This window comes from Streptomyces sp. NPDC048257, from assembly GCF_043201855.1.
Taxonomy (GTDB): Bacteria; Actinomycetota; Actinomycetes; order Streptomycetales; family Streptomycetaceae; genus Streptomyces.
On sequence record NZ_JBICZI010000004.1, the window covers coordinates 1 to 57671 of the forward strand.

Annotated in this window: 48 protein-coding genes (1 of these 48 running past the window's edge); 17 read left to right on the forward strand and 31 right to left on the reverse strand. The window is 71.9% G+C overall.

Annotated elements, in window-relative coordinates; translation table 11 throughout:
• Positions 1-206: carboxyl transferase domain-containing protein (locus ACGFZK_RS10640; RefSeq protein WP_393848509.1), on the reverse strand; the 206-nt coding region annotated here is incomplete at its 3' end.
• Positions 207-478: 272 nt separating this feature from the next.
• Here ACGFZK_RS10640 and ACGFZK_RS10645 point away from each other — a divergent pair.
• Positions 479-1099 (forward strand): YceI family protein, encoded by a 621-nt coding sequence (locus ACGFZK_RS10645; protein WP_393848510.1) that lies wholly within the window; start codon positions 479-481, stop codon positions 1097-1099.
• Positions 1100-1132: 33 nt separating this feature from the next.
• Here ACGFZK_RS10645 and ACGFZK_RS10650 read toward each other — a convergent pair whose 3' ends face one another.
• The 6 genes from ACGFZK_RS10650 to ureA all read right to left on the reverse strand — a co-directional run bounded on the left by ACGFZK_RS10650 (position 1133) and on the right by ureA (position 8715).
• Entirely contained in the window at positions 1133-2494 is a 1362-nt protein-coding gene (locus tag ACGFZK_RS10650; RefSeq protein ID WP_393848511.1) for a hypothetical protein, read from the reverse strand.
• Between the two features lie 73 nt (positions 2495-2567).
• Positions 2568-4196, reverse strand: coding sequence for a citramalate synthase (gene cimA, locus ACGFZK_RS10655; protein WP_393848512.1), 1629 nt, complete (start codon positions 4194-4196; stop codon positions 2568-2570).
• Positions 4197-4545: 349 nt separating this feature from the next.
• Positions 4546-5169: a TetR/AcrR family transcriptional regulator gene (locus ACGFZK_RS10660; RefSeq protein ID WP_393848513.1), complete on the reverse strand. Its 624-nt coding sequence runs from the start codon at positions 5167-5169 to the stop codon at positions 4546-4548.
• A gap of 40 nt (positions 5170-5209) precedes the next feature.
• Positions 5210-6244 carry an agmatine/peptidylarginine deiminase gene (locus ACGFZK_RS10665; RefSeq protein ID WP_393848514.1) on the reverse strand — a complete coding sequence of 345 codons (1035 nt, stop codon included), beginning with the start codon at positions 6242-6244 and terminating at the stop codon, positions 5210-5212.
• A gap of 30 nt (positions 6245-6274) precedes the next feature.
• The gene (locus tag ACGFZK_RS10670; protein WP_393848515.1) at positions 6275-8008 is read right to left on the reverse strand and encodes an urease subunit alpha; all 1734 of its coding nucleotides are present in this window, start codon (positions 8006-8008) and stop codon (positions 6275-6277) included.
• Positions 8005-8715: an urease subunit gamma gene (gene ureA, locus ACGFZK_RS10675; RefSeq protein WP_393848516.1), complete on the reverse strand. Its 711-nt coding sequence runs from the start codon at positions 8713-8715 to the stop codon at positions 8005-8007. Before ureA ends, ACGFZK_RS10670 begins: the two co-directional genes overlap by 4 nt.
• 156 nt (positions 8716-8871) lie before the next feature.
• Here ureA and ACGFZK_RS10680 point away from each other — a divergent pair, with 156 nt between their 5' ends.
• Positions 8872-10308, forward strand: a complete 1437-nt coding sequence (locus ACGFZK_RS10680) for a cytosine permease (RefSeq protein WP_393848517.1) — start codon at positions 8872-8874, stop codon at positions 10306-10308.
• 75 nt (positions 10309-10383) lie between these two features.
• Here ACGFZK_RS10680 and ACGFZK_RS10685 read toward each other — a convergent pair whose 3' ends face one another.
• From ACGFZK_RS10685 to ACGFZK_RS10700, 4 genes are all read right to left on the reverse strand, one after another.
• Positions 10384-11469, reverse strand: coding sequence for a branched-chain amino acid aminotransferase (locus ACGFZK_RS10685; protein ID WP_393848518.1), 1086 nt, complete (start codon positions 11467-11469; stop codon positions 10384-10386).
• Positions 11470-11695: 226 nt separating this feature from the next.
• Positions 11696-12736, reverse strand: coding sequence for a 3-isopropylmalate dehydrogenase (locus tag ACGFZK_RS10690; protein ID WP_327264607.1), 1041 nt, complete (start codon positions 12734-12736; stop codon positions 11696-11698).
• A gap of 79 nt (positions 12737-12815) precedes the next feature.
• Positions 12816-12944, reverse strand: coding sequence for a hypothetical protein (locus ACGFZK_RS10695; RefSeq protein WP_393848519.1), 129 nt, complete (start codon positions 12942-12944; stop codon positions 12816-12818).
• Between the two features lie 260 nt (positions 12945-13204).
• Positions 13205-14074: a LysR family transcriptional regulator gene (locus tag ACGFZK_RS10700; RefSeq protein ID WP_393848520.1), complete on the reverse strand. Its 870-nt coding sequence runs from the start codon at positions 14072-14074 to the stop codon at positions 13205-13207.
• 101 nt (positions 14075-14175) lie between these two features.
• Between ACGFZK_RS10700 and ACGFZK_RS10705 the strand changes: the two genes are divergently transcribed.
• Both ACGFZK_RS10705 and ACGFZK_RS10710 read left to right on the forward strand, forming a co-directional pair.
• The gene (locus ACGFZK_RS10705; protein WP_393848521.1) at positions 14176-15189 is read left to right on the forward strand and encodes an NADP-dependent oxidoreductase; all 1014 of its coding nucleotides are present in this window, start codon (positions 14176-14178) and stop codon (positions 15187-15189) included.
• A gap of 119 nt (positions 15190-15308) precedes the next feature.
• On the forward strand, positions 15309-17339 hold the full coding sequence (locus tag ACGFZK_RS10710) for a phosphocholine-specific phospholipase C (protein WP_393848522.1): 2031 nt from the start codon (positions 15309-15311) through the stop codon (positions 17337-17339).
• Between the two features lie 9 nt (positions 17340-17348).
• Here the strand turns inward: ACGFZK_RS10710 and ACGFZK_RS10715 are convergent, their stop codons facing one another.
• Positions 17349-17888 carry a GNAT family N-acetyltransferase gene (locus tag ACGFZK_RS10715; protein WP_393848925.1) on the reverse strand — a complete coding sequence of 180 codons (540 nt, stop codon included), beginning with the start codon at positions 17886-17888 and terminating at the stop codon, positions 17349-17351.
• Between the two features lie 438 nt (positions 17889-18326).
• Between ACGFZK_RS10715 and ACGFZK_RS10720 the strand changes: the two genes are divergently transcribed.
• Entirely contained in the window at positions 18327-19064 is a 738-nt protein-coding gene (locus tag ACGFZK_RS10720) for a nitroreductase family protein (RefSeq protein ID WP_393848523.1), read from the forward strand.
• A gap of 115 nt (positions 19065-19179) precedes the next feature.
• Here the strand turns inward: ACGFZK_RS10720 and pruA are convergent, their stop codons facing one another.
• Together pruA and ACGFZK_RS10730 are read right to left on the reverse strand one after the other, a co-directional pair.
• The gene (gene pruA / locus ACGFZK_RS10725; protein WP_393848524.1) at positions 19180-20811 is read right to left on the reverse strand and encodes an L-glutamate gamma-semialdehyde dehydrogenase; all 1632 of its coding nucleotides are present in this window, start codon (positions 20809-20811) and stop codon (positions 19180-19182) included.
• Positions 20812-20842: 31 nt separating this feature from the next.
• Positions 20843-21769 (reverse strand): proline dehydrogenase family protein, encoded by a 927-nt coding sequence (locus ACGFZK_RS10730; protein WP_393848525.1) that lies wholly within the window; start codon positions 21767-21769, stop codon positions 20843-20845.
• A 160-nt stretch (positions 21770-21929) separates the two neighbouring features.
• Between ACGFZK_RS10730 and ACGFZK_RS10735 the strand changes: the two genes are divergently transcribed.
• Together ACGFZK_RS10735 and ACGFZK_RS10740 are read left to right on the forward strand one after the other, a co-directional pair.
• Complete coding sequence (locus ACGFZK_RS10735; protein ID WP_393848526.1) at positions 21930-23099, forward strand: PucR family transcriptional regulator; 1170 nt, start codon at positions 21930-21932, stop codon at positions 23097-23099.
• A gap of 178 nt (positions 23100-23277) precedes the next feature.
• On the forward strand, positions 23278-25014 hold the full coding sequence (locus tag ACGFZK_RS10740; protein ID WP_393848527.1) for a BCCT family transporter: 1737 nt from the start codon (positions 23278-23280) through the stop codon (positions 25012-25014).
• 67 nt (positions 25015-25081) lie between these two features.
• Here the strand turns inward: ACGFZK_RS10740 and ACGFZK_RS10745 are convergent, their stop codons facing one another.
• Complete coding sequence (locus ACGFZK_RS10745) at positions 25082-25963, reverse strand: hypothetical protein (RefSeq protein ID WP_393848528.1); 882 nt, start codon at positions 25961-25963, stop codon at positions 25082-25084.
• A 101-nt stretch (positions 25964-26064) separates the two neighbouring features.
• Complete coding sequence (locus ACGFZK_RS10750; protein WP_393848529.1) at positions 26065-26643, reverse strand: TetR/AcrR family transcriptional regulator; 579 nt, start codon at positions 26641-26643, stop codon at positions 26065-26067.
• 90 nt (positions 26644-26733) lie between these two features.
• Between ACGFZK_RS10750 and ACGFZK_RS10755 the strand changes: the two genes are divergently transcribed.
• Positions 26734-28290 carry an MFS transporter gene (locus ACGFZK_RS10755; RefSeq protein WP_393848530.1) on the forward strand — a complete coding sequence of 519 codons (1557 nt, stop codon included), beginning with the start codon at positions 26734-26736 and terminating at the stop codon, positions 28288-28290.
• 89 nt (positions 28291-28379) lie between these two features.
• On the opposite strand, the gene serA is transcribed toward ACGFZK_RS10755, so the two are convergent.
• From serA to ACGFZK_RS10785, 6 genes are all read right to left on the reverse strand, one after another.
• Positions 28380-29969 (reverse strand): phosphoglycerate dehydrogenase, encoded by a 1590-nt coding sequence (gene serA, locus ACGFZK_RS10760; protein WP_393848531.1) that lies wholly within the window; start codon positions 29967-29969, stop codon positions 28380-28382.
• A gap of 310 nt (positions 29970-30279) precedes the next feature.
• Positions 30280-31281: a ketol-acid reductoisomerase gene (gene ilvC, locus ACGFZK_RS10765; protein ID WP_327264593.1), complete on the reverse strand. Its 1002-nt coding sequence runs from the start codon at positions 31279-31281 to the stop codon at positions 30280-30282.
• Between the two features lie 133 nt (positions 31282-31414).
• Positions 31415-31939 carry an acetolactate synthase small subunit gene (gene ilvN / locus ACGFZK_RS10770; RefSeq protein WP_030010002.1) on the reverse strand — a complete coding sequence of 175 codons (525 nt, stop codon included), beginning with the start codon at positions 31937-31939 and terminating at the stop codon, positions 31415-31417.
• Positions 31940-31970: 31 nt separating this feature from the next.
• A complete protein-coding gene (locus ACGFZK_RS10775; RefSeq protein ID WP_393848532.1) occupies positions 31971-33857 on the reverse strand; it encodes an acetolactate synthase large subunit in 1887 nt (628 codons plus the stop codon).
• A 204-nt stretch (positions 33858-34061) separates the two neighbouring features.
• Entirely contained in the window at positions 34062-36971 is a 2910-nt protein-coding gene (locus ACGFZK_RS10780; protein WP_393848533.1) for a putative bifunctional diguanylate cyclase/phosphodiesterase, read from the reverse strand.
• A gap of 273 nt (positions 36972-37244) precedes the next feature.
• Positions 37245-38192, reverse strand: coding sequence for a 2-hydroxyacid dehydrogenase (locus tag ACGFZK_RS10785; RefSeq protein WP_393848534.1), 948 nt, complete (start codon positions 38190-38192; stop codon positions 37245-37247).
• Positions 38193-38265: 73 nt separating this feature from the next.
• Between ACGFZK_RS10785 and ACGFZK_RS10790 the strand changes: the two genes are divergently transcribed.
• From ACGFZK_RS10790 to ACGFZK_RS10800, 3 genes are all read left to right on the forward strand, one after another.
• Entirely contained in the window at positions 38266-39273 is a 1008-nt protein-coding gene (locus tag ACGFZK_RS10790) for an aldo/keto reductase (protein ID WP_393848535.1), read from the forward strand.
• Positions 39274-39377: 104 nt separating this feature from the next.
• Complete coding sequence (locus tag ACGFZK_RS10795) at positions 39378-40613, forward strand: PQQ-dependent sugar dehydrogenase (protein ID WP_393848536.1); 1236 nt, start codon at positions 39378-39380, stop codon at positions 40611-40613.
• Between the two features lie 30 nt (positions 40614-40643).
• Positions 40644-40835 (forward strand): DUF6191 domain-containing protein, encoded by a 192-nt coding sequence (locus tag ACGFZK_RS10800; protein WP_393848537.1) that lies wholly within the window; start codon positions 40644-40646, stop codon positions 40833-40835.
• On the opposite strand, the gene ACGFZK_RS10805 is transcribed toward ACGFZK_RS10800, so the two are convergent.
• From ACGFZK_RS10805 to ACGFZK_RS10830, 6 genes are all read right to left on the reverse strand, one after another.
• On the reverse strand, positions 40798-43860 hold the full coding sequence (locus ACGFZK_RS10805) for an AAA family ATPase (protein ID WP_393848926.1): 3063 nt from the start codon (positions 43858-43860) through the stop codon (positions 40798-40800). The two genes, ACGFZK_RS10800 and ACGFZK_RS10805, sit on opposite strands and share 38 nt — an antisense overlap.
• A gap of 59 nt (positions 43861-43919) precedes the next feature.
• Positions 43920-44102: a hypothetical protein gene (locus tag ACGFZK_RS10810; RefSeq protein WP_393848538.1), complete on the reverse strand. Its 183-nt coding sequence runs from the start codon at positions 44100-44102 to the stop codon at positions 43920-43922.
• A gap of 167 nt (positions 44103-44269) precedes the next feature.
• On the reverse strand, positions 44270-44872 hold the full coding sequence (locus tag ACGFZK_RS10815; RefSeq protein ID WP_393848539.1) for a hypothetical protein: 603 nt from the start codon (positions 44870-44872) through the stop codon (positions 44270-44272).
• A 106-nt stretch (positions 44873-44978) separates the two neighbouring features.
• A complete protein-coding gene (locus ACGFZK_RS10820) occupies positions 44979-45533 on the reverse strand; it encodes a GNAT family N-acetyltransferase (RefSeq protein ID WP_393848540.1) in 555 nt (184 codons plus the stop codon).
• A 39-nt stretch (positions 45534-45572) separates the two neighbouring features.
• Positions 45573-47822: an MMPL family transporter gene (locus ACGFZK_RS10825; protein WP_393848541.1), complete on the reverse strand. Its 2250-nt coding sequence runs from the start codon at positions 47820-47822 to the stop codon at positions 45573-45575.
• A gap of 180 nt (positions 47823-48002) precedes the next feature.
• A complete protein-coding gene (locus ACGFZK_RS10830; protein ID WP_393848542.1) occupies positions 48003-48476 on the reverse strand; it encodes a signal peptidase I in 474 nt (157 codons plus the stop codon).
• Between ACGFZK_RS10830 and ACGFZK_RS10835 the strand changes: the two genes are divergently transcribed.
• From ACGFZK_RS10835 to ACGFZK_RS10845, 3 genes are all read left to right on the forward strand, one after another.
• Positions 48475-49278: a GNAT family N-acetyltransferase gene (locus tag ACGFZK_RS10835; RefSeq protein WP_393848543.1), complete on the forward strand. Its 804-nt coding sequence runs from the start codon at positions 48475-48477 to the stop codon at positions 49276-49278. The genes ACGFZK_RS10830 and ACGFZK_RS10835 overlap by 2 nt on opposite strands.
• A 47-nt stretch (positions 49279-49325) precedes the next feature.
• The gene (locus tag ACGFZK_RS10840; protein WP_393848544.1) at positions 49326-49826 is read left to right on the forward strand and encodes a DinB family protein; all 501 of its coding nucleotides are present in this window, start codon (positions 49326-49328) and stop codon (positions 49824-49826) included.
• Between the two features lie 196 nt (positions 49827-50022).
• Entirely contained in the window at positions 50023-50295 is a 273-nt protein-coding gene (locus tag ACGFZK_RS10845; RefSeq protein ID WP_393848545.1) for a hypothetical protein, read from the forward strand.
• 98 nt (positions 50296-50393) lie between these two features.
• Here ACGFZK_RS10845 and ACGFZK_RS10850 read toward each other — a convergent pair whose 3' ends face one another.
• On the reverse strand, positions 50394-51128 hold the full coding sequence (locus ACGFZK_RS10850) for a siderophore-interacting protein (RefSeq protein ID WP_393848546.1): 735 nt from the start codon (positions 51126-51128) through the stop codon (positions 50394-50396).
• Between the two features lie 142 nt (positions 51129-51270).
• Between ACGFZK_RS10850 and ACGFZK_RS10855 the strand changes: the two genes are divergently transcribed.
• From ACGFZK_RS10855 to ACGFZK_RS10865, 3 genes are all read left to right on the forward strand, one after another.
• Positions 51271-53382 carry a penicillin acylase family protein gene (locus ACGFZK_RS10855; RefSeq protein WP_393848927.1) on the forward strand — a complete coding sequence of 704 codons (2112 nt, stop codon included), beginning with the start codon at positions 51271-51273 and terminating at the stop codon, positions 53380-53382.
• Positions 53379-53990: a GNAT family N-acetyltransferase gene (locus ACGFZK_RS10860; RefSeq protein ID WP_393848547.1), complete on the forward strand. Its 612-nt coding sequence runs from the start codon at positions 53379-53381 to the stop codon at positions 53988-53990. The genes ACGFZK_RS10855 and ACGFZK_RS10860 overlap by 4 nt, the downstream gene beginning before the upstream one ends.
• Positions 53991-54199: 209 nt before the next feature.
• Positions 54200-56098 carry a protein kinase gene (locus ACGFZK_RS10865; protein ID WP_393848548.1) on the forward strand — a complete coding sequence of 633 codons (1899 nt, stop codon included), beginning with the start codon at positions 54200-54202 and terminating at the stop codon, positions 56096-56098.
• A 16-nt stretch (positions 56099-56114) separates the two neighbouring features.
• Here the strand turns inward: ACGFZK_RS10865 and ACGFZK_RS10870 are convergent, their stop codons facing one another.
• Both ACGFZK_RS10870 and gatB read right to left on the reverse strand, forming a co-directional pair.
• On the reverse strand, positions 56115-56801 hold the full coding sequence (locus ACGFZK_RS10870; RefSeq protein WP_393848549.1) for an alpha/beta fold hydrolase: 687 nt from the start codon (positions 56799-56801) through the stop codon (positions 56115-56117).
• Between the two features lie 70 nt (positions 56802-56871).
• On the reverse strand, positions 56872-57671 hold the 3' portion of the coding sequence (gene gatB, locus ACGFZK_RS10875; RefSeq protein ID WP_393848550.1) for an Asp-tRNA(Asn)/Glu-tRNA(Gln) amidotransferase subunit GatB. 712 nt of this gene lie beyond the right edge of the window; only the last 800 of its 1512 coding nucleotides appear in the window; its start codon lies off the right edge, out of view; the stop codon is at positions 56872-56874.

The following is a 57671-nucleotide window of genomic DNA, read 5'->3' on the forward strand; positions in this document are numbered from 1 at the left end:
CGGCGCAACTGCTCGACCTCCCTGAAGGAACCTTCATCGAGCAACAGCGCAATGCGCTCACGGGCAGTCAGCTTGCCCTTGGCGTGCTGCGCCTCGGTCGCGCGGTCGCTGGGGCCGCGCCTCGCCTGCTCGCGCAGGGAGTGCAGCTCGGCCACGCGCCCGCGGGCGTCCGTCGGCTCGCTCGGGGTCTGGTCCACAACGGTCATGTACCGACCTTACGAAGATCGCGATGAAAAACCTCCGTTCATTCCGCACAGTCTCGGGAGTCTTCCGCTGTCCGGCCCGCACAGTACGCCCGGGGGATGTAGGGACTCCGCCAGACGGAGGCTCCCCCTGTTGTGGGATCTTCACAAAATGAGCTGACACCCTGCCTAGATGTTGAAATTTAAACGGAATGGGTCTAGCGTCGCTCCCGTTGAAGTCGTTGAAGATTCAACAGATTCTTCAGACCGAGCAGGACCCTACCGAGGAGCACGTCATGGGCATCTTCACCCGCCGCAGCCAGAACACCGCCGTCCAGGGCGGCGCAGCCGTCGCCACCCTCGAGGTGGACCCGGCGCTCGCCGCCCTCACCGGCGACTACGTCATCGACGCCGCCCACAGCAGCATCGGCTTCACCGTCCGCCACGCCATGGTGACCAACGTCCGCGGCGCCTTCGGCGAGCACGAGGGAACCCTGCACCTGGACGGCGCCGACCCGGCCCGGTCCACCGCCTCCATCGACGTCAAGATCGCCTCCGTCGACACCGGCATCGCCGACCGCGACGGCCACCTGCGCAGCGGCGACTTCTTCGACGCCGAGGCCTTCCCGCTGATGACCTTCCGCTCCACCGCCGCGGCCGCGCTCGGCGGGGACACGTACCGCATCACGGGCGACCTGACGATCAAGGACGTCACGCGGCCGCTCTCCATCGACCTGGAGTTCAACGGCTCGGCCACCGACGCCTACGGCAACGAGCGCGTCGGCTTCGAGGGCTCCGCCGAGATCCTGCGCTCCGACTGGGGCCTGACGTGGAACGCCGCCCTGGAGGCCGGCGGTGTGATGGTCAGCGACAAGGTGAAGCTGACCTTCGACATCTCGGCCATCAAGCAGGCCTGACCACCGCGGACACGCCCGGTACCCGGGGGCGGCCTAGAAGCCGCCCCCGCCGTCGAAGCCACCGCCCCCGTCGAAGCCGCCTCCGCCGCCGAAGTCCCCGCCTCCGAAGTCGGACGGGTTGAAGTCGGCCCCGGAGACGTCCCCGCCCTCGAAGCCACTGCCCGCGCCGCCGCCGAAGTCCGAGGCGTAGGCCGGGCTGGACATCATCGAACCGAGCATCGTGCCCATCAGCAGGCCGGGCAGGATGCCGCCGCCGAAGTAGCCGCCGGCCCATGGACCGTATGCGGGGCCGGCGTCGTAGTACGGCCGCGGCCCGCGGTCGGTGTCGACCGTACGGACCGCCGGGTCCAGGCCGTCGCGCAGCCGGACGGCGTCGGCCGTGCAGACCGGCACGGTACGGGACGCCCCGCCGGCCGGCGCCCAGGTCGCGTCCTCGGTGCTCGGCCCGTGGCGCGGGTCGAAGAAGCAGGGCGAGCGGCGTTCGGGCAGCGGCCTGCCCTGTCGGCGCGCGTCGAGCGTGGCCAGCGCGAAGCGACCGTCCTCCAGGGCCTGCGTGACGCCCTTGACCTCTTCGGGGTGCTGGACCGAGGCCATGATCTGCTTGGCCTTCTCGTACGAGTCGAGCCCCTGCTCGTAGTCCCCCCGCATGGCGTCGTCGGCGCCGGGCTCGCCGGGGTGGAAGTCGAGCCGTTCCAGCTCCTCGCCGAAGGCCGTGATGTCCTCGTCCACGACCACGCCGAGCCGGGCTATGGCCTCGCGGCGGGTCTCTTCCTTCTTCTTCCGGTTGCGGCGGACCAGCGCGTACGCGCCGCCACCGCCGACCACGGCCACCGCGCCGAGGGCGATCAGCCCGCCGACCGGGGCTCCCTGGTCGGCGCCGGTGCTGCCCCAGGAAGCGGGGGCGCCGCCCTTGGCCTGGGTCAGGGCCCGGTCCACGAAGTTGTTGAGCTGCGTGTTCGCGTCGACCGGCGCGCCGGTCTTCACGGCCTCGGTGAGGTTGCCCACCGCGTTGGGCGGCATGACCGCCCGGTCGGCGCCGGCCTTGAAGCCGTCGCCGAGCCGGATCGCGTAGAGCCCGGTGATGCCGGTCTCGGCGCGGACTGCGCCGAGCACCCTGTCCTCGGGGAACTCGGCGGTTGCCGGCAGCACGGCCACGAACACCGGCTTCCCGGCGTCCTTGATCTTCTTCGCGAGCGCGTCCGCCTGGGTCTTCGACAGCTGCGCCTCGGCCCCGGGGGCGACGTACACCGGCCCTTGCCTGAGGGCCTCCCCCGCGGCGGCGACCCCGGTGGCCGCCGATGCCTGGGGCGCGGCCACGAGGGCGGTCGCGCCCAGCGCCAGCAGCAGACCGGACAGCAACGCTCCAAGACGTACGGATATCAGCCTGGTCCTCATATCCATGACGCTACCCGAACCGGTACTTTCCCGTGTGAGCTGGACATAAGGGCCTGGCCGGCCCTTGGCCCGGCTACTCGGCGGGCTCCACGCCCGCGTGCAGCAGGCCGTACGTGAACGCGTCTTCCAGGGCCTGCCAGGACGCCGCGATCACGTTCGGGGCCACGCCGACCGTGGACCAGTCACGTTCACCGTCACTCGTGGCGATCAGCACGCGGGTGGTGGACTCCGTGCCGTGCGTGCCCTCCAGGATGCGGACCTTGTAGTCGACGAGCTCGAACTTGGCCAGCTGCGGGTAGAACCGCTCCAGCGCCACCCGCAGGGCCCGGTCCAGCGCGTTGACCGGGCCGTTGCCCTCCGCCGTCGCGACGATCCGCTCGCCCTTCGCCCACAGCTTGACCGTGGCCTCGTTGGCGTGGGTGCCGTCCGGGCGGTCCTCGACGATCGCCCGCCAGGACTCGATGCGGAAGTACTTGCGGGCCCGGCCCTCGGCCTCGGCGCGCAGCAGCAGCTCGAAGGAGGCGTCGGCCGCCTCGTAGGTGTAGCCCTTGAGCTCCCGCTCCTTGACCCGCTCCACCACCCGGGAGATCAGCGCGCGGTCCCCGCCCAGCTCGACGCCGAGCTCCTTGCCCTTGAGCTCGATGGAGGCGCGGCCGGCCATGTCGGAGACCAGCATCCGCATGGTGTTGCCGACCCGCTCGGGGTCGATGTGCTGGTAGAGGTCCGGGTCGACCTTGATGGCCGAGGCGTGCAGCCCCGCCTTGTGCGCGAAGGCGGAGACGCCGACGTACGGCTGGTGCGTGGAGGGGGTGAGGTTCACGACCTCGGCGATGGCGTGCGAGATCCGGGTCATCTCGGCGAGCGCCCCGTCGGGGAGCACCTTGCGCCCGTACTTGATCTCCAGGGCGGCGACCACGGGGAAGAGGTTCGCGTTGCCGACGCGCTCGCCGTAGCCGTTCGCCGTGCACTGGACGTGGGTGGCGCCCGCGTCCACCGCGGCCAGGGTGTTGGCGACGGCGCAGCCGGTGTCGTCCTGGGCGTGGATGCCCAGGCGGGCGCCGGTGTCGGCGAGGACGGTGGCGACGGTGGCGGTCACCTGGGCGGGCAGCATGCCGCCGTTGGTGTCGCAGAGGATGACCACGTCGGCGCCGGCCTCGTGGGCGGTGCGTACGACGGACTTGGCGTACTCGGCATTGGCCCGGTAGCCGTCGAAGAAGTGCTCGCAGTCGACGAAGACGCGGCGGCCCTGCGCGACCAGGTGGGAGACGGTGTCGCGGACCATCTCCAGGTTCTCCTCCAAAGTGGTGCGCAGGGCGAGCTCGACGTGGCGGTCGTGGGACTTGGCGACGAGCGTGATGACCGGGGCGCCGGATTCCAGCAGGGCCCGCACCTGCGGGTCCTGGGCGGCCGAGCCGCCCGCGCGCCGGGTCGCGCCGAAGGCGACCAGCTGGGCGTTCTTGAAGTCGATCTCCGCGCGGGCGCGGGCGAAGAACTCGGTGTCACGGGGGTTGGCACCGGGCCAGCCGCCCTCGATGAAGCCCACTCCGAAGTCGTCCAGGTGCCGGGCGATCGTCAGCTTGTCGGCGACGGTGAGGTTGATGCCCTCGCGCTGGGCGCCGTCGCGCAGGGTGGTGTCGAAGACGTGGAAGCTGTCGTCCAGGCCTTCTGACAGCACGGTTGCCGCCTCTGGTGTCGTCGTCATGCTGATCTGACTCCTGTCGGTGAGTGGTTCGGGCTGCCCGCCAAAGGGGCAGGCCGTCGTCACTGCCCCCATCATCGCGCGCGGTCCGGTCCCGGCAGGGATGGTCCGGGAAACGAAAAAACCTCTCGCGGGTAGCGAGAGGTCTGCGCGCGGGTCCGAGGCACGGTGGCCGCTTCCGCGAAGTTCTTCCGCGGTTCAGCGGCCACTGGGGACCGGCGCGCTGCTGGCGATAATCATGAGCTGAGCAGGCACGCTGGCAGTGTGCCACACCGCTCGCCGCGGATGGACAGCAATCTCAGCATGCGGGCACGCGCTCGCGTCGGCGTTCGAGGCGCGGGCAGAACACCCCCTAGCGGGGCGACGGGGTGAGGGTCTCCGTGAGGAACTCACGGACGTGGCCGAGGATCTCCTCCCGGTCCATCGTCGGCAGACCGACGGCCAGCTGGATGCTGAACCCGTCGAGCAGGGCCCGGATCCGGGTCGCCACGCGCTCGGCGTCCACCGGGCGGAACTCCCCGCGCGAGATGCCCTCGGCGAGCAGGGCCACCAGGTCACGGTGCCAGGCACCCTCGATGGCCGCCTGCCGCTCGCGCTCCTGGGGGCCGGCGTTCTGGGAGCGGTTCCAGACCTCGAGCCACAACGTCCAGTGCGGGTCGCGGGCCTGCGTGGGCACGTACAGGTCCACGTACGCCTGCAGGCGCTCGCTCACCGGACCGCGGCGGGAGAGCAGGGCCCGCCGCTCGCCGCCCAGTTCCGCCTCGCTCCACTCCAGGGTCTGCAGCAGGAGCTCGTCCTTGCTGCGGAAGTAGTAGAGGAGGTGGCCGCTGCTCATGCCGACCTCACGGCCCAGCCCGGCCATGGTCAGGCCTTCCAGGCCGCGCTCGGCGATCGTGGCCATGGCGGCGACGAGTACGTCCTCGCGCGGAGGCGCGTTCTTCCGCGCCGCGCGTACCGGTACTCCACCCGCCACCATGGACCCACTCCTTGTCGGTCGGCTGCCGGTCGTCTGCGGATCAGACCTTCGGCTGCTGCTGGGTGATGCAGTGGATACCGCCACCCCCGGCGAAAATCGTACGTGCGTCAACGAGCGTGACGGTCCGCTCGGGGAACAGTCCGCGGAAGATCTCCGCGGCCTCCTCGTCGCGCGGGTCGTCGAAGGCGCACAGCACCACGCCGCCGTTGCACAGGTAGTGGTTGATGTACGAGTAGTCCACCCACTCGCCGTCCTCCTCCAGCACGGTCGGCGCCGGGATCTCCACGACCTCCAGCTGCCGGCCCCGGGCGTCGGTGGAGGCGCGCAGGATGGCGGCGATGGTCTTGCAGCGCTCGTGGTCCGGGTGGGCCGGGTCCGGCTGGGTGTGGACCATGACGACGCCGGGGCGGGCGAAGGCGGCGACGATGTCGACGTGGCCCTGGGTGCCGTAGGTGCCGTAGTCGCCGGCCAGGCCGTACGGCAGCCAGATCGCCTTGGTGGTGCCGAGGTGGGCGTGGATCTCGGCCTCCACCTGCCGGCGGGTCCAGCCGGGGTTGCGGCCCTCGCCCAGCTGCACGGTGTCGGTGAGGAGGACGGTGCCCTCGCCGTCGACGTGGATGGCGCCGCCCTCGTTGACGAGCTCGGTGCTGTACGTACGGGTGCCGGCCACGTCCGAGACGTGCCGGGCGATCTTCGAGTCGTGGTCCCAGCGGGCCCACTCCTGGGCGCCCCAGCCGTTGAAGGTCCAGTCGACGGCCGCGAGCTCGCCCGCGTCGTTGGTGACGAAGGTCGGGCCGATGTCACGCATCCAGGCGTCGTCGAGCTCCTGCTCGACCAGCTGGACGTCGCCGCCGACGATCGCGCGGGCGCTGTCCGCGTCACCGGGCGAGACCACGAGGGTCACGGGCTCGTACGAGCGGACCGCGCGGGCCACGGCGCCCCAGGCCTCGCGGGCCTCGGCGAGCTCCTGCGCGGTGGTGAAGGTCGGGTTGGGGCTGGGCCAGGCCATCCAGGTGCGCTCGTGGGGCGTCCACTCGGCAGGCATCCGGAAGCCGTCGTTCACAGGCTTGGTCATGACAGGCAGGTCCTTACGGGCTGTGCTGACTTACAGGAAGTACAGGCGGTTGAGGGAGACCGATTCGGCGGCTTCGGAGCGCAGCGGTTCGCCGTCGAGGGAGACCAGCCCGCTGCGCGCGTCCACATCGACCGCGCCCACCCGGGAGTTGAGCAGGAGGTCCCCCGGGCCGATCCCCCGGGTGCCGCGGACGGCGACGCGGCGCCGGCGGGTCGGCATCTCGTCGCTGCCGAGGGCGGCGGCCGCGGCGGAGACGAAGGCGACGGAGATGTCGGCGGCGGTGGCTCCGTACGAGCCGAACTGCGGGCCGAGGACCAGCGGTTCGCAGGTGTCCGTGGCGGCGTTGGGGTCGCCGGTGACGCCGTAGGCGGGGAAGCCGGACTTCAGCACGAGCTGCGGCTTGGCGCCGAAGAACTGCGGGCGCCACAGGACGATGTCGGCGAGTTTGCCGACTTCGATGGAGCCGATCTCGTGGGCGAGGCCGTGGGCGATGGCCGGGTTGATGGTCAGCTTGGCCATGTAGCGCAGGACGCGGGCGTTGTCGTCGCCCTCGCCGTCGCCGTCCATCGGGCCCAGCTCGCCCTTCATCTTGGCGGCCATGGCGAAGGTGCGGCGGATGGTCTCGCCCGCGCGGCCCATGCCCTGGGCGTCGGAGGAGGTGATGCCGATCGCGCCGAGGTCGTGGAGCACGTCCTCGGCGCCCATCGTCCCGGCCCGGATGCGGTCGCGGGCCATGGCGGCGTCGCCGGGCAGGTCGGGCTTGAGGTCGTGGACGGAGACGATCATGCCGTAGTGCTCGGCGACCGCGTCCCGCCCGAACGGCAGCGTCGGGTTGGTGGAGGAGCCGATGACGTTCGGTACGCCCGCCATCTTGAGCACGTTCGGGACGTGCCCGCCGCCGCAGCCCTCGATGTGGAAGGCGTGGATGGTCCGGCCGTCCAAGACCCGCAGGGTGTCCTCGACGGAGAGGCACTCGTTCAGGCCGTCGCTGTGCAGCGCGACCTGCACGTCGTACTCCTCGGCCACCCGGAGCGCCGTGTCCAGGGCCCGGGTGTGGGCGCCCATGTCCTCGTGCACCTTGAAACCGGACGCGCCGCCCTCGGCCAGCGCCTCGACCAGGGGGGCGGCGTCCGAGGAGGAGCCGCGGGCGAGGAAGCCGATGTTGACCGGCCAGGCGTCGAAGGCGTTGAAGGCGTGCTTCAGCGCCCACGGGGAGTTGACGCCGACGCCCCACACGGGGCCGAACTCCTGGCCGATGATCGTGGTGACACCCGCGGCGAGCGAGGCCTCCATGATCCGCGGGGAGAGCAGGTGGACATGGGTGTCCACGGCTCCGGCGGTCGCGATCATGCCTTCTCCGGACACGATCGAGGTGCCGGTGCCGACGACCACGTCGACGCCGTCGAGGGTGTCCGGGTTACCGGCCCGGCCGATCGCGTGGATCCGGCCCTCACGGATGCCGATGGACACCTTGCGGATGCCGAGCACGGCGTCGATGACCAGCACGTTGCTGATCACGACGTCGCAGGTCTCGCGGACGGCGGCGGCCTTGAGGTGCAGGCCGTCACGGGCCGTCTTGCCGAAGCCGGCCAGGAACTCGTCCCCCGGCCGCTGGGCGTCGTACTCGACCCGGACGGTCAGCCCGGAGTCACCGAGCCGCACCCGGTCCCCGGCCCGCGGACCGAAGACGGACGCGTACTCGTGCGGGTCGATGTGCCGGCTGCCCGGCGCGCAGTGATCGCTGTGCGGGGTCTTCCTGCTCACGCCTGCTCTCCGTCCTTCTGGTCTGCGGCCACGCCGAGGTAGCCGCAGGCCGCCGCGCGGCGCAAGGCCTCTTCCTTGGCTCCGGGCGCGTCCAGGGGCCCGTCGACCAGGCCGGCGAAGCCGATCGCGATGCGGTCGCCGCCGATGGGGACGAGGCCGACCTCGCCCTCGCCGTGGGGGTCGAACCGGACGGAGGAGCCCGCCGGCACGCACAGCCGCATCCCGTAGGCCGCGGCCCGGTCGAAGTCGAGCCGCGGGTTCGCCTCGAAGAAGTGGAAGTGCGAGGTCACGCTCACCGGCACGGCGGCGGTGTTGTGCACGCGCAGGTGCAGGACCGGCTCCGGCTGGGGGGCGCCGGGGCCGGGGACGACCGCGCCGGGGGCGTCGTCGCCGAGCGGGACCGCGCCCTGGATGGGGGACGAGACCACCGCGAGCCGGGATCCGTCGTCGAAGACGGCCTCCACGTGCACCTCGGTGACCACGTCGGCGACGCCGGGCAGGACATCGCCGGGGCCCAGCACGCTGCGGGCCTCGTCGATGGCCTCCGCGAGCCGCTTTCCGTCGCGCGCCGCCTCGCAGACCGTGTCCGCGATCAGCGCGGTGGCCTCCGGGACATTGAGTTTCAGGCCACGGGCCCGCCGGGCCCTGGCCAGTTCCGCAGCGCTGCGGAGCAGCAGCCGGTCGCGCTCCGTAGGGGTCAGCCGCACGCCGATCCACCACCTCTTGAGTCGATGGGTTAGAGCATCACTCTAACTCTTCATTTCGTTGTGGGGAATCATTGACCTGGAACCAGGCCTTGGGTCACATTGAGTGTCGCTCAAACAAATGCGCAACCACCCCCCGCCCTGCCAAGGGAGTCCCCCATGCCCATCGAACAGCGCGGAGTCGACACCATCCCCGAGGACGAGCGGACGAGTGGTCCCCGTGACCTGATCTCGATCCTGCTCGGCTCCAACCTCTGCCTCGGTGTGATCGTCTTCGGCTGGCTGCCCCCGTCCTTCGGACTGGGCCTGTGGCCCTCGGTCACCGCCATCGTGACCGGCACGCTCGTCGGTATCGTCTTCACCGCGCCGCTCGCGCTCGTCTCGCTGCGCACCGCGACCAACCTCTCCACCTCCAGCGGCGCACAGTTCGGCGTCCGCGGCCGGCTCGTGGGCTCGGTGGTGGGCCTGCTGCTCTCCCTCGGCTACACCGCGCTCACCCTGTGGATCGGCGGCGACGTGATGGTGGGCGTGCTCGCGCGGCTCACCGGGCTGCCGGACACCGGTGTCTCGCGGGGCGTGATGTACGGCGCACTCGCCGCCTGTACCGTCGTCGCGGCCGTCTTCGGCTACCGGCTGCTGCTGCGGATGAGCAAGATCCTGGCCATCGGCATGGTGGTGCTGCTCGCCATCGGCGTCTTCGCGTACTCCGGGGACTTCACCACCGCCGCCCCGCCGGAGACCGCGTACCTGCTCGGCTCCTTCTGGCCGACCTGGATCCTCGCCGCCGTCGCCGCCGGGCTCAGCGGACCCGTCGCCTTCATCACCCTGCTCGGCGACTACACCCGCTACGTCTCCCCCCGCCGGCACAGCTCCCGCAAGGTCCTCTGGGCCACCGGTGCCGGCCTGCTCTTCGGTCTGCTGATCCCGCAGCTGTTCGGCACCTACACGGCGCTCGCCGCCCGGGCCGGGGCCGAGTACGCCGGCCCGCTCGTCGGGGCCGCGCCCTTCTGGTACCTGGTCCCGCTGCTCGCCGCCGCCGCGGGCGGTTCGGTCGGCAACGCCGGTCTGATGCTCTACTCGATGGGCCTCGACCTCGACGCGATCGTCCCCAAGGCCACCCGGACCACGGCCACCCTGGTCGCCGCGGCCGTCGCCACCGCCTTCGTGTTCATCGGCTCCTTCGAGTGGGACGTGCAGTCCGCGATGACCTCGTTCGTCCTGGTGCTGACCGCGATCGGCACCCCGTGGGCCGTGATCACCCTGATCGGGTACGTACGCTGCCGCGGGCGCTACGACGCCGACGCGCTCCAGGTCTTCAACCGCCGCTCGGTGGGCGGGATCTACTGGTACCGCTCCGGCTGGAACGTCGCCGCCACCCTCTCCTGGGCGATCGGCGCCGGCATCGGCCTGCTCGCCGTGACCACCCCCTTCTACGAGGGCCCGCTGCTCACCCTCACCGGCGGCGTGGACTGCTCCTTCGTCCTTTCCGGCCTGACGGGCGGGCTGGTGTACGCCGCGCTCACCGCCCGCCGGGCCCCCGCCCCGGCCCCGGCTCCGGCCCCGGCGGCCGCCGCCGAGGAGCCGGCGAGCGCCTGAGGCACCCCGTACGCGCACAGGCCCGCGCCCCGGACGCTCCGGGGTGCGGGCCTGCGTACGCAGAGCTCGCCGGGACTAGCCCAGCGGGTGCATCCAGCCGTGGGAATCGGCGCTGTGGCCTGTCTGGAGTTCCAGCAGCGCCTTGCGCAGGCGCATGGTGACCTGCCCCGGCTCGCCGTCGCCCTGGGTCCAGTGGGCGCGCTCGGACTTGACCGAGCCGACCGGGGTGATGACGGCGGCGGTGCCGCAGGCGAACACCTCGGTGAGGGTGCCGTTCGCGTTGTCGCGCTGCCAGTCCTCGGTGGTCAGGCGGCCCTCCTCGGCGGTGTAGCCGAGGTCGCGGGCGATGGTGAGGAGGGAGTCACGGGTGATGCCCGGCAGGAGCGAGCCGGTGAGCTCCGGGGTGACGATGCGGTCGCCGTACACGAAGTACAGGTTCATGCCGCCCATCTCCTCGATCCAGCGGTGCTCGACGGCGTCGAGCCACACCACCTGGTCGCAGCCGTGCGAGGCGGCCTGGGCCTGCGCGACCAGCGAAGCCGCGTAGTTGCCGCCGGTCTTGGCCGCGCCGGTGCCGCCCTTGACCGCGCGCACGTAGTCCTCGGAGAGCCAGACGGAGACGGGCTTGACGCCACCGGGGAAGTACGCGCCCGCGGGCGAGGCGATGACGATGAAGAGGAACTCGTTCGCCGGGCGGACACCGAGGCCGACCTCGGAGGCGAACATGAACGGCCGCAGGTAGAGGGAGGCCTCGCCGGAGTCCGGCACCCAGGCCCGGTCCTGCTTGATCAGCGCGTCGCAGGCCTCGATGAAGAGCTCGGTCGGCAGCTCCGGCATGGCCATGCGGCGGGCGGAGGACTGGAAGCGCGCCGCGTTCGCCTCCGGGCGGAAGGTGGCGACGGTGCCGTCGGGCTGGCGGTAGGCCTTCAGGCCTTCGAAGATCGTCTGCGCGTAGTGCAGCGTCATGTTCGCCGGGTCGATCGCGAGCGGCGCGTACGGGACCAGCTCGGCATCGTGCCAGCCGCGACCCTCGGTCCACTTGATCGTCACCATGTGGTCGGTGAAGTGGCGGCCGAAGCCGGGGCTGGCCAGGATCGCCTCGCGCTCCGCATCGGACAGCGGGTTCGAGGAGGGCTTGAGCTCGATCGTGGGCGTCGTCATGAGTGCTTGTCCTTCACCGGTTGTGTATGGCGGACCGCGCTCACGGCGTACTAGGACGTCCGAGCTTCCCCGCATTCCGCGGCCTCGCGTTCGATTATCGCGCGCGGGCAGGCTTCGGAGAAGCGGGGAGATGCGGCCCAGGGGAGATGGTGGCACCCGGGGCCGCACAGGAGAAGCCGCCGGGTCCCATTGTGACCCGGCGGCTTCCTGAGGTGGAGCTGCCGGGTCAGCCGGCTACTCGAGCGGCGAGGGCGTCGCCGATCGCGTCGGTGGAACGGAAGGTGCCGTCGCGCTCGGCCAGGTCGGCGGTGACCGCGTCCTCGATGCGGACGGCCTCGGCCTCGTGACCCAGGTGGCGCAGCAGGAGGGCGACGGAGAGGATCGTCGCGGTCGGGTCGGCCTTGCCGGTGCCGGCGATGTCCGGGGCCGAGCCGTGGACGGGCTCGAACATGGACGGGAAGGCGCCGGTCGGGTTGATGTTCCCGGAGGCGGCGAGGCCGATTCCGCCGGTCACGGCGGCGGCCAGGTCGGTGAGGATGTCACCGAAGAGGTTGTCCGTGACGATGACGTCGAAGCGCTCGGGCTGGGTGACGAAGAAGATCGTCGCGGCGTCGACGTGCAGGTAGTCGGTGGTGACCTCGGGGTACTCCTGGCCGACCTTGTCGAAGATGTTCTTCCACATGTGGCCCGCGTACACGAGGACGTTGTTCTTGTGGACCAGCGTCAGCTTCTTGCGGGGGCGGGCGTTCGCCCGCTCGTACGCGTCACGGACGACGCGCTCGACGCCGTACGCGGTGTTGATGCTGACCTCGGTGGCCACCTCGGCGGGGGTGCCGGTGCGCAGGCTGCCGCCGTTGCCGGTGTAGGGGCCCTCGGTGCCCTCGCGGACCACGACGAAGTCGATGTCCGGACGGCCGGCGAGCGGGGTGGCCGTGTTCGGGAACAGCTTCGACGGGCGCAGGTTGATGAAGTGGTCGAAGGCGAAGCGGAGCTTCAGCAGCAGACCGCGCTCCAGCACACCGGACGGGACCGAGGGGTCGCCGATCGCGCCGAGCAGGATCGCGTCGTGGTGCTTGAGGGCCTCGAGCTCCGCGTCCGGGAGGGTCTCACCGGTGCGGTGCCAGCGCTGGGCGCCGAGGTCGTATTGCTTGGTCTCCAGCTTCACATCCTGGGGCAGGACCGCGGTAAGGACCTTGAGTCCCTGAGCCACGACTTCCTGGCCGATGCCATCACCGGGGATCACTGCGAGATTGATGCTGGTCGACATGACGGAACCGTACTCCGTGTCCCAGCCCTCAGACATTCCGCGTCCACCATCTGGACGCAGAATGTCCCGGGGGCGCTGATCAGTGGCCGGTCGAGCCGCCGTTGTCACGGCGGTCGAGGGCCCGCTGGAGGGCGGCGGCGGCGTTCTTGCGGTCGTCTGCCGAGGCGGAGCTGTGGCGGACGCGGCGGGTGGCGGTGGTAGCGGTCATGGTGATCGACTCCTTGAGATCACGGCGTGGCGAAGCCACGGATGAGGGGTTCCTTCAAGGCGCCGGAAGAGGCGGGGAGCGGTGCGCCGCAGGGGTTGCCTGCCAGGGGCGCGCGCTCTCGACCGCCATTCGCCTGATCGGCGAGACGTTCGGCTTCTACAAAGCTAGGCCAGGTCTCGTTGTATGTCTCGGCAATTACTCGGGCTTCCTACTATCTGAGACGCGGGACCCCCCGGAATGCCCTGCCCCGGGGGTCCGTTTCAGCCCTTCGTGGAGCGAAGTTCCCTGATCAGAGCGCGTACGGCGAGAGTTGAGGCCGATTCCGCCGTGGTGACGTATCCCACCTGCCTCACCGGCCCCTCAGGGCCCAGAGGGGTGATGTCCACCGCCTCGGTCGCCTCCCTCAGGGAGAGCTCGGGCATGATCGCCATTCCGAGCCCGCGGCCGACCATGGTCAGCACCATCGCGTCGTCCTCCGCCGTGACCGTCGCCCGCGGGATCCAGTCCTGGGCCCGCCACCAGGAGCGGGTGTAGGAGCCGCAGTTCTCGTCCCAGTCCAGCAGGGGCAGGCCCCTGGGGTCCGGGTGCCCGGCCGGGTGGACCAGGCGGTACGCCTCCTGCGCGAGCACCCCGGTCAGCAGCCCGGGGGCCATCTCCTGCGACCCGCCCAGCGTGGCGATGCCCAGGTCGGCGCGGCCCGCCGCCACCTCCCCGGCCGTGCCTGCGCCGAGCTCGCGCACCACGCGGACCTCGGGGCGGATCCCGGGGTGCCGGGCCGTGAGCCGCTCCAGGGCGGGCGGCAGCAGGTGGAGGGCCGCGCTGCGGAAGGCGGCGATCCGCAGCACGCCCTCCACCGTGTCGCGGCCCGCACCCCGCACCTCCGCGCCGAGGACCTCGTACATCCGCAGGATCCGGCGGGCGAGGGCGACGGCCCGCTCCCCCGCCGGGGTGGGCGCGGCCCCGGCGCGGCCGCGCTCGAAGAGCACCGCGCCGACCTTGGCCTCGCTGCCGCGCACGGAGTGCGAGACGGCCGACTGGGTGAGGCCGAGCGCGGCTGCGGCGGCGGAGAAGCCGCCGCTCCCGGCGACGGCGACCAGGATCCGGAGTTCCTGGGGCAGCAGGTCGGCCACGGGGGCTCTCACCTCGTTCTATGAGCGCTGTTCATGGATGTGCGGCTTCCATGAACGCAACCCCCTGCCCGGCCCGCCGATTCCTTCCTAGCGTCGGCCCCATGACCACGAACACCGCTCATGCCGTCCACCAGATCGCCCGCCCCACCGGCTTCCCCACCGCCGCGGACTTCACCTACGCCGCCTTCCCGGTGCCGGAGCCGGGGCCCGGCACCGCGCTCGTCGAGAACCTCCTGCTCTCGGTGGACCCTTACCACCGGGGCCTGATGGACGGCGGCGAGGGCGGCTTCGAGCTGAACACCCCGCTGGAGGGGCGCTCGGTGGGCCGGGTGCTCGCCTCCCGCGACCCGGGGCTGCGCGAGGGCGACCTGGTCTTCCACCGCGCCGGCTGGCGGACCCACGCCCTGGTCACCCTCGGCGTGGACGGCGCGCGCAGGCTGCGCCGCCACGAGGGCGTCCCGCTGGAGGCGCACCTCTCCCACCTCGGCGGCACCGGCCTGACCGCGTACGCCGCCCTCACCCGGACGGCGGCCCTGCGCGCGGGCGAGGACCTCTTCGTCTCCGCCGCCGCGGGCGGCGTCGGCACCGCCACCGGCCACATCGCCCGGCTGCTGGGCGCCCGGCGGATCATCGGCAGCGCGGGCTCGGCGGCGAAGGTCCGCCACCTCACCGGTGCGCTCGGCTTCGACGCGGCCTTCGACTACCACGACGGCCCGGTCGGCGAGCAGCTCGCACAGGCCGCCCCCGACGGCATCGACGTCTACGTGGACAACGTCGGCGGGGAGCACCTGGAGGGTGCGATCGACTCCCTGCGCGAGTACGGGCGGGTCGCCTGGGTCGGCGCGATCTCCCTGTACAACGCGGACCGCTCGCCGGCCGCGCCCCGCAACCTCTTCGAGGTCGTACACAAGTCGCTGCGCCTGGAAGGGGTATTGGTTCGCAATCACACCAATCTGCAGGAGGAGTTGGAGGACTTCCTCGTGCCCCATCTGCGCAGCGGCCGGATCGGTACCGACACCACCGTTGTCCAGGGCTTCGACCGGACGGTGGAGGCCTTCCTGGGCATGCTCCACGGGGACAACGTGGGCAAGATGCTGGTCCGGATCGGCAGCTGAGTCCGGCCACCCCTTTGTTCACCGAACTCCTACCGCACGGATGTAGACCTTTGACCCCGGCGCCGTCACTCTTGCCGTCGATGTGCCGGCGGGGCACTTGAGTGGGAGGCGAGAGGCCAGTGACACCGATCAGCCGCAGAGGTTTCGTGGGAATCGGCGCCGGGCTCGTGGCGGGCGCCACCCTGCCCGCGGTGGTGCCGGCGACCGCGGCCGCGGCCGCCGCGACCGGCACCATCACCGATGTGAAGCACGTGGTGATCCTGATGCAGGAGAACCGCAGCTTCGACCACTACTTCGGCCGGATGAAGGGCGTCCGCGGATTCGGCGACCGCGCCGCCGGCAACATCCCGGGCGGCTGGGGCACGTTCAACCAGCCCAACCGGGGCGGCCGCCAGTACCCGTGGAAGCTGTCCGCCACCCCGCCGGCGGGCGGGGCGGACGGCAAGACGCTGGCCCAGTGCACCGGCGACCTCCCGCACAGCTGGACCTCGCAGCACGCCGCCTGGAACAGGGGCCGGATGGACAACTGGGTCACCGGCGTCGGCAACGTCCGTACCCTCGGCTACCTGGACCGGGCGGACATCCCCTTCCACTACGGCCTCGCGGACAACTACACGATCTGCGACGCGTACTTCTGCTCCGCCCTCAGCGCGACCGGCCCGAACCGCACCTTCCTGTGGAGCGGGAAGATCGACGCCTCCAGCATGGACGGCGGCGACGAGTCCGGGCTGAACTGGGAGACGTACGCAGAGGCCCTCCAGCGGGCCGGGATGACCTGGAAGGTCTACCAGAACGCGCAGGACAACTACGGGGACAACGGGCTCGCCTACTTCAAGAGGTTCACGGACGCGGGCCCCGGCGATCCGCTGTGGGACCGGGGCATGGTCTCGGTCCCCCAGGTCACCGGCTCCACCCCGGACGACGTCGCGGCGGAGATCCGCGCCGACGTCGTCGCGGGCACCCTCCCCCAGGTGTCCTGGGTCGTGGCCAACGAGGCCTTCTCGGAGCACCCCTACGCCCCGCCCGGCGACGGCGCCCACTTCGTGGACCTGGTCTACCGCGCGCTCGCCGCCGACCCGGAGGTCTTCGACTCCACGGTCCTCTTCCTCAACTACGACGAGAACGACGGCTTCTTCGACCACGTGCCGCCGCCGGTCGCCCCGCCCGGCACCCCCGGCGAGTACCTCGACGGCATCCCGATCGGGCTCGGCTTCCGGGTCCCGATGCTGGTGATGTCCCCGTGGACCCGCGGCGGCTGGGTGAGCTCGGAGGTCTTCGACCACACCTCGGTGCTGCGGTTCATGGAGAAGTGGACGGCCGCTCTCGGAACCCCCGCCACCTGCCCGAACATCAGCGCCTGGCGCCGCAGGGTGGTCGGCGACCTGACCGGCGTCTTCGACTTCGCGCACCCGGTCCACGGGGTCCCCGCGGGCCTGCCGTCCACCGCCAAGGTGATCGGCCAGGCGACCTGTGGCCCGCTCCCCAACCCGGCGCCACAGGACAACGCCCTCCCGGCGCAGGAGCCCGGCACCCGCCCGGCGCGGGCCCTGCCGTACCAGGTGAACGGCAACCTGGACCGCTTCGAGTTCGGGGCAGCCGGCCAGATCCTGGCCTGGTTCTCGATGACCAACCAGGGCGCCGAGGCCAAGCGGGCGGCGCACTTCTCGATCCACCCGCACCAGCACCGGGACACGACGGCCTGGCAGTACACCGTCGACCCGGGCGGCACCGGCAGCGACTACTTCCACATCGGGCTCGGCAACGGCTCGGGCAAGTACGACATCTCGATGCACGGGCCGAACCGCTTCCTGCGCCGCTTCATCGGCGACGCGTCGAAGCCGGGCAAGGACATCGAGGTGGCGGCCCGCTTCGCGATCGAGCCGGGGACCGGCAGGACGGCGGTGTACTTCAAGATGAAGAACACCTCCGGCTCCCCCGTCACCTTCACGATCCGCGCGAACGCCTACCGCACGGACGGCCCGTGGACCTACACGGTCCCGGCGAACTCCTCGCGCGAGGACTACTTCAACGCCGTGGCCTACAGCAAGGGCTGGTACGACTTCACCGTCCTGGCCGACTCCGACGGCACCTGGTCGCGCCGCTACACGGGCCACATCGAAACGGGCGCGCCGAGCATCTCGGGGTCGTAGGGGGCGGAGCTACAGGACGTCCCCGTCCCTCCAGTCGAAGTCGAGCCGCCCGGCCGGGTCCGGCCGGAACCCGCCGGGCGGCGTCCACACGTACGTGGAACCCTCCTCCTCGGGGAGCGGGAGGGGCCCGTCCGGCGAGAGCGCGCCGATCCGCCCGCCCCACACCTCCCAGCCGCGGCCCAGGTACAGCGCGGCCCCGTCCTGCGACGCCGACAGCGCGCCGAGCACGTACGCCCGCCCGATCACCTGCTCCAGCCCGGCCATGACCTGCCCGCCGAGGCCGCGGCGCCGCGCGTCGGGGCGTACGGCGACGGCCTCGACGTATCCGGTGCGCAGGGCCCGCCCCTCGTGCACGACGCGCCGCATGACGACGCTGCCGTGGGCCACGAGGTCCCCGCCCGGGTCCCGGACCAGGGCGTGCATTCCGCCGAGGGCGTGCTCGAAGTCCTCGTCGGCGAAGTCCCCGTCGAAGGCGCCGTCGAGCAGGGCCCGGATCTCGCGGAGGTCCTCGGCGGTCAGCTCCGAGGTGTGCCGTACGAGGACGCTCATGCCGTCTCCCACCGTGCGCAGCCGTACCCGTGCGCCTGCCACTGCTTCATCGGGCGACCGTATCAACGCGCGGGGGCGGCCCGGCGACGGCCGGAAAGGCCGGAAACAGCCGCGGGGTTCGAAACCCGGAGTCCGGGCGGGGCGAACACGCGCCGCACGGCCGCCCGGGGGCGGAGCCGGTGGTCCACCGCTGCCGCACCCCCGCCGCCCAGTGCCGCGAGGGTGTGGACGGCGGGCGGGGCCGGTGTGGTCCACCCGCGCCGGAGGCTCTCGGGCGGGAGGCGTGGCGGACCTCGGCCGCCGGGAGCGGCGGGGTTCACGTGCGAGGAATCGACCGGTGATCGCCGCCTCCGAAATCACCCGGGTCCACGCATACCGGGCGCAGGATCCGCCTACGGCCCTGGCGGCGGGCGGCGCGACGGCGTGAAGATCTGCTCCATGTCACCTGAGACCACACCTGAGACCGCCTCCGGGACCGCTCCTGAGACCAGGCAGTGGACCCCCACCCACGGTGATCCGTACCGCCCGGTCGCCTACCGCCCCGCACGGATGTCACAGCAGGAGTCCCTCGCGCGCGCCGCCGGGTTGCGGGCCCGGATGGACGAGCGGCGGACCGTGCGCCACTTCTCCCCCGACCCCGTGCCGGAGCAGGTGGTCCGGGACGCCATCGCCTGCGCGGCGACCGCCCCCTCCGGGGCGCACCAGCAGCCGTGGACCTTCGTCCTGGTCAAGGACCCGGCCGTGCGGCAGCAGATCCGCGCGGCCGCCGAGCAGGAGGAGCAGCTGTCCTACGACGGCCGGCTGGGCGACGAATGGCTCGCGGCCCTGCGCCCCATCGGCACGGACGCCGTGAAGACCCACCTCACGGACGCCCCGGCGCTGATCGTGGTCTTCCAGCAGCGCCACTGGCTCGGCCCGGACGGCACGAAGCGCAAGCACTACTACGTGGACGAGTCGGTCGGCATCGCGGTCGGCATGCTCCTGTCCGCCCTGCACCTGTCGGGCCTGGCGGCGCTGATCCACACCCCCAGCCCCATGCGCTTCCTGAGCCACGTCCTGCGGCGCCCGGAGAACGAGAAGGCCTTCGCCGTCATCCCGGTGGGCTACCCGGCGGACGACTGCGAGGTCCCGGACCTCCTGCGCAAGTCCCTGGACCAGGTGATCGTCGAGGTCTAGCCCGCCTCCGGTCCGGGCGGCAGCCCTCCTGCGGACCGCCGCCCGGACCAATGGACACCGCCCCCGCTCCGGACTTGGGGTACCGGAGCGGGGGCGGGGGTTCGGCGGGGGCTGATCAGCCCATGTGGGGGTACGCGTAGTCGGTCGGCGCGACCAGCGTCTCCTTGATCGAGCGGGTGGAGGTCCAGCGCATCAGGTTCGACGCGGCGCCCGCCTTGTCGTTCGTACCCGAGGCGCGGCCACCGCCGAAGGGCTGCTGGCCGACGACGGCGCCGGTGGACTTGTCGTTGATGTAGAAGTTGCCCGCCGCGAAGCGGAGCTTCTCCATCGCGTCCGCGGCCGCGTACCGGTCGGCGGCGATGATCGAGCCGGTCAGGGCGTACGCCGAGACGGACTCCATCTGGGCCAGCATCGCGTCGAAGTTCGCGTCCTCGTAGACGTGCACGGCGAGGATCGGGCCGAAGTACTCGGTCGTGAAGACCTCGTTCTCCGGGTCGGTGCAGGCGATGACGGTCGGGCGGACGAAGTAGCCCTCCGAGTCGTCGTACGTGCCGCCGGCGATGATCTCGCAGGTCGGGTCGGCGATCGCACGGTCGATCGCGGCCTTGTTCTTGGCGAACGAGCGCTCGTCGATGACGGCACCGATGAAGTTGGTCAGGTCGCGGACGTCACCCATGGCGATGCCGTCGACCTCGGCCGCGAAGGCCTCCTTGAAGCCGTCGTTCCAGATCGAGGCCGGGACGTAGGCGCGCGAGGACGCCGAGCACTTCTGGCCCTGGAACTCGAAGGAACCGCGGGTCAGGGCGGTCTTCAGGACGGCGCGGTCCGCGGACGGGTGCGCGACGACGAAGTCCTTGCCACCGGTCTCGCCGACCAGGCGCGGGTAGGACTTGTACTTCTCGATGTTGTTGCCGACCGTCTTCCACAGGTACTGGAAGGTCTTGGTCGAGCCGGTGAAGTGGATGCCGGCCAGCTCGGGGTGGTTCAGCGCCACCTCCGACACCGCGATGCCGTCGCCCGTCACCAGGTTGATGACGCCCTTGGGCAGGCCGGCCTCCTCCAGGAGCTCCATGAGGAGGACCGCGGAGTGGGTCTGCGTCGGGGAGGGCTTCCACAGGACCACGTTGCCCATGAGGGCGGGGGCGGTCGGCAGGTTGCCCGCGATGGCCGTGAAGTTGAACGGCGTGATCGCGTAGACGAAGCCCTCGAGCGGGCGGTGGTCGCTGCGGTTCCACACGCCGGCGGAGTTCGCGACCGGCTGCTCGGCCAGGATCTGGCGGGCGAAGTGGACGTTGAAGCGCCAGAAGTCGACGAGCTCGCACGGGGTGTCGATCTCGGCCTGCTGCGCGGTCTTCGACTGGCCCAGCATGGTGGAGGCGGCGAGCTTCTCGCGCCACGGGCCGGACAGCAGCTCGGCGGCGCGCAGGATGATCGCGGCGCGGTCGTCGAAGGACATCGAGCGCCAGGCCGGGGCGGCGGCCAGGGCGGCGTCGATCGCCTCCTGCGCGTCGGCCTCGGTGGCGTTCGCGTAGGTGCCGAGCACGGACCTGTGGTCGTGCGGCTGGACCACGTCGAAGCGCTCTCCGCCGCCCATCCGCTTGACGCCGTTGATCGTCATCGCAAGTTCGATCGGGTTCTCGGACAGCTGCTTGAGCTGCGTTTCGAGTCGCGTGCGCTCCGGGGTGCCGGGGGCGTACGAGTGGACCGGCTCGTTGACCGGAGCGGGGACCTGGGTCACAGCATCCATGGGGCTGGTAACTCCTTGACCTAGTTCTTGGCTAGTTCTTGGTGATCATCGAGCGGACGAAGAAGAGCAGGTTGGCCGGCTTCTCCGCGAGGCGGCGCATGAAGTAGCCGTACCAGTCGGTCCCGTACGCGGTGTAGACGCGCATCCGGTGCCCCTCGGCGGCCAGCCGCAGGTGCTCCTCACTGCGGATGCCGTACAGCATCTGGAACTCGTACTCGTCCAGTTTGCGCCCGGCCTTGCGGGCGAGCTCCTGGCCGATGGCGATGAGGCGCGGGTCGTGCGACCCGATCATCGGGTAGCCCTCGCCGTCCATCAGGGTCTTCAGGATCCGGACGTACGCCTTGTCGATCTCCGCCTTGTCCTGGTACGCGACCTCGGCGGGCTCCTTGTAGGCGCCCTTCACGATCCGGACGCGGCTGCCGGCGGCGGCCAGGCGGCGGGCATCCTCCTCCGTGCGGAAGAGGTACGCCTGGATCACGCAGCCGGTCTGCGGGAAGTCCCGGCGCAGCTCCTCGTGGATGGCGAACATCGAGTCGAGGGTGGTGTGGTCCTCGGCGTCGAGCGTGACGGTGGTCCCGATGGCGGCCGCGGCCTCGACGACGGGGCGGACGTTGGCGAGCGCCAGCTCGTGGCCGCCCTCCAGGGCCTGGCCGAACATCGACAGCTTGACGGACATCTCGGCCTTCTCGCCGAGACCGAGCTCCGCGAGGCGCTCGACGAGCTGGAGGTAGGCGTCCCGGGCGGCGTGGGACTGCTCCACCTCGGTGATGTCCTCGCCGACGACGTCGAGGGTGACCTCGAGGCCGCTGCGCGTGAGTTCCTCGACGATCGGGATGACCTGATCGACGGTCTCGCCGGGGATGAACCGGTTCACCACGGGCTTGGTCACCGGGGCGGCAGAGACGATACGACGCATCTTGTCGCTGCGCGAAGCGGCGAGGATCACGGGACCCAGCACGGGGGCACCTCCAGCGGGTGGCAGAAGAAAAGCGCAAGTGAAACCACCGTGAAACCTAAGGATCGCTTCGATCCTCTGCCATCGACAGCTGTCACGCATCCGTGTCCCGGATCTCATACATCTGTCTGAAGAGTCCGCGCCGAGGTGGGAGAATGTCCGCGTGAAGGGCGATTACCAGGACCTGGTGGACGAGATCTCCGCGCTGCTCGGCGCCCCGGCGACCCTGGAGAACCGCGACTTCCGTCTGATCGCCTTCGGCGCCCACGACAGCGATGACGATCTCGCGATGGACCCGGTCCGGACCCGCTCGATCCTGACGCGGCAGTCGACGGCGGCCGTCCGCTCCTGGTTCGAGGGCTTCGGCATCGCCCGCGCCACCGGGCCCGTCCGGATCCCGGCGGCGCCCGACGCGGGGGTGTTCCGGGCGCGGATCTGCCTGCCGGTGCGGTACCGGGGCATCGTGCAGGGCTACGTATGGCTCCTGGACCAGGAGCCCGGCACACCCGGGCCCGACCCGGCGGCGCTGGACGCGGCCATGGAGGTGGCCCAGCGGATCGGGGTGCTGCTCGCCGAGGAGGCGAAGGCGGGGGCCGACCTGTCGCGGGAGTTCCTGGCGGTGCTCACGGCCGGACGGGGCTGGCAGCAGGAGATGGCGGTGGCCGCGCTGCGGGTGGCCCTCGGCCCGGACGGGGACGGGCTGCACGCGGCGGCCTGCGTGGCGCCGTGGTCCGGGGAGGCTCCGGCATCGGTACCGGGCGCGGCGGCGGTGTGCGTCGTACCGCGCGCCGGGGGCGGCCTCGCGCTGGCGGTGCTGCTCCGGCTGCGCTCGACGGACGCGCTGGCTCCGGCCCTGGCGGCGGTGACCCGGCTGCTGCCGCGCGCGGCGGACCCGTCCGGCGCCGCCGCCGCTCCTCGGGTCGCGGGCGGCGTGGCCGATCCCGTACGGGGCCTCGCGGACCTGCCCGCCGCCTGGGAACAGGCCGTCGCCGCAGCCCGGGCGGCCGCCGCCCAGCCGCGGCTCGGCCCGGTCGCCCAGTGGTCGGCGATCGGCCCGTACCGGCTGCTGGCGGGCCTGGCCGCCGATCCGGTGGACGACCCGGCGGCCCGCACCCTGCTGACCCCGGCCCACCGCGAACTCGCCCGCACTGCCGAGGTCTTCCTGGACTGCGCCGGCCAGGCGAGCCGCGCGGCGGCGGCCCTGGGGATCCACCGCCAGACCCTCTACTACCGCCTCTCCCGGGTGGAGCAGCTCACCGGCCTCGACCTGGACGAGGGCGAGGACCGCCTGCTGCTCCACATGGCCCTCAAGGCCTCCCGTCTGACCCTGTGACCTGAGATCGGCCTGAGTCATGACCTGAGTGACCTGAGTGATCTGAGCCGTGATCTGAGCCGGACTGCGGCCCGGCCCCCGCCACCCCCGGCTGTCCGGCGGGTGAACCGCCGCGCGGGTGACCTGCGACCTTCATGGGTCGATATGAGCTTAAATCTGAAGTACATGACGTTCTGTCATGACCTGCCGTTCCCGTTCTCTGGTGAAGGGGGCTTCGTTGCCGGCCGATCAACGTTCCCGCACGGACAAGGTGGTCTTCGGGGTCACCGCGGGCCTGACCCTCGCCTTCGTGCTGTGGGGCGCCGTGGCAACGGATTCGCTGGAGAGCGTGTCGAGCAGCCTGCTCGAAGGGCTCATCCACAACGGTGGCTGGGCCTTCATGCTCGCCGCCAGCGCCTTCGTCGTCTTCGCCCTCTGGCTGGCGATCAGCCGCTACGGCCGGATCCGCCTCGGCCGCGAGGACGAACTCCCGGAGTTCCGTACCGTGTCCTGGGTCGCGATGATGTTCAGCGCCGGCATGGGCATCGGCCTCATGTTCTACGGCGTGAGCGAACCCCTGGCGCACTACGAGGTGCCCCCGCCCGGCACGCACCCGGTCGACTCCGCCGAGCGGATGCAGATCGCGATGGCCACCACGCTGTTCCACTGGACGCTCCATCCGTGGGCGATCTACGCGGTCGTGGGGCTCGCGATCGCCTACAGCACGTTCCGTCGCAACCGCCGCCAGACGATCAGTGCCGTGTTCGAACCGCTGATCGGCGCCCGGCACGCCCACGGTGCGGCCGGCCGGGTCATCGACATCGTGGCGATCTTCGCCACCCTCTTCGGCTCCGCGGCCTCGCTGGGCCTGGGGGCCCTCCAGATCGGCAGCGGGTTCCGTCAGCTGGGGTGGATGGACACGGTCAGCACCGCGCTCCTCGTCGGTGTCATCGCCGTGCTGACCATCGCCTTCGTCGCCTCCGCGGTCTCCGGCGTGGAACGGGGCATCCAGTGGCTGTCGAACATCAACATGGTGCTCGCCCTCGTGCTCGTCGTCTTCGTGTTCATCGCCGGGCCGACCATCATCGTGCTCGACCTCCTGCCCACGTCGCTGGGCGCCTACCTCGGCGACCTCCCCCAGCTCGTCGGCCGTACCGAGGCCACCGGCGCCGGCGAGGTCGCCGACTGGCTGGGCAGCTGGACGGTCTTCTACTGGGCCTGGTGGATCTCCTGGACCCCGTTCGTCGGCATGTTCATCGCCCGGATCAGCCGCGGCCGCACCATCCGGCAGTTCATCGGCGGCGTCATCCTCGTACCGAGCACGGTCAGCCTGCTGTGGTTCGCGGTCTTCGGCGGCACGGCCATGAAGCTCCGGGAGAGCGGGGACCTGGAGCGGGAGAGCACCCCGGAGGGACAGCTCTTCGGGCTGCTCCAGGAGTTCCCCATCGCCACCGCCATGAGCCTGCTGGTGATGATCCTCGTCGCCATCTTCTTCGTCTCCGGCGCCGACGCCGCCTCCATCGTGATGGGCACCCTCTCGCAGAAGGGCGTCCTCGAACCGTCCCGGCTGGTGGTCGTCTTCTGGGGCGTGGTCACCGGCGCCGTCGCGGCCATCATGCTGCTCATCGGCAACGGCAAGGGCGACGCGCTCGCCGGGCTGCAGAACCTGACGATCCTCGTGGCGGCGCCTTTCACCGCGGTCATGATCGGCATGTGCGTGGCCCTGATGCGCGACCTGCGCCGGGACCCGCTCATCATCCAGGGCGAACAGGGCGAGGAAGCCGTGGCCGTGGCCGTGGCCGCGGGCCACGAGGAGTACGGCGGCGCCTTCGAGATCCGCATCGGCCCGTCCGGCGAACCCGAAACGGACGCGGCACAGCCGCCCCCTTCGGGACCGGCCGCTCCCGGTGGACCTCGCTCGCCCGACGGACCGTAGGCGCGGCCGGCACCCCGCCGGGGGTGTCACGGCGGGGGGGGTGCCACGACGGGGCCTCGGGCGGGGGTCAGTCACCCCGGGTCTGCTCCAGCGCCCTGCCCGTCCCCGCGTCGACGATGATCCGGCCGCCCACCGGCCGGCTCAGCACGACCTGGACGGTCTGCACGTGCAGCATCGCGTCGCACACCGCCCCCGGTCCCCGCGTGCCGGGCAGGATCCGGCCGGCCAGTACCACCGTGCCGGCACCCTCCAGGACGTCCACGACCGCGCCGGCGTCACAACCTCCGTGACCCGCCGACACGCTGACCGTGGTCGCCTCCGGTGCGCCCTGGTGACCGAACAGCTCGGCCGCACTGCCGCCGGGGTCCTCCACGGGCACGATCGGCGGTGTCACGACCTCCTGCGGGCCGACGGCGATCCGGGCCAGCGGTGCGTCGTACCCGTCCACGGTAAACAGCCAGGCGGGCACCCGGGCCGGGCCGCGGCTGGTGTTGACGGTGGTCTCGCCGAAGCGGACGCCCGTGACCGGCAGCGCGTGGTCGCGGTTCGGGAGCCGGTCGATCTCCCCGTACGCCTGCGCCGCGGTCTGCAGCGGCAGGGTGAGCGTGCTGCCGTCGGGCCAGTGGATCGGGGTGACCGGTGGCGGCGCGTCGGGCAGCCCGGTGCGCAGCTCGAAGTTCCCCACCAGGTACGCGGCTTTGTCCTCGCCGGAGCGGAAACCGCCCGGCGGTTGCCAGTCCTGGGGGGCGAGGGGGCGGAAACCCTCCCGCCACCGCCTGACGGCCGCCGAGTCCTCCCAGGCGGCGGCCACCTGCTCCATGCGCGTACGGGTGTCCGGCCGGCCGGGGTTCGTGGCGCCCTCGTCCGGCCCTGGCGCACCGCACCCGGCGGTCAGGGCCACCACCACCAGGCCGCACAGCACCGCACCCGCCCCTGCACCCGTTCGCACTCCCCTTGCCGCTGGTCTCGTTCCCGCCACGGTGACTGCCCCTCGTTCAGGGCCGATTCGGGGGTGGGACGGGGCGCGCCCGGCGGAGGTTCCGGCTCCGGTCAGGCCCGGGGCCGGGTCATGGCCTCGGCGGCCCGCCGCATGCCCTCGGTGAACTCCTCCGCGGTGGCCGCCGACTCCGGGTCGAAGAGCCACTGGATCATCAGGCCGTTCAGCAACGCCTGGTAGAAGGTGCCGAGCGTACGTACGTCCCGGTCGTCGAGCTGGTCCTCCGGGGTGCCGGTGAGCATCGAGATCAGCCCGCGGCGCCCCTCGGCCTGTGAGGCCGCGAGCATGGACCTGAGCTCCGGCCGCTGGTCCCGGCCGAGCGCCACCTCCAGGCTGGCGGCCCAGATCGGGCCCGACTTCTCGTGCTGCGCCAACACGCCTTCCCACAGGGCGCGGAAGCGCTCCGGCGAACCGCCCTCGCCGTCGAGTCCGTCCTGGAAGACCGCGCCCCACTCCTCCATCAGACCGATGAAGGCCTGGGTGAGGAGGGCGTCCTTCGAGCCGTAGTGGTAGCCGATCGAGGCGAGGTTCGTCCCCGAGGCGCTGACGAGGTCGCGCGCGGTGGTGCGCACGAACCCCTTCTCGACCAGGCACTTCTTGGCGCCTTCGAGCAGATCTTCGCGATGTCCCATGACCCCCACGGTAGCAAGACAACCGTCCCAGACAACAGTTCTAGACACCCGTCATAGACAAGCGTTTAGGACGTGTGTACATTCCTGCTCATGCCAAACCCCGCCGCCACAGCGCGACTTGCCGGCCGCCGCGAATGGACCGCCTTCACCGTCCTCCTGCTGCCGCTGCTCCTGGTCTCGATGGACGTCTCCGTCCTCTACTTCGCCATCCCTGCCATCACCGACCAGCTGGACCCGAGTTCCACCCAGCAGCTCTGGATCTTCGACAGCTACGCCTTCGCCCTCTCCGGCCTGCTGATCACGATGGGCTCGCTCGGCGACCGGATCGGCCGCCGCAAGCTGCTGCTGATCGGCGCGACCGCCTTCGGCCTCGCCTCGATCGGCGCCGGATGCGCCACCACCGCCGAGATGCTCATCGCGGCCCGCGTCCTGCTCGGCATCGGCGGCGCGACCCTGATGCCCTCCACGCTGGCCCTCGTGCGGAACCTCTTCCAGGACGAAAGGCAGCGCGGCCGGGCCATCGCCATCTGGTCCGGGGCCATGACCGGCGGCATCGCCCTCGGCTCGGTGCTCAGCGGGGTGATGCTGAACCACTTCTACTGGGGCTCCGTCTTCCTCATCAACGTGCCCGCGATGCTGCTCCTGCTGCTCCTGGTCCCGGTCCTGGTGCCGGAGTTCAAGGACCCGGCCCCCGGCCGCTTCGACCTGCTGGGCGTCCCGCTCTCCATGGCCGCGGTGCTGCCGGTCGTCTACGGGCTCAAGGAGATCGCCGCAGAGGGCTTTGAACCCCTCTACCTGGGCTGCCTCGCCGTCGGTCTGGCCTTCGGATACGTCTTCGTCCGTCGCCAGCGCTCCCGTGACGACGCCATGGTGAGCCGGGCGCTGTTCCGGGGCCGCGGCTTCGGGGCGGGCATCGGCCTGAACACCATCGCCGCCTTCGCCATGATGGGCTCGGCCTACTTCACCACCCAGTACCTCCAGTCGGTGCTCGGCATGGGCACCCTGGAAGCCGCCCTGTGGAGTCTCGCCCCCTCGGTCGTCATCGGCGCTGCGGCGCCGGTCGGCGCGGCCCTGGTCCAGAAGACCGACCGGGCCCACGTCATCGCCGGCGGGTTCGTCCTCGCCGCGGCCGGATTCGCCCTGATCGGCCTGGTGGGCACCGACTCGCTGTGGCTGATCCTGGCCGGCGCCGGGGTACTGGCCTCGGGCATCGTCACCGTGATGTCCCTGGTCTCCGACATGGCGCTCGCCTCGGCCCCCGCCGAGAAGGCCGGTTCCGCCGCCTCCCTGCTGGAGACCGGCACGGAGTTCGGCGGCGCGCTCGGCATGGCGGTCCTCGGCAGCCTGGGCACCGCGGTCTACCGCGCCGATCTGGCCGGCGCCGAGCCCGCGGTACGGGAGACCCTGGGCGGGGCCGTCGCCACCGCCCACCACCTCGAAGGCCCGGCCGGCGAGCAGGTACTGGCCCTGGCGCGGGAGTCGTTCGTCCACGGAATGCACTACGCGGCCTGGGGCGGTACGGCGCTGCTGCTCGGGGCGGCCGTGCTCGCCGCGGCTCTGATGCGCGGGATCGAAGCCCCCGCCCCGCCCGCGGCGGAGCCCGCGAGGACTCCCGGGAACCGCGTCCACGAGGCGACGTACAACTGAACCGCCCGCTGCGGGGTGTGGCCGGCGGAACGCGGAAGGGCCCGGGGATGTCCCCCGGGCCCTTCCCTCGCTTCGCTACCCCGGCAGGGTCAGGCCAGGCTGACCGTGCGCGCCGAGACGGCGCCGATCTCGGTGGCGATGTCCGCGAGGACGTCCGCCGGTACGGCGGCGTCGACGGTGAGGACGGCGAGCGCCTCGCCGTGCTCCTCGGCCCGCGCGACCTGCATGCCCGCGATGTTCAGACCGCCCTCGCCGAGGACGCGGCCGACGGCGCCGACGACGCCGGGACGGTCGGTGTAGCGCAGGACGACCATGTGGTCGGCGAGCGCCAGGTCCACGTCGTACTCGCCGATGCCCACGATCTTCTGAAGGTGCTTCGGGCCCGCGAGCGTGCCGGAGACCGAGACCTCCTGACCGTCCGACAGGGTGCCGCGCACGGTCACCACGTTGCGGTGGTCCGGGGACTCCGAGCTGGTGGTCAGACGGACCTCGACGCCGCGCTCCTGCGCGAACAGCGGGGCGTTGACGTAGGAGACGGTCTCGTCGACGACGTCCTCGAAGACGCCCTTGAGGGCGGAGAGTTCCAGCACCTTGACGTCGTGCTGGGTGATCTCGCCGCAGACCTCGACGTCGAGGCGGACCGCGACCTCGCCGGCGAGGGCGGTGAAGATGCGGCCGAGCTTCTCGGCGAGCGGGAGGCCCGGTCGGACGTCCTCGGCGATGACGCCGCCCTGGACGTTGACCGCGTCCGGCACGAGCTCACCGGCGAGTGCGAGGCGCACCGACTTGGCGACCGACACGCCGGCCTTCTCCTGGGCCTCGTCCGTGGACGCGCCGAGGTGCGGGGTGCAGACGACCTGGTCGAGCTCGAAGAGCGGGGAGTCCGTGCAGGGCTCCTTCGCGTACACGTCGAGGCCGGCGCCGGCGACGCGGCCCTCCTTGATGGCCGTGTACAGCGCGGCCTCGTCCACGATCCCGCCGCGGGCGGCGTTGACGATCCGGACGGACGGCTTCACCTTGTGCAGGGCCTCGTCCCCGATGAGACCGACGGTCTCGGGGGTCTTGGGCAGGTGCACGGTGATGAAGTCGGCGACCTCCAGCAGCTCGTCCAGCGCCAGCATCTTGACGCCCATCTGGGCGGCGCGCGCGGGCTGTACGTAGGGGTCGTACGCGACGACCTTCATGCCGAAGGCCGACATGCGCTGCGCGACCAGGACGCCGATGCGGCCGAGGCCGACGACACCGAGGGTCTTCTCGCTGAGCTCGACACCCGTGTACTTGTTCCGCTTCCACTCGCCGTTCTTCAGGGCGGTGTTGGCCTGCGGGATGTTGCGGGCGGTGGCGACGAGCAGGCCGCAGGCGAGCTCGGCCGCGGTCACGATGTTCGAGGTCGGGGCGTTGACGACCATCACGCCGGCCTTGGTGGCGGCGGAGACGTCCACGTTGTCCAGACCGACACCGGCGCGTGCGACGACCCGCAGCTTCTTGGCGACGGCGATGGCCTCGGCGTCGACCTTGGTGGCGGAGCGGACGAGGATCGCGTCGGCGTCGACGATCGCGGGCAGCAGTTCGGCGCGGTCCGCGCCGTTGCAGTGCCGGATCTCGAAGTCCGGGCCCAGCGCCTCGACGGTGGCGGGCGACAGCTCTTCGGCGATGAGTACGACAGGTTTCGAGCTCACGTGGGTCCTCACAAGTCCAGTGCGGACGGCCGTCCCGACGGCCGCAGGCGGTGGAGGGGGTAGCCGCGTGGAAGACGCACGACACTGTGGGCCTGACGCGTATGTGTTGAGCAGTGTAGTGGCGCTGACGGGCCGGATTTCCGCCTGTACGGAAGGATCACCCATCCGTGGTTGGCCGGGGTGGACAACGCGCGGCCGCGAGGGCCGCAATCCCGGGGCCCCGACACCCCGGTACCCCGTCCGTCCGGGGACCTCCCGTGACGCGCGGCGTGGCCGGGACCTCGCGTGTCCCGGCCCCACCGTCACGAGATCAGCTCTCGTCGCTGTCGACCCAGCTCATCAGCTTGCGCAGCTTCTTGCCGGTGGTCTCGAGCAGGTGCGCCTCGTCGGCCTTCTTGTACTCGTTGTACTTCGGCAGACCGGCCTTGTACTCGGCCATCCAGGTGTTGGCGAACTCGCCGCTCTGGATCTCCGCGAGGACCTTCTTCATCTCGGCCTTGGTGGCGTCGGTGATGACGCGGGGGCCGGTGATGTAGTCGCCCCATTCGGCGGTCTCGGAGACCGACCAGCGCATCTTCTCCAGGCCGCCCTCGTACATGAGGTCCACGATGAGCTTCAGCTCGTGCAGGCACTCGAAGTACGCGATCTCCGGCTGGTAGCCGGCCTCGGTCAGGGTCTCGAAACCGGCCTTGACCAGGGCGGAGGCGCCACCGCAGAGGACGGCCTGCTCACCGAACAGGTCGGTCTCGGTCTCCTCGGTGAAGGTGGTCTTGATGACGCCGGCGCGGGTGCCGCCGATGCCGGCCGCGTACGAGAGCGCGAGCGCGAAGGCGGAGCCGGTGAAGTCCTGCTCGACGGCGGCGATGCACGGAACGCCGCGGCCCTCCTCGTACTGGCGGCGGACCAGGTGGCCCGGGCCCTTCGGGGCCACCAGGGCGACGTCCACGTTGGCCGGGGGCTTGATGAAGCCGTAGCGGACGTTGAAGCCGTGGCCGAAGAAGAGCGCGTCGCCCTCCTCGAGGTGCTCCTTGATGGACTCCTCGTAGATCTCGGCCTGCAGCGGGTCCGGGGTGAGGATCATGATGACGTTCGCCCAGGCGGCGGCCTCGGCCACGGGGACGACCTTCAGACCCTGCTCCTCGGCCTTGGCCTTGGACTTCGAGCCCTCCTTCAGACCGACGACGACGTCGACGCCGGAGTCACGGAGCGACAGCGCGTGGGCGTGGCCCTGGCTGCCGTAACCGATGACCGCGACCTTGCGGCCCTGGATGATGGACAGGTCGGCGTCGTTCTCGTAGAACAGCTCGGCCACTGGGATATCTCCTTGGTGCGCTGGTGTTGCTCCCACCGTACGGCGGGGAACGGAATCTGAGTTTCTCGGTCTCGCTATGCGAGCAGAGCGTGTCTGACCCGGCTCACGGGTCCGCCGGGCCGGGCCGGGCGGGTCAGGCGCTGCGGTCGAGCGCGCGCAGGCTGCGGTCCGTGATGGACCGGCCGCCACGCCCTATGGCGATCGTGCCGGACTGGACCAGCTCCTTGATGCCGAAGGGTTCCAGCATCTTGAGCATCGCGCCGAGCTTGTCGGAGCCGCCGGTGGCCTCGATGGTGACGGCCTCCGGGGAGACGTCGACGGTCTTGGCGCGGAACAGCTGGACGATCTCGACGATCTGCGACCGGGTCTCGTTGTCGGCGCGGACCTTCACCAGGACGAGCTCGCGCTCGATGGCGTTGTGGGACTCCAGCTCGACGATCTTGAGCACGTTGACCAGCTTGTTCAGCTGCTTGGTCACCTGCTCCAGCGGGAGGTCCTCGACGTTGACGACGATGGTGATGCGGGAGATGTCGGGGTGCTCGGTGACGCCGACCGCGAGGGAGTCGATGTTGAACCCGCGGCGGGAGAACAGCGCGGCGATCCGGGCGAGGATGCCGGGCGTGTTCTCGACCAGGACGGAGAGCGTGTGCTTGGACATGTGAGGCGTTCTCTCTCTCGGCTCTCTCGGCTCAGTCGTCTTCGTTGTCGCCGAAGTCGGGACGGACGCCCCGGGCTGCCATGACCTCGTCGTTGGAGGTGCCGGCGGCGACCATCGGCCACACCATGGCGTCCTCGTGGACGATGAAGTCGATCACGACGGGGCGGTCGTTGATCGCGTTGGCCTCGGCGATGACCTTGTCCAGGTCGGCCGGGTCCTCGCAGCGCAGCGCCACGCAGCCCATGGCCTCCGACAGCTTGACGAAGTCCGGGACGCGCGTGCCCTTGCGGGGCGCGACGGACTCGCCGAGCTGGGAGCCGACCGTGTCGTGGCCGGTCTCGTCGGCGTGCAGGACGGTGTTGGAGTACCGCTGGTTGTAGAACAGGGTCTGCCACTGGCGGACCATGCCCAGCGCACCGTTGTTGATGATCGCGACCTTGATCGGGATGTTGTTCAGGGCGCAGGTGACCAGTTCCTGATTGGTCATCTGGAAGCAGCCGTCACCGTCGATCGCCCAGACCGTGCGCTCGGGCATGCCGACCTTGGCGCCCATCGCGGCCGGGACCGCGTAGCCCATGGTTCCGGCACCGCCGGAGTTCAGCCAGGTGCGGGGCTCCTCGTACTTGACGAAGTGCGAGGCCCACATTTGGTGCTGGCCGACGCCGGCCGCGAAGATCGTGCTCTTCGGCGCGAGCGCGCCGATCCGCTCGATGACCTGCTGGGGCGAGAGGCTGCCGTCGGTGGGCAGGTCGTAGCCCAGCGGGTAGGTGTCGCGCCAGCGGCTGAGGTCGTTCCACCATGCGGTGTAGTCCCCGGCGTTGCCGTCGGTGTGCTCGGCCTGGACGGCCTGGATCAGGTCGGCGATGACCTCGCGGGCGTCACCGACGATCGGGACGTCGACCGCGCGGTTCTTGCCGATCTCGGCCGGGTCGATGTCCGCGTGGATGATCTTGGCGAAGGGGGCGAAGCTGTCGAGCTTGCCGGTGACGCGGTCGTCGAAGCGGGTGCCGAGGGCGATCAGCAGGTCCGACTTCTGCAGCGCGGTGACGCCGGTGACGCTGCCGTGCATGCCCGGCATGCCGACGTGCAGCGGGTGGCTGTCGGGGAAGGAGCCCAGCGCCATCAGGGTGGTGCAGACGGGGACGCCGGTCAGCTCGGCGAGGACCTTCAGCTCGGCGGTCGCGCCGGACTTCATGACGCCGCCGCCGACGTACAGGACCGGGCGCTTGGCCTGGCAGATGAGCTTGGCGGCCTCGCGGATCTGCTTGGCGTGCGGCTTGGTGACCGGCCGGTAACCGGGGAGGTCCTGGGTGGGCGGCCACGAGAAGGTGGTCTTCGCCTGCAGGGCGTCCTTGGCGATGTCGACCAGGACCGGGCCCGGGCGGCCGGTGGAGGCGATGTGGAAGGCCTCGGCGATCGTCCGCGGGATGTCCTCGGCCTTGGTGACCAGGAAGTTGTGCTTGGTGATCGGCATCGTGATGCCGACGATGTCCGCCTCCTGGAAGGCGTCGGTGCCGATCGCCTTGGAGGAGACCTGACCGGTGATCGCGACGAGCGGGACGGAGTCCATGTGCGCGTCGGCGATCGGAGTGACGAGGTTGGTGGCACCCGGGCCGGAGGTGGCCATACAGACGCCGACCTTGCCGGTGGCCTGCGCGTAGCCGGTGGCGGCGTGGCCGGCCCCCTGCTCGTGGCGGACCAGGATGTGACGGACCTTCTTCGAGTCCATCATCGGGTCGTACGCGGGGAGGATGGCGCCGCCCGGAATTCCGAAAACGGTGTCGCACCCCACCTCTTCGAGAGAGCGGATGAGGGACTGCGCACCCGTGACGTGCTCAACTGCGGCGGACTGCTGTCCGCCGGAACGGGGCCGCGGCTGCGGATGGTGGGCCCCGGTGGCCTGCTCGGTCATCGGCATTCTCTTCTCGAAGCTGAGGGTTTTACGCGGATTCGACTCTGTGCCAGTGCAACAAAAAACCCCTCGTGCCAGGAGGCAAGCGAGGGGAGCGCGTCGGGGGTGTTGAGCAGGGACATGCAGGTCCCGGCTTCAGCCGACGCGCTTTCCAAGTACGAGAATTCGGGTGCGCATGGCACTGACCCTCCCTCTGGCGGGAGGGTGATGTCAAGTAGGTGGGACGGGCGTCTCATTATGTGAGCCTCTACGAAGGGCCATCGAGCCCCCGGGGGAGCCGCCGGCCAGTGCTGGTTGGGCCGCTCCGCCCGGTACTGGGAACGTACCGCGCACCAGCGCACGGCGCAGCCTGTACTCGTCCAGCGGGCCGGAAAAGGCCATTCCCTGGCCGTGCGTGCACCCCATCGCGCGCAGCGCCAGGACCTGCTCGGGCAGGTCCACCCCATCGGCGACGGAGCGCATGCCCAGGTCGTTTGCGATCCGCAAGAGACCGGCGGTGATCTTGTGCAGACGGGCGGACTCGGCCACCCCCTCCACCAGGCCCCGGTCCAGCTTGAGCATGTCCACGGGGAGGCGGCGCAGGGCGCTGATGGCCGCGTAGCCGCTGCCGAAGCCGTCCAGGGAGATACCCACCCCGAGTCGGTGCAGGGCCGTCAGGCGTCGCTCCAGGTCGTCGAAGGGCACTCTGGGGTCGGATACGGCGAGCTCCAGCACCAGCGCCCCGGACGGCAGCCCGTGCCGGGTCAGCAGCGCCTCCACGGAGCCGAGCGGCATGGACCGGTCCAGGAGCCGCTGGGCGGTCATCCGTACGGCCACCGGTACGTCGTGCCCGGCCCGGTGCCGGTCGGCAGCCTGCTCCACGGCCTCTTCCAGCAGCCAGCGCCCCAGCTCGGCGGTGCGGGCGGCGTCCGCTCCGGCGGGGGCGCCGGAGCCGCCCGCCCCACCGGCTCCGCCCCCACCGCCCTCGCTGTACTCGGCGACCCGGAGGAACTCCGCCGGGGTGAAGAGGATCCCCTGGGCGGAGCGCCAGCGGGCTTGCGCGGCGACGGCCGACACCTCGCCGGTGGCCAGGGAGACCACGGGCTGGTGCAGCAGGGCGAACTCTCCCTCGTGCAGTGCGGTCCGCAGCCGGCCCGCCAGCTCGGCCTTGCGCACCACCTCCGCCTGCATCTGCGGGGCGTACATCTCGACGCGGTCCTTGCCCCCGGCCTTGGCCCGGTACATCGCGAGATCCGCGTTGCGCATCAGGTCCGAAGGGGTGATGCCGGGGTCGGCGAAGGCGACGCCGATGCTCGCGGCGACCCGTACCTCGCTGCCGCCGATCCGGTACGGCTGGGAGAGGGTGGCGCGCAGCCGGTCGGCGATGTCGCGCGCCTGGTACTCGCGGGCGCTGGGGTCGCGGTTGCCGTCGCCCAGGATCAGCGCGGCGAACTCGTCGCCGCCGAGGCGGGCCGCGGTGTCCCCGGCCCGGACCGAGTCCTGGAGCCTGCGCGCGGCCTCGACGAGCAGCTCGTCTCCGGCCTGGTGGCCGATGGTGTCGTTGACCGCCTTGAAGCCGTCGAGGTCGATGAAGAGCACGGCGGTGCTTCGGTCGCCCGCGCGCCGGCCGGTCAGGGCCTGGCGCACGCGCCGGGTGAACAGGGCCCGGTTGGGCAGGTCGGTCAGCGGATCGTGTTCGGCGCTGTGCTGGAGCTGGGCCTGGAGCCGGACGCGCTCGGTGACGTCCCGGCTGTTGAGGATGAGCCCGCCCTGGTGCCGGTTGACGGTGGACTCCACGTTGAGCCACTCGCCGCCGCCGGACTTGAAGCGGCACTCGATGCGGGTGGTGGGCTCCTCGGTCGGCGGTGCGGCGAGGAAGCGGCGTACCTCGTGGACCACCCGGCCGAGGTCGTCGGGGTGGATCAGGGTGGCGAGCTCACTGCCGACCAGCTCCTCCGCCTCGCGGCCGTAGACCCCGGCGGCGGCGGGACTGACGTAGCGCAGCGTGCCGGTGGGCGCGGCGATCATGATGACGTCGCTGGAGCCCTGGACCAGGGAGCGGAAGTGGTTCTCCTTCTGGGCCAGTTCCTGGGTCAGCGCAATGTTGTCGAGGAGCATGATGCCCTGCCGGATGACGAGGGCGAGGACGACGGTGCAGCCGGTGAAGACGACCATCCGGTCCACCTTCCGGCCGTCCACGACGTTGTAGAGGATGCCGAGGGTGCACACGGCGGCCGCGAGGTACGGGGTGAGCGCGGGCAGCGAGCCGGTGATCGGGCGGCTGTGCGGCCGGTCCTGGCGCGGGCGCCCGGCCGGCTCGGGGCCCGGGTGGAGGCGCCGGGCGCCCCAGGGCGCGTACGCGAGCAGCAGCGAGCCGGCGAACCAGCCGGCGTCGAGCAGCTGTCCGGACTGGTACTCGGCACTGAGCAGGGGCGAGGTGAACAGGGCGTCGCTGAGCACGGTCAGGGCCAGCGCCGCGATGGCGGTGTTGACGGCGGAGCGGTTGGTCTCGCTGCGCCGGAAGTGCAGGACCAGGACCATTGAGACGAGCGCGATGTCCAGGAGCGGGTAGGCGAGGGAGAGCGCGGCGCGCGGGACGCTGCCGGGGGCGCCGGACTGGGCGGTCCGCGCCGCGTGGGCCAGGGCCAGGCTCCAGGAGAGGGTGAGCAGGGAGCCGCCGATGAGCCAGGAGTCGAGTCCGAGACACACCCAGCCGGCGCGGGTGACGGGGCGTTTGGCGAGGACGAGCAGACCCACGATGGCGGGAGGTGCGAAGCAGAGGAAGGCGAAGTCGGCGACCGAGGGTTTCGGCACCTCCTCGCCGAGGATCACCTCGTACCAGCCCCAGACCGCGTTGCCGCCGGCGCCCATGAGGGAGGAGAAGGCGAAGAGCAGCCAGGCGGGGCGTTCACGGCTGTCGATCGCCCTCGCGTAGGTGTAGCAGGAGACCGCGGCCAGCAGGCCGGCCGCGCTGAGCCCGAAGTCGCCCATGATCTCGGCGACTTCCTCCGAGCCCCAGTTGAGGGCGGCGCCGACGGCGTACCCGCCGCTGACCACCGCGAGGAGCAGCTGCATCGCCAGGCCCTTGCCTGCGCCCGAGACGGACGGCCGGTCCAGGAGCGCCGCCCCCGGGGTACTCACCGGTCCCCCTCGCTGGCTGGTTCCGGCGCACCGCATCGTCGCCTTCGGCGGCTGTGCCGCATCGGATCCTTCGTCCATTGGCCGTGCATCGCCCGTCGCCCCCCAAAGTGTCCGATCACTCCCCAGCGCCAGACGTTCGTGGCGCAGCCCCTTCTTCCGGACGATACACCACTTTCGTCACTCAGGGACATAGTTCCTCTACGCTCCGTTACCGAGCGGGGAGTTGGACACACCGAGCGCATTCGGGTGACTGCGGAGCGTGCGCACCGCGCGTCACTCGGTGATCAACACCGTGTGGTCCACGGGCTCTCCGGCCGCGAACCGCGTGAGCTGGCGGGCCAGCAGGCGCTTGGCCCTGGGCTCGAACGCCGAGCTGCTGCCCCCGACATGAGGCGTGATCAGGACATTCGGAGCATGCCAGAGGGGATGGCCGGAGGGCAGCGGTTCCGGGTCGGTGACGTCGAGTGCCGCGCGCAGCCGGCCCGACTCGACCTCTGCCAGCAGGGACTTGGTGTCGACGACGGGGCCGCGCGCCACGTTCACCAGCAGGGCGCCGTCCTTCATCCGGCCGAGGAAGTCGGCGCCGACCAGGCCCCGGGTGGCGTCGGTCAGCGGTGTCACGAGGATCACCACGTCGGCCTGCGGCAGGAGCCCGGGCAGGTCGGCCAGGGCGTGGACGGGCCCGCGTCCGGTGGTCCGCGCCGTCCGCGCCACCCGTGCGATCCGCCCGCATTCGAAGGCCGCGAGCCGGTCCTCGATGGCGGAGCCGATCGATCCGTAACCGATGATCAGAACCGACTTGTCGGCGAGGGCGTCGTAGAACCCGGATCGCCACTCCTCCCGGTCCTGGCCACGGACCATGCCGGGGATGCCGCGCAGGGAGGCGAGGGTCAGCGTGAGGGCGAGTTCGGCGGTGCTGGCCGTGTGGACTCCGACGGCGTTGCACAGCCGAACGCCGGGCCGCAGGTCGCCGAGGCCGCCCAGTACGTGGTCGATCCCGGCGGTCAGGGTCTGGACGACCCGGACGGCGGGCATGGCCGCCAGCGGGCGCACGGTGACCTCGGCGGACTTCATGTAGGGGGTCACGTAGAAGACGCAGTCGGCCGGATCGGCCGGGAAGGTGTCCTCGCCGTCCCACAGGCGGTACCGGAAGGAGTCGGGGAGGCCCTCGATCTCCTCGGCGGGGAACGGGAGCCAGACGTCCGGGGTCATTGCAGTCATGATCACGAGGCTATGCCAAGGCATCCGGATCAAGCCGTTACTTTGAGGGCCGGAGCGGGAGGGGGACGCAGGGGTGGAGCGCAGGGCGATCGGGGCGGGGGCGCTGAGCGTGGGCGCCATCGGCCTCGGCTGTATGCCGATGAGCTGGGCGTACGCGCCTTCGCGGCGGCGGGGACAGGAGTCGCTGGCCGCCGTGCACACGGCACTGGACCTGGGGTCGAACCTGCTGGACACGGCCGATGTGTACGGGCCGTTCACCAATGAGCTGCTCCTGGGCCGGGTGCTGCGGGAGCGGCGGTCCGAGGCTTTCGTCTCGGCCAAGGTGGGACTGCGGGCGGGTGACCAGCACGTGGTCGCCGACGGGCGGCCCGGCTATCTGCGGCGGGCCTGCGACGCCTCGCTGCGGCGGCTGCGGACCGACGTCATAGACCTCTACCAGCTGCACCGGGTGGATCCGGAGGTGCCCGTGGAGGAGACCTGGGGAGCCATGGCGGAGCTGGTGGGCGCGGGCAAGGTGCGGGCGCTCGGTTTCTGCGCGCTGGGTGCCGGGGCCGGGCCGGGGGCGGGGCGCAGCGGGGACCGGGGGTACCGCACGACCCTGCGGCACCTGGAGCGGCTGCAGCAGGTGTTCCCGGTGAGCGCGGTGCAGGCGGAGCTGTCGGTGTGGTCGCCGGAGGCGGCCTGGCAGCTGCTGCCGTGGTGCGCGGCGCGCGGGGTGGGGTTCCTGGCGGCGATGCCGTTGGGCAGCGGGTTCCTCACGGGGACCCTCACGCCCGGCGAGGGCTTCGAGCCGCAGGACGTGCGGGCCCGGCATCCGCGGTTCACGGCGGAGGCGATGGCGTCGAACCAGGTGCTGCTGGCGGGGCTGCGGCAGGTGGCGCGGCGGCACGGGCCGCAGGTCACGGTCGCACAGGTGGCGCTGGCGTGGGTGCTGGCGCAGGGGCCGCAGGTGGTTCCGGTGCCGGGGGCCGACCGGGCGCCCTGGGCGGCGGAGAACGCGCGGGCCGCGGAGGTGCGGCTGTCGGCCGCGGACCTGGCCGAGATCGCGGACCTCCCGGTCGAGGTGGGAGCCTGGGACTGACCCTCAACCACTCGATCGAGTGTACGAGTGGTGGAACTTCGCGAACTGCCGGAGCTGTTGAGAGAGATGAAAGGCAGGATCGGAGGACCGGAAGGAGCAGGGCGATGCGATACGGAAGTTCTCCCGGGCGGGTGGGGTCGGAGGGCGCGGGCGGGCGGCGCCGGAATGTGCTGGCGGCGCTGGCGCTGGCCGGCTGCGGAGCCCTGCTGGCGGCGGGATGCGCGCCGGAGGGTGCCCCGGGCGCGGGGGCGGGCTCCTCTCCACCGGGCACGGCGGCGGCCGGCTCGGGGTCACCAGGTCCGTCGGGGAGACCGTCGGCCTCACCGGAGGCCACCGGCCCGGCGGCGAAGGGCACCGTGACGGTGACCGGTGAGGTCGCCAAGGGGCTGGAGTCGCCGTGGGGTGTGGCGCCACTGCCCGACGGAGACCTGCTGGTCGCCTCGCGGGACAAGGGGACGATCAGCAGGGTCGCGGCGGGCTCGGGCGAGGTGACGCAGATCGGCAGGGTGCCGGGGGTGGCCCCGGGCGGGGAGGGCGGGCTGATGGGCCTCGCCCTGTCGCCAGGCTTCGCTTCGGACCGGCTGGTGTACGTCTACTTCACGACCGAGTCCGACAACCGCATCGCCCGGCTGCGGTACGACGAGCAGAGACCTCCCGGACAGCAACTGGGCGCGCCGGACACGGTGTTCCGGGGCATTCCCAAGGGACTCGTCCACAACGGCGGCCGGATCGCCTTCGGCCCGGACAAGATGCTCTACGCGGGGACGGGCGAGACCGGCGACAAGGGGCTCGCGCAGGACAAGAAGTCGCTGGGCGGCAAGATCCTGCGGATGACCCCGGACGGGGATCCGGTGCACGGCAATCCGGAGGCTGATTCCGTCGTCTACTCCTACGGGCACCGCAATGTGCAGGGCCTTGCCTGGGACAAGGACAAGCGGCTGTGGGCGGCCGAGTTCGGCCAGAACACCTGGGACGAGCTGAATCTGATCGAGCCCGGCGCCAACTACGGCTGGCCCGAGGCCGAGGGGAAGGCGGCCAAGCCCGGCTTCCGGGATCCGGTGGCCGTGTGGAAGACGGACGAGGCCTCGCCGAGCGGGATCGCCTGGGCGGAGGGTTCGGTGTGGATGGCCGGGCTCAAGGGCAACCGGCTGTGGCGGATCCCGCTGACCGGCACCGGGCTCGCGGCGGAGCCCGAGGCCTTCCTGGAGGGCGAGTACGGCCGGCTGCGGACGGTGGTGGCCCTCGGCGGGGACCGCATGCTGCTGGTCACGAGCGAGACGGACGGACGGGGCTCGCCGGAGGCGGGCGACGACAGGATCCTGACCCTGACGGTGCGGTGATCAGCATGTCCCCGGCAGGGGGCGGAGGGCGTGGTGGGCGCGGTGTTCAACATGATCGAGGAGCTGTTCAACCCGGGAAGCAAGCACACGGACGAGGAGAAGAAGCGGCTGGAACTGTCCCGGACCGACGTCAATGACAACGATCCGGGACGGGGTCCGATAGACCTCGACTCCGGCAAGGTGCTCATACGCCTGGAGGAGCAGCCTCCGGACGGGGGCTGACCGGGGAGGGCGCGGCGAAGAGGCGCAGCCGGTGAGCGAGGGCGGCCGCCTCGCCGCGGCCGGTAACGCCCAACTTCGCCAGGATGTTCGAGACGTGCACGCTCGCCGTCTTCGGGGAGATGAAGAGCTCCTCGGCGATCTTCCGGTTGGTGCTGCCGGCCGCCACCAGGCGCAGTACGTCCCGCTCGCGGCTGGTCAGCCCGAGGGCCTCGACCGGGTCGGTCTCCGGTACGGGCGCTACCGCGGCCGTGTCGGAGTCGATCAGGGGGATCCGGGCGCGCTGGGCCAGCAGGGCCAGGTCCTCGCGCAGCCTGCGTGCGCCGATCCGCTCGGCGGTGGCGTAGGCCTCGCGGAGCAGGCCGGCCGCGGGCCCCCGGTCACCGGCGGCCAGCAGGGCCTCCGCGAGCCGGTGGCAGGCCCTGGCCAGCAGGTACGGGCGCTCCAGTGGGCGGACGGCGTGCTCCACGGCGGTCCAGTCGGCGGGGGTGTCCCGGGCCTCGGCCCGGAGCAGCTCGGCCCGGACGTACTCGGCATGGGCGGTCCACACCGGGACCGGGGTGGCGAGCGAGCGGGCGGCGGTGCGCAGCACGTCCAGGGCGGCGTCCCGGCCGGCCTCGGCGGCCGGGAGCCCCCGGGCGTCGGCCTCCGCGGTGGCGGCCGCGAGCAGCAGCGGCCAGGCGTAGCGGTGCTGCCCGAGCGGGAATCCGTAGGCGGCGGCTGAGGACATCTCGGTGCGGACGTCGGCGATCCGGCCCTCCCCCGCGGCCACTCCGATCGCAAGGCGGTACAGCGGTATCCGGTGCTGGGGCTGGGTCTCGTGGGTGCCGAAGTGGGTGTGGGCGGCGGCGAGCTGGTGGGCCGCCTCGGTCAACTCGCCACGGGCCAGGGCCAGGTAGGCGAGGCGCGCCGAGGCGGAGCCGCGCGGGGCCGCGCTCTGGCCCACCAGCAGGGTGCGCCGGGCCGCCGCGGCGGCCTCGTCCCAGCGGCCGAGGCTGTAGAGGCTCTCGGCCATGTTCCCGCAGACCCAGGCCTCGCTGTCCAGGAGCCGGGACTTGCGGACCAGTTCGGCCCCTTGTTCGGCCAGTTCCACGGCTTCGCGGGACCGGCCCATGCTTTCCAGCTGAGAGGTGAGATTGATATGCGCACGCCCTGCCAGCATCGTGAGCCCGAGTTTCGTGGCCCGTTTCCCGACCGCGTGCATCTCGGCGAGGCCGCCCGGGCCGTCGCCGGAGTCGGTGAGCAGAGAGCCGACCGTGATCCGGGCGTTCAGCTCGGTCTCCTCGGCGCCGACCATCCGCGCGTACTCAACGGCGCGTTCGGCGGCGGCGAGATTGCCGGGGCCCGGCTTGTGGAGCATGCCCCAGCTCGCGGCCCGGACCAGGACCTCGGCGTGCACCTGGGACGGGGGCAGCCCCCGGACGAGGTCCTGCGCCTTGGCGATCTCCTCCCAGCCGTCGCCGCGCCCGAGGCTGGCGATCAGCCGGGAGCGCTCGGTCCAGAACCAGGCGGCCCGCAGCGGGTCGCGGTCGTCCTCCAGCAGGCGCAGCGCCGTCTTCGTGATCTTCAGGGCGCGATCGCGCTCGCCGCCGTAGCGCGCCGCGACCGTCGCCTCGGCCAGCAGGTCGAGCCGCTGGAGCGGGGTGGTGGCCGGGTCGCAGCCGCACGGCGGGTACACGTCGGTGTAGTCCGCCGGGCGAAGCGCCTCGCGGACGTCCTCCGGGGCGCTGTCCCACAGGTCCATGGCCCGCTCCAGCAGGCTCAGCTGCTCGGAGTAGGCGTGCCGGCGGCGGGCCGCCACGGAGGCGGCCAGTACGGCGGGCAGCGCCCGGGCGGGATCGTTGGCGTGGTACCAGTAACTGGCCAGCCGGATGACCCGTTCCTCGGCGCGGACCAGCGACCCGTCGCTCTCCATGGCCTCGGCGTAGCGGCGGTTGACGCGGGCCCGCTCGCCGGGCAGCAGGTCGTCGCTGACGGCCTCGCGGACCAGCGAGTGCCGGAAGCGGTAGCCGTCGCCGTCGGGGGTGGCGAGCAGGATGTTGGCCCCGACCGCGGCTCTCAGAGCCTCGATCAGCTCGTCCTCGGTGAGCCCGGCGACGGCGCGCAGCAGCGGGTACTCGACGGTGGAGCCGCCCTCGGCGACGATCCGCACCAGGCCCTGGGTCTCGTCGGGGAGCACCTCGACCCGGACGAGGAGCAGGTCGCGCAGGGATTCGGTGAGTCCGGTGCGGCAGCCGCTCTCCTTGGAGGCCACGAGTTCCTCGACGAAGAAGGCGTTGCCGTCCGAGCGGTCGAAGACGGAGTCCACGAAGTCCTCGTCGGGCTGCGCGGCGAGGATGCCGGCGAGCTGGCGGCGCACCTCGGCCCGGTTGAAGCGGGACAGCTCGATGCGGCGGACGGTGCGGAGCCGGTCGAGTTCGGCGAGGAGCGGGCGCAGGGGGTGGCGCCGGTGCACGTCGTCCGCGCGGTAGGTGGCGACGATGACGAGCCGGCCGCTGCCGAGGGTGCGGAAGAGGTAGGAGAGCAGGTGCCGGGTGGAGGTGTCCGCCCAGTGCAGGTCCTCCAGGACGAGGACGACGGTGCGTTCGGCGGCGAGGCGCTCCAGCATCCGGGCCGTCAGTTCGAAGAGCCGGGCGGTGCTCTCCTCGTCGTGCGGGCCGCGCGGGGTCTCGCCGAGCTCGGGGAGGATGCGGGCGAGTTCGTCCTCCTGGCCGGCGGCAGCGGAGGCGAGCTCCTCGGGCAGCAGGCGGTGCAGGGTGCGCAGGGCCGTCGAGAACGGGGCGAAGGGAAGTCCCTCCGCCCCGATCTCCACACAGCCTCCGACGGCGACGACGGCGCCGCGGCGGTCCGCCTCGCAGAGGAACTCCTCGGTGAGGCGGGTCTTGCCGACTCCGGCCTCTCCCCCGATGAGCATCGCCTGCGGCTCCCGGCCCGCTGCGCGGGTCAGTGCGTCGGTGAGTACGGCCAGTTCGTCGGCTCGGCCGACGAACACCGGGCTGACAGATCTGGTCTCCACGCCGCCGAGCATCGCACAGGCGTCCTGCCCGGCGGCACTCGCCACCGGAGCACTTCTCATCACCTGTCAGTTCACGCGGTGTGTGGCGCGGAGCGGGTGAACCGGTTCCGGAACGCTCTCACCGGCCTTCGGGCTTCGTGGTTCGGCGAGGAGGCGCGGTGCGCCTTCCCGGCCGCCCGGGCCGTGCGGTACTCGGCGGCCTCGCGCATGAGGTCGGCGCTGCGGACGGCGGTGGCGATCTCGTACTCGAACATCTCGTACTCCCTGGTCGCGTTTCTCGGGCACCTCGTTCGGTGTGATCCAAGATTCGCGTCCCAGGGGGTACCGGCACATCGGTCGCATGCCGCATCTGCCGGGGGCGGGTCGCCTTAGTCCGGGGCCGGGGAGCCCCGGGGAGGTCCGTGAGGACCTAAGGCACTGCCTAGGCGCCCGGCGTGGCCGCCTGGGGGATGGCGAGGAGGAGGTCGAAGTACATGAGGACGAAGAGCAGGACGCCGAGGGCGCCCAGTCCGATGGCCGCCCAGGAGACGGACCGCACCCAGGTGGGAAGGGTGGGCTCGGGGCTGCTGAAGGCGGGGAGCGCCAGCACGAAGGTGGCGATGATCAGGGCGAGGGCGGAGAAGATCCCGTTCACCATCGCGGTGCTGTGCCACGGGTCGACGAACTGGGCGGCGATCTGCGCGTTGGCGTCGGCGGCCTGGCTCAGCTCGAGGCGGGCGGCGACGCTCGCGCGCTCGGACACGATGCCCGCGACCCAGCTTCCGCTGAGGGCGACGACGCCGAGCCCGGCGGCGACGATCGCGGAGGCAGCGGATCCGACGTGGCCGGGCTCCTCGTTCTCGGCCTGGTCCTCGGCGAACGCCTCGTCGTCCAGGTCCGTGTCGGTGTCCGTGTCGGTGACCTCGTCGGTGACCGCGGAGTCGGCTTCGGCCGCGGCGGGCCGGGGGGTCTCGGCCTTGGTGAGGTCGGCCGGGGTGGTGTCCGCCTCGGAGGCGTTCGGGGCGGGGGTCTTCTCGGTGTCCATGCGGGGCACCGTAGGCGCCCTGTCTGAGATTTTGCTGAGAATCCGCAGGTTGTGGCTCGGGCGGGCCCCGCGGTCTGCGGGGCCCGTCGCCGGACACTCCCGGGAGCTACGCGGACCGGGTCGCGGCCCACTCGTGGGCGAGGATCGACCAGACCTCGGTGTCCTGGCGGACTCCGTGGTGGAGGTGGTTCTCCCGCATGACGCCCTCGCGGGTCATCCCGAGGCGCGCGGCCACGGCGAGGCTCTTCTTGTTGCCGGAGGCGGCGTGCCACTCGATGCGGTGCATGCCGCGCTCGCCGAAGGCGTAGTCGATCAGGACCCGGCAGGCCTTGGTCACCAGACCGCGGCCGGCCGCGTCGGGCTCCAGCCAGCAGCCGATCTCGCAGTTGCCGGTCCCGGCCGCGAACGCGGGGAAGAGAACCCCGCCCACGAGGGTGCCGTCGAGCCGGATGCCGAAGAACCGGGCGCCGTCCTCCCCGGCCGTCGCCGCGTACTTGGCCAGCAGGGCCCGGGCGGAGTCGAGGTCGCAGGCCCGGTCCGGGAAGCCGACGTACTGGCCTATGAACTCACGTCCGCGCTCGATGTGCGCGAAGAACTCCTGGGCGTGCCGGGCCTCCAGCGGGAACAGCTGGGCCCCTTCGGCGAGGTCTATCGAGAACATCCTGGGTCTTCCTTGGGTATCGGGCGGCGGGTGGCCGGATCACCGGGAGGCGGGGGCGGGCTCGGCGCCGTCCTCGCTCGTGACGAGGTCCGCGGTGGGCCGCTGCCCCGGAAGTTTCGCATGCGGGCGGCATTCGGGGGGCTCGATGCTGATCCGGGGCAGGCGCCGGTCGAGCCAGGCGGGCAGCCACCAGTTGGCCCCGCCGAGCATGTGCATCAGGGCCGGGACGAGGAGGGTGCGCAGCACGAAGGCGTCGAGGGCCACGGCCGCGGCGAGCGCGATGCCGAACATCGCGATGATCCGGTCGCCGCTGAGTACGAAGGCCAGGAAGACGGAGATCATGATGACGGCGGCCGAGTTGATGACCCGGCTGGTCTCGGCGAGGCCCACGCGCACGGCCCGCTTGTTGTCGCCGGTCTCCAGCCACTCCTCGTACATCCGGCTGACGAGGAAGACCTGGTAGTCCATCGACAGCCCGAAGAGGACGGACACCATGATCACGGGCAGGAAGGGTTCGATGGGGCCGGCGCTGCCCAGGCCCAGCAGCTCACTGCCCCAGCCCCACTGGAAGATCGCGACCACGACGCCGAAGGAGGAGGCGACGGCGGCGATGTTCATGGCCGCCGCCTTGAGCGGGATGCCGATGGACCGGAAGGCCAGCAGCAGGAGCACACAGCCGAGGGCGACGACCACGCCGACGAACAGCGGCAGCTTCCCGATGATGACCTCGGCGAAGTCGTCGTAGGCGGCCGTCACACCGCCGACGTGGATCTCCATGGAGTTGCCCTGCCCGGCAGTCGGGATGACGTCCTGGCGGAGTCTGTCGACGAGGTCGCTCGTGGCCCGGGACTGCGGGGCGAAGTCCGGGACCACGGTCAGGACGGCGGTGTCGCCGCTGCGGTTGAGGACGGCCGGGCCGGTGGAGGCGACGCCCTCGGTCGTACGGAGCGCCTGCGCCAGCCGGTCCACGGCGAGCCGGTCGCCGGCGCCGTCCAGCCGGGAGACGACGGTGAGCGGGCCGTTGGCGCCGGGGCCGAAGCCGTCCGTCAGCAGGTCGTAGGCCTGCCGGGTGGTGGAGGTGGCCGGGTTGTTGCCCTGGTCGGAGGTCCCCAGGTGGAGGGAGAGGGTGGGCAGGGCCAGCACCAGCATGACCGCGGTGGCGACGACGCCCAGCAGCTTGGGGTGCCGCTCGACGAAGACGGACCAGCGGGCGGCGAAGCCGGAGGTCTGCCCGGCTTCCGGGCCGTCGACGGCGAGCCTGCGGCGCTCGCGGCGCGAGAGGGCGCGCAGGCCGATGTACGAGAGGAGGGCGGGCAGCAGGGTGACCGAGGCGGCGACCGTCAGGACCACCGTCACGGAAGCCGCTATCGCGACACCGTTGAGGAAGTTCAGCCGCAGCACCAGCATGCCGAGCAGTGCGATGCAGACGGTGGCGCCGGCGAAGACGACGGCCCGGCCGGTGGTGGCGACGGCGTTCGCGGCCGCCTCCTCGACCGTGCTGCCGCGGGCCAGGCCCTTGCGGTGCCGGGTGACGATGAACAGCGCGTAGTCGATGCCCACGCCGAGGCCGATGAGGGTGCCGAGCATCGGGGCGAAGTCGGCGACCGGCATCGCGTGTCCGAGCAGGGTGATGCCGAAATAGGCGGTGCCCACACTGACCAGGGCGGTCGCGATGGGCAGCAGGCTCGCGGCGAGCGAGCCGAAGGCCAGGAAGAGGACCAGGGCCGCGACGGCGACGCCGATGACCTCGGCGAGGTGCGCGGTGGGAGCCTCGGTCAGCTGGACGGCGCGGCCGCCCAGTTCGACCTGGACACCGCCGGCCTCGGTGGTGGGGTTCTTCGCCGCCTCGACGAGGGCCCTGGCCTGGGGCTTGGGGACGGAGTCGGCCTGCTGGCCGAAGGTCACCACCGCGTAGGCGGTGCGCCCGTCGGGGCTGATCTGCGCGGCGCTCTCGGGGCCGGGACCGTAGGGTCCGGCGACCGATCCGATGCCGGGGAGCTCCGCGACGGCGTCGAGCGCCCGGGCCATGCGCTGCTCGATGTCCGGGGTGCGCACGCTCTGGTGCTGCGGGGCCCGCCACACGATGGTGTCGGTGTCTCCGCCCTGGCCGTGGAAGCCCTCGCGCAGGAGTGCGTCCGCCTTGCCGGATTCGGTGCCGGGGACCTCGTAGTCGTTGGAGAACGCCGACCCGGCGGTCGCTGCGGCCGCCGCGGTGGCGCCGAGTGCGAGCAGCCAGATCAGCACGGTGAGCAGACGGTGGCGCATGCACCAGCGTGCGATTACAGCCAACGGACGTGCTCCCTGGTGGTTCGGGTCTTTACCGGGGGCAGCCCGTCGCAAAGAACGCATGAACGCGTGAAGGCCAGGCCGACGGGCCCGGGGGATCGCCTCGGGAGGGTTCGGCGCAGATGGTCTACATCCTCCACGATCTCAGCGTTTCGTGATCGTTGGCCCCTTTCGTGTGCATCGTCACAGGGCGGACCGGCCCACGGCCCCGGCCTCCAACTGCCCCTCGGGCTCGTCCACCCGGTAGCCGGGGATCGAGGGCCACCGGACGGTCAGGACCACGGCGTCCTCCTCCGCGTACCAGGAGTGGTCGACGCCGCGCCCCCAGAGCACGTAGTCCCCCTGCTCGGCGAGGACGACGGTGCGCCCCGGGAATTCCAGCCGGAAGCGTCCGCTGATCAGTACCAGCAGCGCGGTGCGCTTCTCGGCGGTCGCCCACCGCTCCCGTTCGTCGCCCTCCGGGTGGACGCCCCATTTGATCTCGACGTCCTCGCTGTGGCGGGGATCGGAGGGGTCCTTGAAGTGGCCGAGGAGCCAGCCGCGGTCGGCGGCGGCGTCGGGGGTGGCCTTACCGGTGTAGATGGTGGAGTCGTCGTTCACGGGGGTGAGGCTAATGCAGTTGTCATGACCGCCCGGAGGCTGGTCAGCTGGGGGCATGCCGATCGATCTTGATGAACTGATGAAGGTGCGCGCCCGGTTCGACGCCGAGGAGCGCGAGGGCGCGCAGGCGGACGCCCCGCACGCGAGCGTGGAGCGGGCGGGAGCCGTCGTACGGCACGCCGTGCCGGGGCTCGGGTGGAACGGCGTGCTCTGGTCGGACCTCGACGAGGAGACGGCGGATGCGGAGATCGCGGTGCAGGTGGCGTTCTTCCGGGAGCGCGGCTGTCCGGAGTTCGAGTGGAAGCTGTACGACCACGACCGGCCGGCGGACCTCGGGGACCGGCTCCGGGCGGCGGGCTTCGTGCCGGAGCCGCCGGAGACCCTGATGGTGGGCCTGGCGTCCGAGCTCGCGAAGCTGCCGGTGGAGCCGCCGGAGGGCATCACCTTGCGGGTGGTGACGGACGAGGCCGGGGTGGACCTGATGATGGAGGTCCATGCGGGCGCCTTCGGCACCGAGCGGCCGCGGATCCGGGAGCAGTTGCTCAGCCGGCTGCGCGAGGAGCCGGAGACCATCGCCGCGGTGGTCGCGATGGCGGGCGACACCCCGGTGAGCGCGGCCCGGATGGAGATGCGGCCGGGCACGGCCTTCGCGGGCCTCTGGGGCGGCGGCACGCTCCCGCAGTGGCGCGGCCGGGGCATCTACCGCCTGCTGGTCGCCCACCGCGCCCGTCTGGCGGCGGAGCTCGGCATCCCGTACCTCCAGGTGGACGCGTCGGACGACAGCCGCCCGATCCTGGAACGGCTGGGCTTCGGGGTCCTGGGCGTGACGGTGCCGTACCTGTGGACGGCTGCCCGGTAGCTCCCGCAGGGCTGGATCGGTCCAGGAGCAGCGGGCAGGATCTCCTCATGGAACGCATAGACCCGCCCCTGACCGGCGACGAACGCGAGACCCTCCGGACCTACCTCGACTACCACCGGGCCACCCTCGCCTGGAAGTGCGAGGGCCTCGACGACGAGCAGCTGCGCCGCGCCTCGATGCCGCCGTCCACGCTGTCCCTGCTGGGGCTGGTCCGGCACATGGCCGAGGTGGAGAGACACTGGTTCCGCCGTGTCCTCGACGGCGAGGACCTGCCCCATCTGTGGTCGGACACCCACGACTTCCAGGCCGCCTACGACGCCTCGGGCTCCAGCCGCACCGAGGCGTTCGCCGCCTGGCAGGACGAGGTCGCGCACGCCCGCCGCATCGAGGCCGCCGCCGAGTCCCTGGACGTGACGGCGTACGTGCCGAGCTGGAAGGAGGAGGCCTCGCTGCGCCTGGTGATGCTGCACCTCATCCACGAGTACGCCCGCCACAACGGCCACGCCGACTTCCTCCGCGAGGGGATCGACGGCACCACCGGCGCCTAAGGGCTGTCCGGGTGCGGGTCGCGGAGGGCTGCTCTAGCGTCGGACGAAGGAGGGGAATTCCCCGCCGAGCCGGTCCGGGCCGGGGACCCGGGCCCCGTGGCCCGCGCCGGCCGCGTGCGCTCGGCGCAGTTCCCACGCGGATCCGGCGCCTCCAGGTCCCGGGCCGCGCGACGATCCCGGAGAGCAGGTGCGTCCCATGCGCACGTCGACCCGTATCGCAGGTGTCCTCAGCGGCCTGGCCCTCGTACTCGGTGGCGCGGCCTTCACGGCCCCCGCCGCCCACGCGGACGTCTCGGCCTGCATCAACCAGGTGGAGCGGGAGCTACAGGGTGGCGAGGCCCCGGAGTCCGTCCGCGCGGCGTGTTCCTCCGGGTACTCCGGTGACCACGAGACGTGCGTGAGCGGCCTGACCAAGGGTGGTGTGACCAACGGGACCGCGGTGAGCGCCTGCAAGGTGTCCATCCGGTAGCCGGTCCCTGCACCCCTGCGGCCCGTCCACCTCTGCGGCCCGTCCGCACCACCGGGTGCCGGACGGGCCGCGGCCGCGGGCGAGGCCGCGGATCCGTCTCAGGCTTCCGGCCGCCAGTAGCCCAGCGCGTTCACCCGGTGCTTGGGCAGCGCGAGTTCCTTGCGGAGGTAGGCCGTCAGGCCGCGCGTCGTCGCCGTGTCGCACGCCAGCCAGACGAACGCCGTCTCGGGGTCCCCGACCAGTTCGGGCAGTTCGGCTCGTACCCGGTCGGCCAGGGCCGTACCGTCGCGCCGCACCCGGCGGATGTCGTGCCGGCCCTGCTCCACCCGCATCGGGAGCTGTGCGTCCGAGTCGTGCTGCGTCTCGAACCAGAGGGTCGCCGGGGTCTGCGGGTACGTGTCCAGCAGCGAGTTGATCGCCGGGAGGGACGCCGCGTCCCCGATGACGAGCAGCCGCTCCGGGGCGGGCGCCGGGGCCGTGAATCCGGTGCCCTGGACGGTGGCGTCGATCGTGTCGCCCGGCTTCGCGCCGCGCGCCCAGGCACTGGCGACGCCGTCGTGCAGGGCGAACTCGAAGCTGAAGGTGCCCGCTTGCGGATCCGGGTCCACCAGCGTGTAGGCCCGCTGGTGCGGCTTGCCCGCGCCCTGGAACCACACGCGCACCCACATCGTCGGATGCAGCGACTCTCCGGCGGCGGCCAGCAGTCCGCCGTCCGTGAAGCTCACGCGGCGGTAGTCCTCCGTGAGGTCTTCCGTTCCCGTCACCGTGAACGTGAAGTCCTTGCCCCGCATGAGCTTGAGGACCACGCCCTCCCAGCCCTTGCCGACCGCCATGTCCAGCCCCTCCCCTAGCGCCCCTATAGTTAGGTCAGCCTAACCTAAACGCCCGTCGGGGAAGAGTGTGAGCAGCGTGAGCAGTGTCAGCAGCGAGAGCGGCGACGCCCGGTCGTACGGAGCCGGCCGGGGCGAGCCCTTCGTGGAGACCCCGGAATCCTACGGGGTCTACCGCGATCAGTGGGGCATCCCCCACCTGCGCGCATCCGGCGAACTCGGGCTCGTCCACGCCCAGGGCCGCGTCACCGCCTTCGACCGCGCCTGGCAGCTCGAGGTCGAGCGGCACCGCGCCGAGGGCTCCAGCGCCTCCTTCCTCGGCGCCGACGCCGTCACCTGGGACCGCTTCGCCCGCCAGTGCCGGCTGGCCGACACCGCCCGCCGCTGCTACGAGGCCATGGAGGCCGACGACCCGGACACCGCCGCCTGGGTCCGCGCCTACGTGGACGGCGTCAACGAGGGGCTCGCCGCCGGCGCCGCCCGCGACGAACGCTTCGCGCGCACCGGCCTCACCCCCGCGCCCTGGCAGCCGTGGGTACCGCTCGCCATCTGGATCGCCACGCACATCCTGTTCGCCGGCTTCGCCACCAAGCTGTGGCGCGAGCGCGTCGCCCGCGCCCTCGGCGACGAGGCCGTCACCCTCTTCGCCACCGACGGCCCCGGCACCGCCGGCAGCAACGGCTGGCTGGTGCCGGGCGACCGCACCGCCACCGGCTCGGCGATCATCGCGGGCGACCCGCACCGGTTCATCGAGGACCCGGGCGTCTACCAGCAGATACGTCTCTCCTGCCCGGACTACGACGTCCTCGGGCTCGCCGTCCCCGGCGTCCCCGGCCTCGGCCACTTCGGCCACACCGGCACCGCCGCCTGGGCGATCACCAACGCCATGTCCGACTACCAGGACCTGTACGTCGAGCAGTTGCGCCGCGGCGACGACGGCGTCGAGGCCCTGGGCGCGGACGGCGTCTGGGAGCCCGTCAGCCGCCACACCGAGACCATCACCGTGGCCGGCGGCGACGACGTCGAGGTGGAGATCCTGGAGACCCCCCGCGGCCCCGTGATCATCCACGCGGACGGCGACCCCGGGGCGGACGCCGACGCGGACGCCCACACCGACGGCAGCGCCCAGACCCTCTCCCTGCGCTACCCGCCCAGGGTCCGCCGGGACGTCGGCTTCGCCGCCCTGCCCGCGCTCCTGCGCGCCCGCACCGTCGCCGACATCGACCGCGCCTTCGACGGCTGGGCCGAGCCGGTCAACGTCGTCCACGCCGCCGACAGCGAGGGCGGCCTGCTGCACCGCGTCGCGGGCGCCGTGCCGCTGCGCCACCGGACCAACCGGCTGCGTCCCGTGCCCGCCTGGGACCCGCAGCACGCCTGGCAGGGCTGGGCCCCGACCCCCACCGAGCCGGTGCAGGGCTTCGCCGTCATGGCGAACGCGCGCGGGATCGCCTCCCCGCTCGGCGTGGAGTTCGCGCCCCCGCACCGCGCCAACCGCATCCGCGAGCTGCTGAGCGGCTCCGCGGACTGGTCCCCGAAGGCGATGGCCGACGTACACCGGGACACGCACCTGGCCTCGGCCGCGCCGCTGCTCGCGCTGCTGCCCGGCTTCGAGGACCTGACCCCGGCGGCGCGGGCCCTGCGGACCCGGCTGCTCGCCTGGGACCGGCACATGGCGGCCGACAGCACCGACGCCACCGTCTTCTCGGCCTTTCGCAGCGCGACCGTACGCCGCTTCGCCGCCGACCCCGTCTTCGAGGGCCTGTGGGGGGGGCCCACCGGCCCGGCCGTCTTCCACCCCTGGCTGTACCTGGTCCCGAAGATCGGATACGCCCTCGAGGGCCTGCTCACCACCTCCCTCGTGCCCGGCCTCGACCGTGCGGCGCACGTCCGGGCCGCGCTGGAGGAGACGGCCGCGGCCGGCACCCCCGACACCGCCTGGTCCGAGGTGCACCGCCTCACCCCCTGGCAGGCCGTGCCCGGCCCGGAGCCCACGGACTGGCCCGGCCTCGGCGGCGACCACGACTGCGTGAACGCCACCTCCACCGTTCCCGGTTTCACCGATCTCACCGCCCGCGCATCGGCGGCCCGTTACGTATGGGACCTCGCCCGCCGCGAGGACAGCCTCTGGGCGGTCCCGCTGGGCGCGGACGGTGTCACCGGCTCACCCCACCACCGCGACCAGCTGCCCCTGTGGGCACAGTGCGAACTCGTCCCCGTCGTCACCGACTGGACCCGTCTCACCAAGGAATCGATATGACCTCCGCCCCCTCCGTCAGACAGCCCGTGCACACCGAGGTCGTGGAGGGCTTCGGCACCGTCACCATCGCCCCCGTCGACCCGGCCGCCGACTCCGCGCTGATCCACAGCTGGGTCACTCAGGAGCGGGCCCGCTTCTGGGGCATGGGCGAGGCCAGCCGCGAACTGGTCCAGGAGATCTACGAGGACGTCGACCGCCGCACCACCCACCACGCCTTCATGGTCAGCCGCGACGGCGAGCAGGTCGCGCTGTTCCAGACGTACGACTGCGCCGAGGACCGCGTCAGCGAGTGCTACGAGGTCCAGCCCGGGGACGTCGGCGTGCACCTGCTGATCGGCCCGACCGAGGGCGCCGCCGAGCGCGGCTTCACCGGGGCCCTGATGGCCGCCTTCATCGGGTTCGTGTTCTCCGACGGTGCCGCGCGGCGCGTGGTCGTCGAACCGGACGCCCGCAACACCAAGGCCATCGCCCGCATGGAGCGCACCGGCTTCGTGCTCGGGCCGGAGGTCGTCCTCCCGGAGATCGACCTGCCCGAGGTCTACCTCCCGGCCAAGCCGGCCCGGCTGGCCTTCTTCACCGCCCCGGGGTCCACGTCGGCAACCGGCTGACCGCGCCCGCCCCTTCGACCGGGCGCCCGGCGAACGGACACCGCCCACGGGGTGGTTCTGCGGACCGGGCGCCCGGTGGCATGTCCGGGCACCGGGTTACCCGTAAGTGAAAGGGGTGAACCCTCATGGGGATTGCCGATTCCCATTGACCTCGCACACCTCGCCCCTGGAAGCTGATGGCCTCTCAAAGCACCTTGAGGTGGGGGACATTGACCAGTCAGAACCTGCACATCGGTCCGGATTCGGCAGCCGACCGGTACCGTCTGCTCCGCTCGATCGGGCGCGGCGGAGAGGCCGTGCTCTATCTTGCCGAAATCGAACTCGCCGGTGGATCCGAACCCGTGGTCGTCAAGGTCCTCGACTCCAAGACGACCATCACGCCGGACATCTTCGACCGGATCAGCCAGAAGTGGAACGAGCAGGCCGAGCTGCTGCGGTTCGTCCACCGGCCCGGTGTCGTGGGCGTGCGCGAGCACTTCGAGGGGCCGCCGATCCACCGGCCCGGGGAGTCCTCGACCCTGACCGGGCGGGCGCTCGTCCTCGTCATGAACCACGTCGACGGGCTCGACCTGCGGGACTGGCGGGCCGAGCGGACGCTGGCGAGCGCCGCCGAGCGGCGTGAGGTGATGCGCACGCTGGAGCAGCTGGCGGACGTACTGGACTGGCTGCACTCGGGGAAGGCCACCCCGTCCGGGCGCCAGGTGATCCACGGCGACCTCTCCCCCGGCAACGTGATGGTCGACGCCTACGGGCAGGCCACGCTGGTGGACTTCGGGCTCAGCAAACTGACCGCCGACCACCAGACGGCCGAGGTCTGGTTCACCCCGGGCTACGCGGCGCCCGAGGTCTTCGACGGCAAGCGGACACCGGGCACGGACCGGTACGCCTTCGGGGCGATCGCGTACTTCCTGCTGAGCGGGCAGTCCCCGCCGGCCACGCCGGAGCAGCTGGCGCAGGCGCTGACCGCGCTGCCGCAGATCGCCGTGCTGGACGCCGAGCAGCGGGCGCGGATCACCTCGATCTACGCGGCCGATCCGGGGAAGCGGCCGGTGAGCCTGGCCGGCTGGATGAAGGACGTCCGGCACGCCGTGGTGTCCACGACCACCGCGACCTCGCAGCGGGCCGGCCAGGAGGCCCCGCCCCGGCCGGCAGCCCCGCCGCCGCCGGTGGTCCCGCCGCAGCCCGTCACTCCGCCGCCCGTGGCCCCGCCCGCGGCTGCTCCGGTGGCGGTGCCCCTCGCGTACACCCCGACCGCGCAGCCGGTCCAGCCGGCGCAGCCCGTGCAGTCGGAACCGGCCACCGTCCCGGAGCCCGCCACCGCCGTCACCCCCGTCCCGCAGCCGCAGTCGCTGCCGGAGCCGGCACCGGTGCCCGCCGGGTACGGGCCGACGTACAACCTGAACCCGGCCCCGGCCCCGGCCCCCGCGCCGGAGCCCGTACGCCCGAAGAAGAAGCGGCGGACCGGCCTGGTCCTGGGCTCGGTGGCCGGGGTACTGGTACTCGCCGCCCTGGCGGTGGTCGGCGTACAGCTGCTGAAGGACAAGGACCAGGGGGCGGACCGGGCAGCCGGGAGCGACAAGCCCGCCGGGGCGGCGAGCTCCAGCGGGCCGTCCCCGTCCGCCTCCCCGTCCCCCAGCCCGTCCGGGACCGGTGACGACACGCCCCTGACCCAGCCCACCGGCTCGGCGTCCAAGCCTGCGGGGGGCGTCGCTCCGGGCGTCAACACCGCCGATCTGACCGTCATGAACGCCGTCGACGGGCTGGGCGAGTTCACCGTGGGAGCGGCGAAGATCAACACCAAGCAGTACGGCGCGGCGTTCATCGCCGACCTGGGGTGCAGCGGCGACGCGATCGCGGAGTTCGACCTCAACCGTGAGTGGAAGTACCTGGACTTCACGGCCGGGATCGACGACGGCTCCACCAACGAGAAGGGCCGCGTCACCATCGCGCTCGACGGCCAGCCCGCCGCGTTCTCCGAACTGGTCGCGCTGGGCAAGCCCGTCACGAAGCGAGTGGAGGTCAGCGGCGCCCTGCGGCTGCGCATCAAGGTGGAAGCGGGGTGCGACATCGGCAAGGTGGTCGTCGCGGGCCCGCAGCTGGCGCGCTGACGCGGGGGCGGTCCGCTCACCGGGCCGCGGGCCGCGCCAGGAACCCGGTGACGAGGGCGGCCCATTCGGCCGGGCGCTCGGCGAACGGAAGGTGCCCGGTGGGCAGTTCCGCGACCCGCGCGCCCGGCAGCGCGTCCGCCAGTTCCCGCTGGAGGGCCGGCGGCACGAGCCGGTCCCCGGTCGTCGCGATGACGAGCGCCGGCAGGTCGATCCGCGCGGCCTCGGCCCGCAGGTCGGACCCGTTGATCAGGTCGACGTGGTCGCCGCTCCCGGGCGGGACCGAGGCGGCGGTGTCCCGCACGACGGCCTCCACCTGCTCGGGGGTCAGCGACTCCAGCGCCCCCTCGCTGAACGCGAGCGGTACGAGCAGCCGCGCGAGGAGCTCGTTCTCCCGCCGCGCGGCCAGCTCGGACCAGAGGCCGCCGATCAGCTGCAGCCCGTTCCCGCCCCGCGCGAAGGTGGCGGTGAGGACGAGCGCGGTGACCCGCTCCGGATGGCGCGTGGCGATCCGGACGGCGACGTTCCCGCCGAGCGAGTACCCGAGTACGGCGAACCGCTCCAGCCCCTCGGCGCCCCGCTGGGTGAGCAGCGCGCCGCCCAGGGTGCCCGCGACACCCGCCAGCGCGATGACCATCGCACCGATATCCACCGGCCCACCCCTGATCCCACCGACCCCGCGCCCGACGCGCGCGATCACCCGCACCCAGTCGGAACCGCGAACGGCCCCGCACCGGGAGGTTCCGGTGCGGGGCCGTCGTACGTGCCGTGGAGGACTACTCGGAGACGCCCAGGCGCTCCAGGATGAGCTCCTTGACGCGCGCCGCGTCTGCCTGGCCGCGGGTGGTCTTCATGACCGCTCCGACCAGGGCGCCGACCGCGGCGATCTTGCCGCCGCGGATCTTGTCCGCGATGGCCGCGTTGCCCGCGATGGCCTCGTCCACGGCCGCGCCGAGCGCGCCCTCGTCCGAGACGACCTTCAGGCCGCGCTTCTCGACGACCTCGTCCGGGCTGCCCTCGCCGGCGAGGACGCCTTCGAGGACCTTGCGGGCCAGCTTGTCGTTGAGCGAACCGTCGGCGACCAGGGCCGCGACCCGGGCCACCTGCACCGGGGTGATCGGCAGCTCGTCGACGACGACACCCTGCTCGTTGGCGTTACGGGCCAGCTCGCCCATCCACCACTTGCGCGCGGCGGCCGAGTCGGCACCCGCCTCGATCGTGGCGACGATGGAGTCCACCGCGCCCGCGTTGAGGATCGACTGCATGTCGTGCTCGGTGACGCCCCAGTCCTCGCGCAGCCGGTTGCGGCGCACGCGCGGCATCTCGGGCAGACCGCCGCGCAGCTCCTCGACCCAGTCGCGGGCCGGGGCGACGGGGACCAGGTCGGGCTCCGGGAAGTACCGGTAGTCCTCGGCGTTGTCCTTGATGCGGCCGGCCGTGGTGGAGCCGTCCTCCTCGTGGAAGTGCCGGGTCTCCTGCACGATCGAGCCGCCCGACGAGAGCACCGCCGCGTGGCGCTGGATCTCGTAGCGGGCCGCGCGCTCGACGGACCGCAGGGAGTTGACGTTCTTGGTCT

Excerpts from the sequence above, each read along its gene's own strand:
- ACGFZK_RS10645 (WP_393848510.1), top strand. The coding sequence starts at position 479 with ATGGGCATCTTCACCCGCCGCAGCCAGAACACCGCCGTCCAGGGCGGC.
- ACGFZK_RS10650 (WP_393848511.1), bottom strand. The coding sequence starts at position 2,494 with ATGAGGACCAGGCTGATATCCGTACGTCTTGGAGCGTTGCTGTCCGGT.
- cimA (WP_393848512.1), bottom strand. The coding sequence starts at position 4,196 with ATGACGACGACACCAGAGGCGGCAACCGTGCTGTCAGAAGGCCTGGAC.
- ACGFZK_RS10660 (WP_393848513.1), bottom strand. The coding sequence starts at position 5,169 with ATGGTGGCGGGTGGAGTACCGGTACGCGCGGCGCGGAAGAACGCGCCT.
- ACGFZK_RS10665 (WP_393848514.1), bottom strand. The coding sequence starts at position 6,244 with ATGACCAAGCCTGTGAACGACGGCTTCCGGATGCCTGCCGAGTGGACG.
- ACGFZK_RS10680 (WP_393848517.1), top strand. The coding sequence starts at position 8,872 with ATGCCCATCGAACAGCGCGGAGTCGACACCATCCCCGAGGACGAGCGG.
- ACGFZK_RS10685 (WP_393848518.1), bottom strand. The coding sequence starts at position 11,469 with ATGACGACGCCCACGATCGAGCTCAAGCCCTCCTCGAACCCGCTGTCC.
- ACGFZK_RS10690 (WP_327264607.1), bottom strand. The coding sequence starts at position 12,736 with ATGTCGACCAGCATCAATCTCGCAGTGATCCCCGGTGATGGCATCGGC.
- ACGFZK_RS10695 (WP_393848519.1), bottom strand. The coding sequence starts at position 12,944 with ATGACCGCTACCACCGCCACCCGCCGCGTCCGCCACAGCTCCGCCTCG.
- ACGFZK_RS10705 (WP_393848521.1), top strand. The coding sequence starts at position 14,176 with ATGACCACGAACACCGCTCATGCCGTCCACCAGATCGCCCGCCCCACC.
- ACGFZK_RS10715 (WP_393848925.1), bottom strand. The coding sequence starts at position 17,888 with ATGAGCGTCCTCGTACGGCACACCTCGGAGCTGACCGCCGAGGACCTC.
- ACGFZK_RS10720 (WP_393848523.1), top strand. The coding sequence starts at position 18,327 with ATGTCACCTGAGACCACACCTGAGACCGCCTCCGGGACCGCTCCTGAG.
- pruA (WP_393848524.1), bottom strand. The coding sequence starts at position 20,811 with ATGGATGCTGTGACCCAGGTCCCCGCTCCGGTCAACGAGCCGGTCCAC.
- ACGFZK_RS10740 (WP_393848527.1), top strand. The coding sequence starts at position 23,278 with ATGACCTGCCGTTCCCGTTCTCTGGTGAAGGGGGCTTCGTTGCCGGCC.
- ACGFZK_RS10750 (WP_393848529.1), bottom strand. The coding sequence starts at position 26,643 with ATGGGACATCGCGAAGATCTGCTCGAAGGCGCCAAGAAGTGCCTGGTC.
- ACGFZK_RS10755 (WP_393848530.1), top strand. The coding sequence starts at position 26,734 with ATGCCAAACCCCGCCGCCACAGCGCGACTTGCCGGCCGCCGCGAATGG.
- ilvN (WP_030010002.1), bottom strand. The coding sequence starts at position 31,939 with ATGTCCAAGCACACGCTCTCCGTCCTGGTCGAGAACACGCCCGGCATC.
- ACGFZK_RS10775 (WP_393848532.1), bottom strand. The coding sequence starts at position 33,857 with ATGCCGATGACCGAGCAGGCCACCGGGGCCCACCATCCGCAGCCGCGG.
- ACGFZK_RS10785 (WP_393848534.1), bottom strand. The coding sequence starts at position 38,192 with ATGACTGCAATGACCCCGGACGTCTGGCTCCCGTTCCCCGCCGAGGAG.
- ACGFZK_RS10795 (WP_393848536.1), top strand. The coding sequence starts at position 39,378 with ATGCGATACGGAAGTTCTCCCGGGCGGGTGGGGTCGGAGGGCGCGGGC.
- ACGFZK_RS10805 (WP_393848926.1), bottom strand. The coding sequence starts at position 43,860 with ATGCTCGGCGGCGTGGAGACCAGATCTGTCAGCCCGGTGTTCGTCGGC.
- ACGFZK_RS10810 (WP_393848538.1), bottom strand. The coding sequence starts at position 44,102 with ATGTTCGAGTACGAGATCGCCACCGCCGTCCGCAGCGCCGACCTCATG.
- ACGFZK_RS10815 (WP_393848539.1), bottom strand. The coding sequence starts at position 44,872 with ATGGACACCGAGAAGACCCCCGCCCCGAACGCCTCCGAGGCGGACACC.
- ACGFZK_RS10820 (WP_393848540.1), bottom strand. The coding sequence starts at position 45,533 with ATGTTCTCGATAGACCTCGCCGAAGGGGCCCAGCTGTTCCCGCTGGAG.
- ACGFZK_RS10835 (WP_393848543.1), top strand. The coding sequence starts at position 48,475 with ATGCCGATCGATCTTGATGAACTGATGAAGGTGCGCGCCCGGTTCGAC.
- ACGFZK_RS10830 (WP_393848542.1), bottom strand. The coding sequence starts at position 48,476 with ATGCCCCCAGCTGACCAGCCTCCGGGCGGTCATGACAACTGCATTAGC.
- ACGFZK_RS10840 (WP_393848544.1), top strand. The coding sequence starts at position 49,326 with ATGGAACGCATAGACCCGCCCCTGACCGGCGACGAACGCGAGACCCTC.
- ACGFZK_RS10845 (WP_393848545.1), top strand. The coding sequence starts at position 50,023 with ATGCGCACGTCGACCCGTATCGCAGGTGTCCTCAGCGGCCTGGCCCTC.
- ACGFZK_RS10850 (WP_393848546.1), bottom strand. The coding sequence starts at position 51,128 with ATGGCGGTCGGCAAGGGCTGGGAGGGCGTGGTCCTCAAGCTCATGCGG.
- ACGFZK_RS10860 (WP_393848547.1), top strand. The coding sequence starts at position 53,379 with ATGACCTCCGCCCCCTCCGTCAGACAGCCCGTGCACACCGAGGTCGTG.